Origin of the sequence: Allobosea sp., from assembly GCF_017308015.1 — a bacterium.
GTDB lineage: Bacteria > Pseudomonadota > Alphaproteobacteria > Rhizobiales > Beijerinckiaceae > Allobosea.
The window spans coordinates 1-57,671 of sequence record NZ_JAFKFW010000012.1 but is presented as its reverse complement, the minus strand read 5'-3'; the positions used below and the strand labels follow the sequence as shown (position 1 = coordinate 57,671).

Annotated in this window: 44 protein-coding genes, 1 tRNA gene and 1 pseudogene; 28 read left to right on the top strand and 18 right to left on the bottom strand. The window is 66.3% G+C overall.

Annotation, left to right across the window (positions count from 1 at the left end; all coding sequences use genetic code 11):
- Window positions 1-61 precede the first annotated feature (61 nt).
- Both J0I42_RS11925 and tyrS read left to right on the top strand, forming a co-directional pair.
- Window positions 62-733, top strand: coding sequence for an alpha/beta hydrolase (locus tag J0I42_RS11925; protein WP_257734810.1), 672 nt, complete (start codon window positions 62-64; stop codon window positions 731-733).
- 146 nt (window positions 734-879) lie between these two features.
- Window positions 880-2,133, top strand: a complete 1,254-nt coding sequence (gene tyrS / locus J0I42_RS11920) for a tyrosine--tRNA ligase (protein ID WP_291655052.1) — start codon at window positions 880-882, stop codon at window positions 2,131-2,133.
- Window positions 2,134-2,296: 163 nt separating this feature from the next.
- Here tyrS and J0I42_RS11915 read toward each other — a convergent pair whose 3' ends face one another.
- Window positions 2,297-5,722, bottom strand: a complete 3,426-nt coding sequence (locus J0I42_RS11915; RefSeq protein WP_291655051.1) for a YhdP family protein — start codon at window positions 5,720-5,722, stop codon at window positions 2,297-2,299.
- Between the two features lie 231 nt (window positions 5,723-5,953).
- Between J0I42_RS11915 and J0I42_RS11910 the strand changes: the two genes are divergently transcribed.
- Both J0I42_RS11910 and J0I42_RS11905 read left to right on the top strand, forming a co-directional pair.
- Complete coding sequence (locus J0I42_RS11910) at window positions 5,954-6,418, top strand: peroxiredoxin (RefSeq protein ID WP_291655050.1); 465 nt, start codon at window positions 5,954-5,956, stop codon at window positions 6,416-6,418.
- Between the two features lie 104 nt (window positions 6,419-6,522).
- A complete protein-coding gene (locus J0I42_RS11905) occupies window positions 6,523-7,833 on the top strand; it encodes a M23 family metallopeptidase (RefSeq protein ID WP_291655049.1) in 1,311 nt (436 codons plus the stop codon).
- A gap of 69 nt (window positions 7,834-7,902) precedes the next feature.
- On the opposite strand, the gene prfB is transcribed toward J0I42_RS11905, so the two are convergent.
- The 3 genes from prfB to J0I42_RS11890 all read right to left on the bottom strand — a co-directional run bounded on the left by prfB (window position 7,903) and on the right by J0I42_RS11890 (window position 13,121).
- A protein-coding gene (prfB, locus tag J0I42_RS11900; RefSeq protein WP_291655048.1) for a peptide chain release factor 2 occupies window positions 7,903-9,031 on the bottom strand; the annotation gives its coding sequence in 2 pieces (ribosomal slippage) (window positions 7,903-8,961 and window positions 8,963-9,031; 1,128 coding nt in all).
- A 180-nt stretch (window positions 9,032-9,211) separates the two neighbouring features.
- Window positions 9,212-11,659: a penicillin-binding protein 1A gene (locus tag J0I42_RS11895; protein WP_291655047.1), complete on the bottom strand. Its 2,448-nt coding sequence runs from the start codon at window positions 11,657-11,659 to the stop codon at window positions 9,212-9,214.
- A 214-nt stretch (window positions 11,660-11,873) separates the two neighbouring features.
- Window positions 11,874-13,121, bottom strand: a complete 1,248-nt coding sequence (locus tag J0I42_RS11890) for an N-acetylmuramoyl-L-alanine amidase (RefSeq protein ID WP_291655046.1) — start codon at window positions 13,119-13,121, stop codon at window positions 11,874-11,876.
- A 683-nt stretch (window positions 13,122-13,804) separates the two neighbouring features.
- Between J0I42_RS11890 and J0I42_RS11885 the strand changes: the two genes are divergently transcribed.
- Both J0I42_RS11885 and J0I42_RS11880 read left to right on the top strand, forming a co-directional pair.
- Complete coding sequence (locus J0I42_RS11885; RefSeq protein ID WP_291655045.1) at window positions 13,805-16,606, top strand: Rne/Rng family ribonuclease; 2,802 nt, start codon at window positions 13,805-13,807, stop codon at window positions 16,604-16,606.
- Between the two features lie 123 nt (window positions 16,607-16,729).
- Window positions 16,730-17,083: a hypothetical protein gene (locus tag J0I42_RS11880; protein WP_291655044.1), complete on the top strand. Its 354-nt coding sequence runs from the start codon at window positions 16,730-16,732 to the stop codon at window positions 17,081-17,083.
- A 9-nt stretch (window positions 17,084-17,092) separates the two neighbouring features.
- On the opposite strand, the gene J0I42_RS11875 is transcribed toward J0I42_RS11880, so the two are convergent.
- Both J0I42_RS11875 and J0I42_RS11870 read right to left on the bottom strand, forming a co-directional pair.
- Window positions 17,093-19,363: a mechanosensitive ion channel family protein gene (locus J0I42_RS11875; protein WP_291655043.1), complete on the bottom strand. Its 2,271-nt coding sequence runs from the start codon at window positions 19,361-19,363 to the stop codon at window positions 17,093-17,095.
- Between the two features lie 88 nt (window positions 19,364-19,451).
- Window positions 19,452-20,642 (bottom strand): pyridoxal phosphate-dependent aminotransferase, encoded by a 1,191-nt coding sequence (locus J0I42_RS11870; RefSeq protein ID WP_291655042.1) that lies wholly within the window; start codon window positions 20,640-20,642, stop codon window positions 19,452-19,454.
- Window positions 20,643-20,828: 186 nt separating this feature from the next.
- On the opposite strand from J0I42_RS11870, the gene J0I42_RS11865 reads away from it, so the two are divergent.
- From J0I42_RS11865 to accC, 4 genes are all read left to right on the top strand, one after another.
- The gene (locus tag J0I42_RS11865; RefSeq protein WP_291655041.1) at window positions 20,829-21,635 is read left to right on the top strand and encodes a DsbA family protein; all 807 of its coding nucleotides are present in this window, start codon (window positions 20,829-20,831) and stop codon (window positions 21,633-21,635) included.
- A 120-nt stretch (window positions 21,636-21,755) separates the two neighbouring features.
- On the top strand, window positions 21,756-22,211 hold the full coding sequence (aroQ, locus tag J0I42_RS11860; RefSeq protein ID WP_291655040.1) for a type II 3-dehydroquinate dehydratase: 456 nt from the start codon (window positions 21,756-21,758) through the stop codon (window positions 22,209-22,211).
- A gap of 72 nt (window positions 22,212-22,283) precedes the next feature.
- Window positions 22,284-22,745: an acetyl-CoA carboxylase biotin carboxyl carrier protein gene (gene accB / locus J0I42_RS11855; protein ID WP_291655039.1), complete on the top strand. Its 462-nt coding sequence runs from the start codon at window positions 22,284-22,286 to the stop codon at window positions 22,743-22,745.
- A gap of 41 nt (window positions 22,746-22,786) precedes the next feature.
- A complete protein-coding gene (accC, locus tag J0I42_RS11850; protein ID WP_291655038.1) occupies window positions 22,787-24,148 on the top strand; it encodes an acetyl-CoA carboxylase biotin carboxylase subunit in 1,362 nt (453 codons plus the stop codon).
- 185 nt (window positions 24,149-24,333) lie between these two features.
- Here the strand turns inward: accC and J0I42_RS11845 are convergent, their stop codons facing one another.
- Complete coding sequence (locus J0I42_RS11845; protein WP_291655037.1) at window positions 24,334-25,446, bottom strand: M20 family metallopeptidase; 1,113 nt, start codon at window positions 25,444-25,446, stop codon at window positions 24,334-24,336.
- Between the two features lie 423 nt (window positions 25,447-25,869).
- On the opposite strand from J0I42_RS11845, the gene J0I42_RS11840 reads away from it, so the two are divergent.
- A tRNA-Gln gene (locus J0I42_RS11840) sits at window positions 25,870-25,943 on the top strand.
- An 88-nt stretch (window positions 25,944-26,031) separates the two neighbouring features.
- Here J0I42_RS11840 and J0I42_RS11835 read toward each other — a convergent pair.
- Entirely contained in the window at window positions 26,032-26,598 is a 567-nt protein-coding gene (locus J0I42_RS11835) for a TetR/AcrR family transcriptional regulator (RefSeq protein WP_291655036.1), read from the bottom strand.
- A gap of 185 nt (window positions 26,599-26,783) precedes the next feature.
- Here J0I42_RS11835 and J0I42_RS11830 point away from each other — a divergent pair, with 185 nt between their 5' ends.
- From J0I42_RS11830 to J0I42_RS11815, 4 genes are read left to right on the top strand one after another with little or no spacing between them, the layout of a single operon-like run.
- Window positions 26,784-28,007, top strand: a complete 1,224-nt coding sequence (locus J0I42_RS11830) for an efflux RND transporter periplasmic adaptor subunit (RefSeq protein ID WP_291655035.1) — start codon at window positions 26,784-26,786, stop codon at window positions 28,005-28,007.
- Window positions 28,008-28,011: 4 nt separating this feature from the next.
- Window positions 28,012-31,143 (top strand): efflux RND transporter permease subunit, encoded by a 3,132-nt coding sequence (locus J0I42_RS11825; RefSeq protein WP_291655034.1) that lies wholly within the window; start codon window positions 28,012-28,014, stop codon window positions 31,141-31,143.
- A gap of 59 nt (window positions 31,144-31,202) precedes the next feature.
- Window positions 31,203-31,469, top strand: coding sequence for a hypothetical protein (locus J0I42_RS11820; protein ID WP_291655033.1), 267 nt, complete (start codon window positions 31,203-31,205; stop codon window positions 31,467-31,469).
- 17 nt (window positions 31,470-31,486) lie between these two features.
- Entirely contained in the window at window positions 31,487-31,771 is a 285-nt protein-coding gene (locus J0I42_RS11815; protein WP_291655032.1) for a hypothetical protein, read from the top strand.
- A 46-nt stretch (window positions 31,772-31,817) separates the two neighbouring features.
- Here J0I42_RS11815 and glpK read toward each other — a convergent pair whose 3' ends face one another.
- Window positions 31,818-33,317 (bottom strand): glycerol kinase GlpK, encoded by a 1,500-nt coding sequence (glpK, locus tag J0I42_RS11810; RefSeq protein WP_291655031.1) that lies wholly within the window; start codon window positions 33,315-33,317, stop codon window positions 31,818-31,820.
- Between the two features lie 259 nt (window positions 33,318-33,576).
- On the opposite strand from glpK, the gene J0I42_RS11805 reads away from it, so the two are divergent.
- Window positions 33,577-34,656, top strand: coding sequence for a Ppx/GppA phosphatase family protein (locus J0I42_RS11805; protein ID WP_291655030.1), 1,080 nt, complete (start codon window positions 33,577-33,579; stop codon window positions 34,654-34,656).
- Between the two features lie 12 nt (window positions 34,657-34,668).
- Entirely contained in the window at window positions 34,669-35,427 is a 759-nt protein-coding gene (locus J0I42_RS11800; RefSeq protein ID WP_291655029.1) for an RlmE family RNA methyltransferase, read from the top strand.
- 9 nt (window positions 35,428-35,436) lie between these two features.
- Here J0I42_RS11800 and J0I42_RS11795 read toward each other — a convergent pair whose 3' ends face one another.
- A complete protein-coding gene (locus tag J0I42_RS11795) occupies window positions 35,437-36,057 on the bottom strand; it encodes a hypothetical protein (RefSeq protein ID WP_291655028.1) in 621 nt (206 codons plus the stop codon).
- A gap of 136 nt (window positions 36,058-36,193) precedes the next feature.
- Window positions 36,194-37,633 carry a DHA2 family efflux MFS transporter permease subunit gene (locus J0I42_RS11790; protein ID WP_291655027.1) on the bottom strand — a complete coding sequence of 480 codons (1,440 nt, stop codon included), beginning with the start codon at window positions 37,631-37,633 and terminating at the stop codon, window positions 36,194-36,196.
- 302 nt (window positions 37,634-37,935) lie between these two features.
- Here J0I42_RS11790 and J0I42_RS11785 point away from each other — a divergent pair, with 302 nt between their 5' ends.
- From J0I42_RS11785 to J0I42_RS11750, 8 genes are all read left to right on the top strand, one after another.
- The gene (locus tag J0I42_RS11785; RefSeq protein WP_291655026.1) at window positions 37,936-38,244 is read left to right on the top strand and encodes a hypothetical protein; all 309 of its coding nucleotides are present in this window, start codon (window positions 37,936-37,938) and stop codon (window positions 38,242-38,244) included.
- 183 nt (window positions 38,245-38,427) lie between these two features.
- Window positions 38,428-39,921, top strand: coding sequence for an IMP dehydrogenase (guaB, locus tag J0I42_RS11780; RefSeq protein ID WP_291655025.1), 1,494 nt, complete (start codon window positions 38,428-38,430; stop codon window positions 39,919-39,921).
- Between the two features lie 70 nt (window positions 39,922-39,991).
- A complete protein-coding gene (locus tag J0I42_RS11775; protein WP_291655024.1) occupies window positions 39,992-40,402 on the top strand; it encodes an MAPEG family protein in 411 nt (136 codons plus the stop codon).
- Window positions 40,403-40,544: 142 nt separating this feature from the next.
- Window positions 40,545-41,642, top strand: a complete 1,098-nt coding sequence (locus J0I42_RS11770; protein ID WP_291655023.1) for a DUF2865 domain-containing protein — start codon at window positions 40,545-40,547, stop codon at window positions 41,640-41,642.
- Between the two features lie 424 nt (window positions 41,643-42,066).
- The gene (locus tag J0I42_RS11765; RefSeq protein WP_291655022.1) at window positions 42,067-43,077 is read left to right on the top strand and encodes an extracellular solute-binding protein; all 1,011 of its coding nucleotides are present in this window, start codon (window positions 42,067-42,069) and stop codon (window positions 43,075-43,077) included.
- Window positions 43,074-44,759 carry an ABC transporter permease gene (locus J0I42_RS11760; protein ID WP_291655021.1) on the top strand — a complete coding sequence of 562 codons (1,686 nt, stop codon included), beginning with the start codon at window positions 43,074-43,076 and terminating at the stop codon, window positions 44,757-44,759. The genes J0I42_RS11765 and J0I42_RS11760 overlap by 4 nt, the downstream gene beginning before the upstream one ends.
- A gap of 96 nt (window positions 44,760-44,855) precedes the next feature.
- Window positions 44,856-46,610, top strand: a complete 1,755-nt coding sequence (locus J0I42_RS11755; protein WP_291655020.1) for an AsmA family protein — start codon at window positions 44,856-44,858, stop codon at window positions 46,608-46,610.
- A gap of 83 nt (window positions 46,611-46,693) precedes the next feature.
- On the top strand, window positions 46,694-47,866 hold the full coding sequence (locus J0I42_RS11750; RefSeq protein WP_291655019.1) for an E22 family MetX-like putative esterase: 1,173 nt from the start codon (window positions 46,694-46,696) through the stop codon (window positions 47,864-47,866).
- Window positions 47,867-47,885: 19 nt separating this feature from the next.
- Here J0I42_RS11750 and J0I42_RS11745 read toward each other — a convergent pair whose 3' ends face one another.
- The 4 genes from J0I42_RS11745 to J0I42_RS11730 all read right to left on the bottom strand — a co-directional run bounded on the left by J0I42_RS11745 (window position 47,886) and on the right by J0I42_RS11730 (window position 49,964).
- Window positions 47,886-48,497: an ATP-dependent Clp protease proteolytic subunit gene (locus J0I42_RS11745; RefSeq protein WP_291655018.1), complete on the bottom strand. Its 612-nt coding sequence runs from the start codon at window positions 48,495-48,497 to the stop codon at window positions 47,886-47,888.
- A 49-nt stretch (window positions 48,498-48,546) separates the two neighbouring features.
- Complete coding sequence (locus J0I42_RS11740; RefSeq protein ID WP_291655017.1) at window positions 48,547-48,906, bottom strand: SRPBCC family protein; 360 nt, start codon at window positions 48,904-48,906, stop codon at window positions 48,547-48,549.
- Window positions 48,903-49,217, bottom strand: coding sequence for an ArsR/SmtB family transcription factor (locus tag J0I42_RS11735; protein ID WP_291655016.1), 315 nt, complete (start codon window positions 49,215-49,217; stop codon window positions 48,903-48,905). The genes J0I42_RS11740 and J0I42_RS11735 overlap by 4 nt, the downstream gene beginning before the upstream one ends.
- A gap of 114 nt (window positions 49,218-49,331) precedes the next feature.
- Window positions 49,332-49,964 (bottom strand): MarC family protein, encoded by a 633-nt coding sequence (locus J0I42_RS11730; RefSeq protein WP_291655015.1) that lies wholly within the window; start codon window positions 49,962-49,964, stop codon window positions 49,332-49,334.
- A 211-nt stretch (window positions 49,965-50,175) separates the two neighbouring features.
- Here J0I42_RS11730 and gyrA point away from each other — a divergent pair, with 211 nt between their 5' ends.
- Window positions 50,176-52,980, top strand: a complete 2,805-nt coding sequence (gyrA, locus tag J0I42_RS11725) for a DNA gyrase subunit A (protein WP_291655014.1) — start codon at window positions 50,176-50,178, stop codon at window positions 52,978-52,980.
- A 138-nt stretch (window positions 52,981-53,118) separates the two neighbouring features.
- Window positions 53,119-53,790 (top strand): leucyl/phenylalanyl-tRNA--protein transferase, encoded by a 672-nt coding sequence (gene aat, locus J0I42_RS11720; protein WP_291655013.1) that lies wholly within the window; start codon window positions 53,119-53,121, stop codon window positions 53,788-53,790.
- A gap of 24 nt (window positions 53,791-53,814) precedes the next feature.
- Here the strand turns inward: aat and J0I42_RS11715 are convergent, their stop codons facing one another.
- From J0I42_RS11715 to J0I42_RS11705, 3 genes are all read right to left on the bottom strand, one after another.
- Complete coding sequence (locus J0I42_RS11715) at window positions 53,815-54,441, bottom strand: DUF2155 domain-containing protein (RefSeq protein ID WP_291655012.1); 627 nt, start codon at window positions 54,439-54,441, stop codon at window positions 53,815-53,817.
- 185 nt (window positions 54,442-54,626) lie between these two features.
- Complete coding sequence (locus tag J0I42_RS11710; protein WP_291655011.1) at window positions 54,627-55,037, bottom strand: NADH:ubiquinone oxidoreductase subunit NDUFA12; 411 nt, start codon at window positions 55,035-55,037, stop codon at window positions 54,627-54,629.
- 59 nt (window positions 55,038-55,096) lie between these two features.
- Complete coding sequence (locus J0I42_RS11705) at window positions 55,097-55,372, bottom strand: hypothetical protein (RefSeq protein WP_291655010.1); 276 nt, start codon at window positions 55,370-55,372, stop codon at window positions 55,097-55,099.
- A 1,037-nt stretch (window positions 55,373-56,409) separates the two neighbouring features.
- Here J0I42_RS11705 and J0I42_RS11700 point away from each other — a divergent pair.
- Window positions 56,410-57,671 (top strand): annotated as a pseudogene (locus J0I42_RS11700) (vitamin B12-dependent ribonucleotide reductase); the annotation flags it as partial.

Here is a 57,671-nt window from a genome sequence, read left to right as displayed (position 1 = left end):
GCAGGCATGCGCCCGCTTTCTGCCCGTCCCTGCCGGCACTGCCGCAAGAAGCGGTGAGACGATGCCAGAGGTTATCTTCAACGGGCCTGCAGGCCGGATCGAAGGTCGTTACCAGCCCGCCAAGAAGCGGGGTGCGCCGCTCGCGATCATCCTGCACCCGCACCCGCAATTCGGCGGGACGATGAACAACCAGATCGTCTACAACCTTTTCTACACGTTCGTGAACCGCGGCTTCTCGGCGCTGCGCTTCAATTTCCGCGGCGTCGGCCGCAGCCAGGGCCATTTCGACCATGGCGCCGGCGAGCTTTCGGATGCCGCTGCCGCGCTCGACTGGATGCAGGCGCTCAACCCCGAGGCCAAGAGCTGCTGGATCTCCGGCGTCTCCTTCGGTGCCTGGATCGGCATGCAGCTCCTGATGCGCCGCCCCGAGATCGAGGGCTTCCTCTCGATCGCGGCGATGGCCAACCGCTACGACTTCTCCTTCCTGGCGCCCTGCCCGTCCTCCGGCCTGTTCGTGCATGGCTCCGAGGATCGCGTCGCCCCGGTCAAGGAGGTGATGGCGGTGATCGAGAAGGTGAAGACCCAGAAGGGCATCCAGATCGAGCACGCCGTCGTCGAGGGCGCCAACCACTTCTTCGACGGCCGCGTCGAGCAGTTGATGGAGCAGGTCGGCGTCTATCTCGACCGCAAGGTCGGACCCGAGATCCTCAAGACCGAGCAGGAACAGGCCTGAGCTTTCCAGCAGTACAACTTCCACTGTCATGCTCGCCCTTGTGGCGAGCATCCACGCCCTGAACACCACCTTCGGCCCGCAAGGACGTGGATGGTCGGAACAAGCCCGACCATGACGAGAAGACCGCAAACCTATTGAGCCTCGCCATGACCACCTACAAGTCCGATTTCCTGCGCGTGCTCGACGAGCGCGGCCTCATCCATCAGGTCTCCGATGCGGAGGGCCTCGACGCTCTGTGCCGGCAGGGAACCCAGACGGCCTATGTCGGCTATGACGCGACCGCGACCTCGATCCATATCGGCAACCTGATCTCGTTGACGATGCTCTACTGGTTCCAGGAGACCGGTCACCGCCCGATCACGCTGATGGGCGGCGGCACCTCGATGGTCGGCGACCCCTCCTTCCGTGACGACCAGCGCAAGCTGCTGACCGTCGAGGAGATCGCCACCAATATCGAGAGCATCAAGCGCGTCTTCGGCCGCATCCTGCGCTATGGCGACGGGCCGACCGACGCGATGATGGCCAACAATGCCGACTGGCTGCTGAAGCTGAACTATGTCGAGTTCCTGCGCGATGTCGGCCGGCATTTCTCGGTCAACCGCATGCTCTCCTTCGATTCGGTGAAGCTCAGGCTCGACCGCGAGCAGTCGCTGTCCTTCCTTGAGTTCAACTACATGATCATGCAGGGCTACGACTTCACGGAGCTCAACCGGCGCTATGGCTGCCGCCTGCAGATGGGCGGCTCCGACCAGTGGGGCAACATCATCAACGGCGTCGATCTCTCGCACCGGATGGGCGGCCCGCAGCTCTACTGCCTGACGACACCTCTGCTGACGACCTCCTCCGGCGCCAAGATGGGCAAGACCGCCAACGGCGCGGTCTGGCTCAATGCCGACGTCTTCAGCCCCTATGATTTCTGGCAGTATTTCCGTAACACCGAGGACGCCGATGTCGGCCGCTTCCTCAAGGTGTTCACGCGCCTGCCGCTGGATGAGATCGCTCGGCTCGCCGCACTCGGTGGTGCCGAGTTGAACGAGGCGAAGAAGATTCTCGCTACCGAGATCACCGCGATCGTCCATGGTCGCGAGGCGGCCGACGCCGCCGCCGAGACGGCGCGCAAGACCTTCGAGGAAGGCGGCCTTGCCGCCGACCTGCCGAGCGTCGCGATCGCGCGGGCCGAGATCGAGCCCGGCATCGGCGTGCTCACCGCCTTCGTCAAGGCGGGGTTGGTGCCCTCGACCGGCGAGGCGCGTCGTCAGGTCAAGGCGGGGGGCCTGCGCGTCAACGACGTCGTCGTGGCGGACGAGCGCGCCACGCTCGGCCTCGGCGACCTCACCTCGGAAGGCGTGATCAAGCTCTCCTTCGGCAAGAAGAAGCACATCCTGCTGCGCCCGGAATAAGAGCGCGCTACGCTCCGGCCAGGTGTCATTACGCACGCGCTGCGGCACGACGTGCTGCTGCGCAGATGCGAGACCGTTCTCTGGAAAGGGCGCCTTCTCGTCACGCGGCCCCGTGTCTGCGACGCACCGCTACGCGCTGCACCGCGCACGGAACAACAAGCGATCAGCGCGGCTGCATTTGCCGCGGCCGCTGCGCCGGCGCGCCGCCGAGCGGGTCGACGAAGCGACGCAGGATGCCGGGAGCCAATGCGGAGAGCGGGTTGATCGACATGGTCGGTGCGCTGGCGGCGCCCGAGATACGAAAATTCACCGCGAAGAGCCCGCCATACTGGCTGCCGCCGCCCAGCAGCGCGCCGAAGACCGGAACCTGCGCGAAGGCATTGTTGAAGGCGTAGCCCGGCACGAAGGTCCCGCCGATATCGACGCGATCGCGGCCATAATCGACATGCCCCTGCAGGGTGAAACCAACCTGCTGGCCCCAGATCACCATGTCGGAGACATCAAGCCGGCTGGCGGAGCGCGTGAACTCCGCCTTGAGCTTGGTGAAGGCGACCTCGCTGACATCGATGCGCGGCTCGGCCGCACCATCACCTGTGAAGGCGCTCGCCGGCTGCGAACTGACCACGCGGCGTAGCGCAGGTTCGTCGCGGACCAGAAAATTGCGGAACAGCAAATCGCCGCTCAGGTTCTCGCCCGGCCCCATCGTCAGCACAAGATCGCCGCCATAGGCCTTGTTGTAGAGGTCGAGGAAGCGCAGCAGCGAGCCGCCATTCTCCGACTGGACGATGAGTTGTCCGCCCTCCTGGCGGGCCTGCCTGGCCGAGACATCGGCCTTGCCGATCCGGCCCTGGAAGTGAGCTGAACGGATTTCACCGCCGCGTTTTGCGAATTTCAGCGTGCCGCTGGTGATCGCCTCGTTGTTGAAGCCGGTCAGGATCGGCACGTCGAGATCGACGTCGTAATCGCCGCCCCTGGCGCCGGACTTGTCGCCTTTGCCCGATGTTCCGGGGTTTTGCAGATCCTTGATGAAGGGGCGCAGATCCGCGACGGCCCCGCGCACCGCCAGCTTGACGACGCTGCCGTCCCGCTTCGCATCGACCTTCAGATTATCGCCGGGCGAGAGACGAAACTGCGAGAAGCTCGCACTGTCCAGCCCGTTCTGCTTGTTCAGCTCGATCCGCCCTTTGATCAGGGCCGCACCGGCCTCGAACGAAAAGTCATCGAGATCGGGACCATCCGGATCCGCCACATACGTAAAGCTGATCTTGCCCGGCCGCCCGGACGGCTTGTTCAGGCCGGGCACCACGCCGTCGAGGGCGACCTTGGCGAGATCGATCTCGACGCGGGGCGGTTGCTCCGCGCCCTTGCCGAGCGGCTTGACCACCCTCACCGGCAATGTCCCTGATATCCCTGAATCGGCTCCGAAGCCGCGCCGCTGCCTCGCAGCCGCATCGAGTGCGAGCTGCAGGGTCGCCTCACCCTGGCCCTTGCCATTCTGCTTGAGCTCGACCTGCGCCTTGTCGCCGCCAACCCGCGCATCGCCGCGCAACGACAGCCCCTTTCCATCGACATTGACGGCGAAGCTGCCCGCTTCGAGCTTCTCAGTGCCCAGAAGCGTATCGGAGGCGACATTCGCGAGCGTGCCGTTACCGGTGACAGTGACCTCGTCCGGCTTCAGGTCGTCGGCGAGCGGGAGGGTGATGCCGACCTTCAGGTCGCTCGTGCCCTTGATCGCAGCCGGATCGATCTTGCCGGGGGTGAAATCCTTCAACGCCGGGAAAGCGAACAGCGCCGTCAGCGCATCCATCGAGCCGAGCGAGCGGAAGGCGATCCGGGCTTGTGCGCGGTGCCGATGGTAGTCGGGCATGGCGAAGCTGCCGTCGCTCAGCTGGAGCTGGCGGCCGCCGCCGAGCTCGGCCGTGGCCTTGCCGATGGCGAGTTGGACCGTGCTCCCGCCGACGCGCCCGGTCACGGTGGCGTCGGTCAGGGGCGGCAGGCCGGGATCGGGCAGATAGCGGACGCCGTCGGCATCGATCATCACCGAAAGCGAGGTATCCGGCATACCTTCGCCCTTGACCAGACGGGCATGATCCTCCGGCGCGAGGTCGAGATCGACCGAGAGCGCCTTGAGGCGCCCGGCAGCGAGTTGGCGCCGCAGCGTGCCGTGGACCTCGGGCGAGGTGAAACCCGGCCAGATCGCGAGAAGCGAGCGGGCATCGGAGTTGCTGGCCTTGACCGCGAAGCGCTGCAACGGCGAGCCGTTCACGCGTTGAACCAGCGCCGTCATGTCGACGGAGGCCAGCGGCCCGCGCAGGGACATCGAATCGACGGCTACGGCATTGTTGGCCGGGTCGAGCCTGATTTCGGCCTTCAGGCTGTCGATCTGGACCGGCGGGTCGGCGTCGACCCCGGCGAGTTGGCCCTTGGCATTGAGCGCGATGCGCCAGCCGCCATTATCCTCGCGCAGAGAGCCTGTCGCCGAGAACTGCGTCGCCCCGGCCTTGATCTCGCTGCGGGTAATATTGAGCTCGGAGAGGTCGGCCCCGCTCGCCAGTTCGAGCTCGGCCGAATCCACTGCGAAGGACGAGACCGGGCTTTCCGGGAAACGCAGCGTGCCGGAGCGCACGCCGATCCGGGCAGTGATGGATTTCTTGCCGTCCGGGGACTGCCTCAGGGTCGCGCGTCCCTGCATCGGCAGGCCTTCGACGAGAACGCCGGCAGTCCCGAAGGCGAGCGCGACGGCCTCCGCCGGCTCGAAGCGCTGGATATCGATATCGGCGCGCTGCGTGCCGTCGGCCTCGGTCGAAAGATCGGCCGTCAACTCCTTCCAGCGCTGGCCGGTCCGCCCCTTCATCGTCATCCGCGTGCCGCGTTCGGCGATGCGGGTGAGCCTGATCTCGACATCTTCCAGCCCGGCCTTCTGGCGCCCGTCCGGATCGACGAGGGACAACCGCGCGCCATTTATGCCCGCCTCCTCGAGCGCACCGAGAAGACCGTCGCCGCGGGCCAGCGTCGAGATTGCGCCCATGATGCCGGTGAAGGCATTCCATTGCGCGGCATCGGGCACGGTCGGCTGCGGCGGCGCCTCAACCGGGGCCGAATCGGCATTGACCACCAGCGCACCGTCCTTGGTCACGCCGAGCCTGACATTCACGCCGCGCAGATCAACAGAGACAAGCCGGATATCGCCGGTGAGCAGCGCCAGCGGCGCATAGCCGAGGACGGCCTCAGGTGCCCTGATAACGGCGCCGCTGACGTGCTGGAACAAGACCTGCCGCACGCGGAGCTGGGAACGTCCGTCGATGCGACCGAGCTCGGCCGAAGCGGCAGTGACCTTCCAGTCGGGCCCGAGCCGCTCCTCGATGGCCGCGGTGATGCGCCCTTCGAAACCCGACAGCGGAACGATGCCGGTGGCCAGAAGCGTCGCTGCCGCGCCGGCCAGCACCACCAGGGCGACGGTGACGGCGACGCAGATCATCGCAAGTCCCGCCTTGGCCCGCCGCTTGACGGTCGCGACGTCGCAGGCTTCGCTCGTGGGCGATGCATCTCCCGGCCCGGCAACAGCAGCCTTTGCTTCGTGGTCCGACAAAATCCCCTTGGTCCTCTTCGGCGCCTGCGCCGGTTCGCGTCAGGGTGCGGTCGATCGCCCCTTGCCGCAATCCCGGAAGGCGGCATGCATGTCGATGCGGTCAGACGAAGCGATTCGGCAATCCGGAAACGGAGAGGTCCGGCGTTTCCTCGGTCCTTGCCGTGAGCCGGCTCGCCGTGCCGGATCACGGGCTCCATGCAGCGAGAAGGCGACGAAAGGAAGGCAGTAGCCATGTCTTTGCAGGAAGGCGATCCCGCACCGGATTTTACCCTGCCCCGCGACGGCGAGGGCGAGATCAGCCTGAGCGCACTGCGTGGCCGCAAGGTCGTGCTTTACGCCTATCCCAAGGACAATACCCCGGCCTGCACGGAGGAGGCGATCGCCTTCAACCGCCTGCGTCGGGAATTTGCGGCCTGCGGCACCGAGATCATCGGCGTTTCGCCCGATTCCGCGAAGAAACACGTCAATTTCAAGCGAAAATACGAGCTCGATTTCCCGCTTCTCGCCGATGAGACGCAGGCTCTGGCTAACGCCTACGGCATCTGGGTGGAGAAGAGTCTCTATGGCCGCAAGTATATGGGGATCGAGCGCTCGACTTTTCTGATCGATACCGAAGGCCGCCTCGCCCGCATCTGGCGCAAGGTGAAGGTCGCCGGCCATGCCGAGGAAGTCCTTGCGGCGGCGCAGACGCTTTGAGGTCTGGCAGCGGTCGAGAAGCGTTGCACGGGCCGGGGTTTGCGAAAGATTAACCCTAACGATGTCTGATGGCGGTATCGGCAGCGTGATTTCCGGTCCTGCGTATGCATCATCAGTCTCAGACAGCCCCCGCCCTTTCGACCGTCGGCCTGGTCTCCCACAAGACCTATACGGTGCGCCGCTCCACCATGCTGGCGGGGCTGGCCTGGTTGGCCCTGAGCACGGCCTGCAGCGGCGGCGCCGGCTGGTACATCCTCAGCCGCGACGACCTCGCCGCTCGGATGATCGCCCGCGAGACCTCGCGTCAATATGCCTATGAGGATCGGATCTCCGCTCTGCGGGCCGATATAGACCGCTATGCCAGCCGTGCGCTGCTTGACCAGGACGGCGTCGAATCGCGCGTCGACGAGCTCGCCAGCCGGCAGGCGGAACTCGAATCGCGTCAGTCGCTGGTCGCCGCCCTCACCGATTCGTTGCAGTCCAGCGGCCTGATCCCGGCCGCGAAACTGCCGCTGCGCTCTCAGGTCATCAAGCCGGGCGAGCCGATCCGCGCCTCCGGCGTGACCAGCTTCGCCCCGATCCTGCCGAACAAGCCGACGCCGGCGCCCGACATGCCCTCGCTGCGCGGAGCCGATGGCGGCGCGGCCGAAGGCTGGCAATCCGGCGAAACGCCGCCCACCCCTCCCGCCAAGCGCGTCGATGCCGCGCTGACCAGGCTCGACGGCGCGATGGCAAGGACCTCGAACGCCCAGCTCTCGGCCCTGAAGGACATGGACGAGCGCGTCGCAGCCGCCCAGAAGCGCCTGCGCAGCGCGCTGGCCGAAACCGGTCTCGATCCCGAGCGTCTTGCCGCTCCGGCCTCCGCGGCCGGCGGCGTGGGTGGCCCGTTCGTGCCGGTCAAGATCGACCCGTCGGAAGGCCCCTTCGCGGCAACCCTCAACGCCCTGCAGCCGCGCCTGGCGGCGGTCATGCGCCTGCGCGGCGTGATCGAGCAATTGCCCCTGGCCCGGCCGATGGCCGGCGACCACGACTTCACCTCGAATTATGGCTACCGCACCGATCCGTTCACGCGCGGCCTGGCGATGCATACCGGCGTCGATTTCAGGGCCGAAACCGGCTCCTCGATCATGGCGACCGCGCCGGGCAAGGTCGTGGTTGCCGAGTACAACGGCGGTTACGGCAATATGGTCGAGATCGAGCATGCCAATGGACTGACCACCCGCTACGCGCACATGTCGGCGATCTCGGTCACGACCGGGCAGACGGTCAAGGCCGGGGCGGTGGTCGGCCGGGTCGGCTCCACCGGCCGTTCGACCGGCCCGCATCTGCACTACGAAACCCGCATCAACGATGAGCCGGTCGATCCGACCCGCTTCCTGCGCGCCGGTGGCAAGCTGCTCGCAAACGCGCTCTGAGTCCCCCGCCCAAAACGAGGAAAGCCGCGCTTCGGCGCGGCTTTCCTTTATTCGACGTAAGGACCGGGGCTAGTCGATGTCCTCGACCTCGACTGCCGTGCCATAGACGCGCTGGGCCAGCGACGCTTCCATGAAGCCGTCGAGATCGCCATCGAGCACCTCGGAAGGGTCGGTCGAACTGACGCCCGTGCGCAGGTCCTTCACCAGCTGGTAGGGCTGCAGCACATAGGAGCGGATCTGGTGGCCCCAGCCGTTATCGGTCTTGGAGGCCTGCTCGGCATTGGCCTTGTCCTCGCGCTTCTTCAGCTCCACCTCGTAGAGGCGGGCGCGCAGCATGTCCCAAGCCTTGGCCCGGTTCTTGTGCTGTGAGCGCTCCTGCTGGCAGGCCACCGCGATGCCGGTCGGGATATGCGTGATACGCACCGCCGAATCGGTCGTGTTGACGTGCTGGCCACCAGCCCCGGACGAACGGTAGGTGTCGATCCGGCATTCCGATTCCTTGATGTCGATCTGGATCCGGTCATCGACGACCGGATAGACCCAGACCGACGCGAACGAGGTCTGCCGCCGGGCATTGGAGTCGAAGGGCGAGATGCGCACCAGCCTGTGCACGCCGGACTCCGTCTTCAACCAGCCATACGCATTGTGGCCCTTGAACTGCAGCGTCGCCGACTTGATGCCGGCCGTATCGCCGTCCTGGTAATCGAGCGTCTCGACCTTGAATTTTCGCCGTTCGCCCCAGCGCCGATACATGCGCAGCAGCATCTCGGCCCAGTCCTGGCTCTCGGTGCCCCCCGCGCCGGGGTGGATCTCGATATAGGTGTCGAGCATGTCGGCCTCGCCGGAGAGCAAGGTCTCGACCTGAAGGCGCGCCGCCTCGTCCTGGACGGCCTTGATCGCCAGCTCGCCCTCGGTGACGGTGGCGTCGTCACTCTCCATCTCGCCGAGTTCGATCAGCGTCAGCGAATCGTCGAGATCGCGCTCGAGCTTGATGATGCCTTCGATCTGGGTTTCCAGCGAGGTGCGCTCGCGCATCAGCTTCTGCGCGGCTTCGGCATCGTTCCAGAAGTCGGGTCCCTCGGAGAGGGCGTTGAGTTCCGCTAGGCGGCGCTGGGCTTGATCCCAGTCAAAGATGCCTCCTCAGCAGTCCGATCGACTGCTTGGCGTTATCGAGCTGCGTCTGAATTTCGGGGCGCATGATTCCGTCTGGACGTCCTTGTGGGCTTGAACTTGAGCGCTGAGATAGGGGCGAAAGCCGCGACTGTAAACGCCTGAGGCAAGATGGGCGCTTCGCATCGCGACAGTGATGGCGGCCTTTTGCCGAAAAGAGAACGCCCGGAGATGGCCTCCGGGCGTCGAAGAACGATTTATCGTCAGGTCAGTAGAGACCGCCGGTCCCGGAGCCGACGGCGCGGCCGCCACCCGGGCCAACGCCGAGCGGTGCGCTGCCGTCGCCGGCGGCGCCGATCACCGAATAGCTGTCCGGCGGCGCCGTGCCCGGCTTGAAGGCTTCGAGGATGCCACCCTCGCCGCCGGCGCGCATGCCCGTACGGGGATCGACGCGGATCAGCTTGATGCCGGCAGGGACACGGAACGGCGTCGCCGGCTTCTCCTTCAGCGCGACGCTCATGAAGTCGCGGAAGATCGGCGCGGCGTACTGGCCCGCAGTCGCCGAGGTGCCGAGCGATTTCGGCTTGTCGAAACCCATATAGACGCCGACGGCGAGGTCCGGCGAGAAGCCGACGAACCAGACGTCCTTGGCATCGTTGGTCGTGCCTGTCTTGCCGGCGAGCGGCTTGCCCACGGACTTGACCACCGTCGCCGTGCCGGCATTGACCACGCCTTCGAGGATCGAGACCATCTGGTAGGCGGTCAGCGGGTCGAGCACCTGCTCGCGGTTGTCGATCAGGCGCGGCTCCGGCTGGTTCGCCCATTTCTCGGCGTTGCAGCCTTCGCAGACGCGCTGGTCGTGCCGGAAGATCGTCGAACCCGAACGATCCTGGATGCGGTCGATCAGGGTCGGCCGGATACGCTTGCCGCCATTGACCAGCATGGAATAGGCCGCGGTCATCCGCATTACGGTCGTTTCGCCGGCGCCGAGAGACATCGACAGCACCGGCTGCAGGTCGTCATAGATACCGAAGCGCCGGGAATACTCGGCGATCAGCGGCATGCCGACATCCTTGGCCAGCCGTACCGTCATCAGGTTCTTCGAGAACTGGATGCCGTAGCGCAGCGTGCGCGGCCCGGTCGACTTGCCGTCGTAGTTCTCCGGCCGCCACATGCCGAGCCCTGGCCCCTGGTCGACCTCGATCGGCGCGTCGAGAATGATGCTGGACGGGGTGTAGCCGTTGTCCAGCGCGGTCGCGTAGACGAAAGGCTTGAACGAGGAGCCCGGCTGGCGCAGCGCCTGCGTCGCGCGGTTGAACTCGGACTGATCGTGGCTGAAGCCGCCGACCATGGCGAGCACGCGGCCCGAGAACGGGTCCATCGCGACGATGGCGCCATTGACCTCCGGCAATTGCCGCAGGCGCGCGAAGCCCGGCCGGCTGTCCATCGGCTCGACATAGACGATATCGCCGACCGAGACGGCCTGCGAGACGCGGGCGCGGCGGGTCCATTTGATGCCGTCGGCCGCGAGCGTCAGAATCTGGCGCTCCTTGTTGAGATGGCCGGCATTGTCGCGCAGCGGATGCAGGCCGAGCCTGGCGCTGTCGCCGTTGACCTCAAGCACGACGGCCAGCCGCCACGGCGCGACGTCGCCGAGCACCGGGAGTTCGCCGACGACGGCGCCCCATTCCTTGCCGCCGAGATCGATCTTCTGGATGGCGCCGCGCCAGCCGCGCGCCTCGTCGAAGCGCACCAGACCGTCGACCAGCGCCTTGCGCGCCATCAACTGCGTCTTGGGGTCGACTGTGGCGCGGACCGAGAGGCCGCCTTCGAGAAGCTTCTTCTCGCCATAGCGGTCCTGCAGCTCGCGCCGGATCTCCTCGGCGAAATAGCCGGCGGCGATCTGGTTCGGCGAGACCGTGCGCGGATTGACGCCGAGCGGCTGCTTCTTGGCGTCCTCGCCGGCCTCGCGCTTGACGTAACCATTCTCGACCATGCGGTCGATCACGTAGTTGCGACGCTCGATCGCACGGTCGCGGTTGCGGAACGGGTGGAGATCGGAGGGAGCCTTCGGCAGGGCGGCGAGATAGGCGGCCTCCTGCAGATTGAGCTCATGCACCGACTTGCCGAAATAGTTCAGCGCCGCCGCGGCGATGCCGTAGCTGCCCTGCCCCGGTGCCGGCGCGCCGAGATAGATCTCGTTCAGATAGAGTTCGAGAATCTTGTCCTTGGAGTAGGTCGATTCGAGCTTCAGCGCGACGAGCGCCTCGCGAATCTTGCGCTCGATCGACTGCTCGGGGCTCAGGAAGAAGTTCTTCGCGACCTGCTGGGTGATGGTCGAGGCGCCTTGCGGCCGGCGATTGGCGCCACGATTGCGGAAATTGGAGATTGCAGCGCGGACCAGGCCTTCCGGATCGACGCCGACATGCTTGTAGAAATTCTTGTCTTCGGCCGAGAGATAGGCGTCGACCACGAGTTTCGGCACGGCCTGAATCGGCAGGTAAAGTCGCCGCTCGCGCGCATATTCGGCGATCAGACTGCCATCGCCCGCATGGACGCGCGTCATCACCGGCGGCTCGTAGTTCCGGAGCTGGGCGTAATCCGGCAGGTCACGCGAATAGTGCCAGATCAATCCGCCTGCGATGGCGGCGCCGATGACGAAAGCGATCGCGCCGGCGGCGAACAACCATCCGAAGATTCGCAGAATGAACCGCATCTCAGGCCCTGGATCCCGTAACTGCCATCGGCTGGCGCCAAATCAGGGCGCTTCGCAAAACATAGCTATAACATGACGGAGATGGCGGAACCGTGGCCTGTCGACCACATTCCGCATCATCCGGCCACCCTTTGCGCTACCCATAGGCATGCGCCGACGATTCGGCTCTTCGCCCATCCCTGCCGCCGATGCGCCCCTGGCGCAACCGCGACCGCTAGTTCCGGCTTTCCGCCGCCTTGCCCACGGAGGCCCGTTCGCGGGCGAAATAATCGCCGATCGCGGCCGAAACCGCCGTCACGGCCTTGCTGCGCCATTCCGGCGAATTCAGCAATTCGGCGTCTTTCGGGCTCGACATGTAGCCGAGTTCGATCAGCACGGAAGGCACGTCCGGCGCGCTCAGTACCCAGAAGCGCGCCGAGCGCAGCGGGATCTTGTGCATCTTGATCGAGCCGCCGAGCTTCTCGACGAGATTGCGTGCGAAGACCCCGGTGAAAGTGCGCGTCTCGCGACGCGCGAGGTCCATGAGGATTCCGGCGACGTCCTGCACCTCCTCGCTGGTTTCGAGGCCGGCGGCGGCATCGGCCTCGTTTTCCTTGGCCGCGAGACGGGCCGCCTCGGCGTCGGTCGCCCGCTCTGAGCGGGTATAGACGGTAGCGCCGCGAACCTCCTGTGCCTGCGTCAGCGAATCGGCGTGGATCGAGATGAACAGGTCGGCCTGCTCGCCGCGCCCGATCTGCACACGGTCGCCGAGCGAGACGAAGCGGTCGTCGTCACGGGTCATGACGACGCGATAGCCGCCATAGGCCTCCAGTTGCTCCTTGAGCGCCTTGCCGAAGGCGAGGACGACCGCCTTCTCGGCGATGGAGGCGACCGTCGCCCCGGGATCGATGCCGCCATGGCCGGGGTCGATCACGATGGTACGGCGCGTCTCGCCCGCGGCCTTGGCGGGCGCCGTGGCGGGAACGGCGGGAGCTGGCTTGGGCGCCTTGCTGGCCTCGGCCAGGAAATCCGTTCGCGTCGCCTTCTTCAATTCGATGGTCAGCTGGCCGAAGCCGCCCCGCACCGTCTTCACGTCCGCCCTGGCGATGACGGCGGGATGGGACAGGTCGATGATGATTCGCGCCTTGTCGGCCGTGAACAGGCCGAAGCGATAGCCGCTGACGAAACCTGCGCTGCGCTTGGCGGAGGGCTGGATCTGGAAATTGGTCGAAGGCAGTTCGACGATGACCCGATCGGGCGCGGCCTGCACCCAGGTCTCCACCGCGACGGACGACGACAACATCATCGTGAGGCGCACGGTCTCGCCACTCTGCTCGATGCGGGCGTCGGTCGCGACGGGATATTCGTTCTGCGGCCGCAGCTCGATCTTCGTCTCCGCTACAGCCGGCGGGAAGCCCGTCGCGGGTACTGTCGCCAGAAGGCAGGCGGCGGCCAGCGCGCACCGCAGCGCCCGGGATCGCAACGGCGCATCGCAACGGCTCGAATCGGCGTGGCGGATGCTCGATAACAGGTGAAAGATCCCGCTTATTGCTACCAGGACTTAACCATAACGGGGCTGAAATCCTAACAGGCCGTTACCATCTCTTCCCGGAACCGTGAACCGCCCCGCCGAGGGCCGGGCGAGATGCAGCCGTCATGTGACTTGCAAATCACTATCACCTGTCTGTAATGGAACAGGTTGCTTGTCAGCCTGCCCGAGGGACACATCCGGATCGTGCGATCCGTCGGCGTCCGAAGCAGGCTGGGCAGCCGCTCCCGAGCGGAGTGGCGGCAACAAGACGACCGCAACGGATCGTCCGCAGACGGTTGGCATCGGGATTGCGTGTTTTCTGCGCCCTGCCCCGTCTTGCGAGCGTGCAAACGCGATGCGCCTGGCCGCCAGGCCGGAGCATCGCAGGTTAGGGCAGATGACGGGGCATACGACGCCGCTAGCACTATCGGTGAACCGTCCGAACCTGCGGAACCGCGCCGGGCTTTGCGCCCGAGTGGCTGTTCCGAGCCGCCTTCCTGTCTCGACCGCTTCTTCCTCCCTCCTGCAACATGCCGGCACGCGCCGGCCCTCTCGCGGCGCCCCTGCCCGCGGCGGCGGACGAGAATCCGTAGCCGCGCCGGCCCGGTCGGCGGCCGCGCCAATGGAACTGTCTTATGGCCAACAAGATGCTTATCGATGCCACCCACCCGGAGGAGACCCGGGTCGTGGTGGTCCGCGGATCCCGCGTCGAAGAGTTTGATTTCGAATCTGCCAGTCGCAAGCCGCTCCGCGGCAACATCTATCTCGCCAAGGTGACCCGCGTGGAGCCCTCGCTCCAGGCGGCCTTCGTCGAGTATGGCGGCAACCGCCACGGCTTCCTCGCCTTCTCCGAGATCCATCCCGACTACTACCAGATTCCGGTCGCCGACCGGCAGGCGCTGCTCGATGACGAGGCCCGCGCCGAACGTGACGAAGAGCACGACGAGGAGCGCCGCGAGAAGCGCGGCCGCCGCGACCGCGGCCGCCGGGGGGATCGCGACAACCGCGCCAAGAAGGCCGCTTCCGACGAGACCGTCTCGGCCAATGTCGAGGTGTCCAGCGAGGACGTGCGGGTCGAGACCGACGGCAAGGAAGCCGCGATGGTCAACGAGGGCGCGCCCGCCTTCGGGGAGTTCTTCGCGCCGGCCGTTACCGAATCGACCACCGAGGATTCCGTCTCGAACGCCGCTCCGCTGACCTTCGAGACCGTCGAAGTCGCCGAGACGACCGCGTCGGCCGAGGAAAACGTAGTCTCGGCCGAAGCGGCCGAGAGCACGGATACCGAGGCACGCAAGCCGTCCGAAGACGAGAACGACGGCGACAACGACGACGAGAACGACGACGAAGACGGCGATGAGGCTCCCGAGCAGCTCGGCGGCGGCGACGCCCTCGACGACATGCCCGAGCGCCCGCAGCGCCAGTCGCGCCGCCAGTACAAGATCCAGGAAGTGATCAAGCGCCGCCAGATCATCCTGGTCCAGGTCGTCAAGGAAGAGCGCGGCAACAAGGGCGCGGCGCTCACCACCTATCTCTCGCTCGCCGGCCGCTATTCGGTGCTGATGCCGAACACCGGCAAGGGCGGCGGCATCTCGCGCAAGATCACCAATGCCGAGGACCGCAAGCGCCTCAAGGAAATCGCGACCGAGCTCGAGGTTCCCGAGGGGATGGGCCTGATCCTGCGCACAGCCGGCGCCTCGCGCACCAAGGTCGAGATTCGGCGCGACTACGAGTATCTGATGCGCATGTGGGAGAGCGTGCGCGAGCTGACGCTGGCCTCGGTCGCTCCCGCGCTGGTCTATGAGGAGGGGAACCTCGTCAAGCGCTCGATCCGCGACCTCTACAACAAGGATATCGACGAGGTTCACGTCGCCGGCGAGAGCGCCTATCGCGAGGCCAAGGACTTCATGCGCATGCTCATGCCGAGCCATGCCAAGAGCGTGAAGCCCTATCGCGAGCAGACCCCGCTCTTCGCCTCGTTCGGCGTCGAAAGCCAGCTCGACGCGATGTTCTCGAACACGGTCACGCTGAAGTCGGGCGGCTATCTCGTCATCAACCAGACGGAAGCGCTGGTCGCGATCGACATCAACTCGGGCCGCTCGACCCGCGAGCACAATATCGAGGACACGGCCCTCAAGACCAATCTCGAAGCGGCGGAGGAAATCTCCCGCCAGCTCCGCCTGCGTGACCTTGCCGGCCTCATCGTGATCGATTTCATCGACATGGAGGAGAACCGGAACAACCGCGCCGTCGAGAAGAAGCTGAAGGAGTGCCTGAAGGACGATCGCGCCCGCATTCAGGTCGGCCGCATCTCGGCCTTCGGCCTGCTGGAGATGTCGCGCCAGCGTATCCGCACCGGCGTCCTCGAATCCTCGTCGGTGCCCTGCCCGCATTGCGCCGGCGCCGGCATGATCCGCTCGACGCCTTCAGTGGCCCTGCAGATTCTGCGCGCGCTGGAGGAGACTCTGATCAAGAGTGCCTCGCATAACCTCACCGTCCGCACCCGGCCGGAGGTCGCGCTCTACGTCCTCAACCAGAAGCGCCCCCATCTCGCCGATCTCGAAACCCGCTTCGCTATCGCGATCTCGATCTCGATCGACACGAACCTGCTGGGCACCCGCTACTTCGAGGTCGAGCGCGGCGAGTTCGTCGGCAATGAAGGCCGCGTCGTCCCGACCAGCTTCAAGGCCGAGGCGATCGCGTCCGATGTCGATGACGAGGCGCTGGATGCCGCCGCGGAAGCGGCAGCCCTCGACGCCGAGACCGGCGGCAACGAAACGACCGCCGACGAGGCTCAGAACCAGTCCGAGCGAAGCGAAAGCGAAAACGGCCGCCGTCGTCGCCGCCGTCGCCGTCGCCGGCGCGGCGGCGAGCGTGACGAGCAGGGCCAGCAGCTCGACGGCACGCACGCCGATGACGAGGCCGAAGGCGACGAGGGCGAGGAAGACGGCGACGAGGTCATCGCGACCCCGGCCGCCGCCGAGCCGATCGTCGAAGCCGTCACCGAGGCCGCTCCGGAGCCGGTCGTCGAGGAGCCTGCCGCCGAACCGGTAAAGCCGAAGCGCAGCCGTGCCCGCAAGCCGAAGGTCGAGGGCGAGGTCGCCAAGGAGGCTGAGGCCAAGGCCGAGACGGTCGCGGCTGAGGCTGCTCCCGCCGAAGTCGAGAAGCCCAAGCGCAGCCGCTCGCGCAAGAAGGTGGTACCGATCACCGAGGGCGGCGAGGCCGCTGCGGAGGCTGTTCCGGCTCCCGTCGATGCGAAAGCCGAGGCTCCGGCTGCCGTTGCCGAGGCCGTGGCTGTCCCGGTCGAGCCCGCTCCGGCGCCGGAGCCCGCTCCCGTTCGCGCGCCTGCCGAAGAACCCGTCGCGGTCGTGCTGACCGAGCCGGATCCGAATCGGCCGAAGCGTGGCGGCTGGTGGAACAGGCTCGCCGGCCGTTCCTGATCGCTCTCCGCGCCATCCGATGAATGACGAAGCCCGCTGCGATCCGCAGCGGGCTTTCTCTTTTCATTGGCCGGCGAACCGGGCAGGATCAATGCTCGGAAGCACCATTCAACGCAGGAACCAATGCCGCCGCCACGCAATCGCGAACGCATGGTCATGATCGTGCTGGCCGCCATCGCCGTGGCCGGACTTGCGTATCTTGCCTGGAGCGCGATCGGCTGGTTCGGCGTCGGTCTTCTGGGATTGCTGGTCCTGTTCCTTGCCGTCCGCGTCGAGCTCGAAGACAATCGTCCCGTCGGCCATCAGATGACGCCCGGTCTTTATGCCGGGCAGTATCACAGCGAAACCGGACAGGGACATGCGGAACGTGCCGGACGCAGCTCCGAGAGGCTGGCTGTGACCAGCTCCGCCCGCTTCGCCGGCCTTTTCGGCGCAGCGCTGACGGTCGTCGGCTTCGGCCTGTTCTTCCTGCTGTAACGACCGGCTTCAGCCCGCAGCCGGCGCGAGCGAGGTCGGTGGCGGAATGGTGGAGATCGCAGCAGCCGCCTGGCTCTGCGAGCTGCCCTCGCCGCCGCGCACCGTGACGGCGTTCGAGGCGAAGGGAACATGCGCGTCGTTCAGCGCGCGGTAGACACGCTTCAGCGACTCGCGCTGCACCATCGAGGCCTGGTTCGGTTTGGCCGTGAACTTCAACCGGATGACGATGGCGCTGTCGGTGATGTCGGCAACGCCCTGCATCTTGAGCGGGGCGATGAAATGCGGCCCGTATTCGGGATCCTCCAGCAGGGCGATGCCGGTCTTCTTGATCGCCTTGCGCGCCTGCTCGATATCGGCGGAGTGGTCGAGCCGGACATTGAACTTGATCGTCGCCCAGTCGCGGCTGGCATTGGTCAATGACTGGACCTGGCCGAACGGCACGGTGTGGATCTGGCCACTCTGATGGCGCAACTGCATCGAGCGCAGCGAGATCTTCTCGACCGTGCCCTTGAGGCGGCCTGTATCGACATACTCCCCGACGCGGAAGGCGTCCTCGAGCATGAAGAAAACGCCCGAGACGATGTCGCGTACCAGCGCCTGCGAACCGAAGGAGATCGCGAGGCCGAGGATACCGAAGCCGGCGAGCAGCGGGCCGATATCGACCCCGAGACGTGACAGCACGATGAGGATCGTGAGGCCGAGCACGGCGCCCAGGACAACGCCCCGCAGCACCGGCAGCACCGTGGCCAGCCGCGTCGGGACGCTCGCCTCATGGACGGCATCCTCGTCGCCCGGTCCGATCGCGGCGCGCTTCGGCGTGTACCCCTCGAAGAAGGCGTGCAGGAAAACGAGCGCGACCCACCCGACAAAGGCGAAGACGGCGACGCCGGCCGTCTGCCGCATCACCAGGGCGAATTGACTCGAGGTCACGCCGAGCAGCAGCCCGGCCCAGATCCGGGCGAGCACGAAGAAACCGGCCGCCCAGATCACCCCGACCGCCGCTGCCCGCAAGGCAGCGCCCCCGGCCAGCGTCAGAGGCGTCGCGCCTTCGACCGCCTCGCGCCGCGCCGCATGACAGTTCAGCAGGCTCGATACGCCGACGACCAGGATCGGAACCACGATCACGGCGATCTCAGTCAGCGCCGCGGCCTCGGCCCAGCGCCCGCCATTGCGCATCATCGCCGCCGCGCAGGTGACCATCCAGAGGATGACCATCACACCCATATAGAACCAGGCCGCACCGGCAGCGATCAGGCGGCGCAATGGCCCGGGATCGGCGGAACCAGCCAGAATCAACGTGGCAAGATCGCGGCGTACATCCTTGAAGAACCACAGCTTGAACAGCGTCAGTGCGGTGCTGCTCAGCACGATCAGACCGGTCGCCGGCAAGGGGCCGGAGCCGACACGATGCGCCAGAAGGATGCTCGTCACCGCCAGCGGCGTCGCCACGGCGTAGATGACGAGGGCTCGATAGTGCCGCTCGGCGCGGGGCAGCGGCATGACCCGCCGCTCTGGCATGCCCGGCGCGAAGAGAAAGCGCCCGATAGCGATATAGAGCGCGCCGATCACGGCGCCATTGGCGCCCGTCGTCAGGGCGAACATCGCGAGATCGCTCTCCGGCAGCCAGGCGTTGCGCGCGACGCGCACCGCGATCAGGGCCACGAGGATCGTCAGAAAATCCTGAAGGAGAGCCCAGCCGGCGGCGATCAGCCGGGGCGTGAACTCCGGTCCCTTCGGCTGCCGCCTCCGGGCGAACCAGCGCTCGCCGGCCAATCGGAAGGCGAAAGCGATCGCCAGCGCGAGGCAGAGAATGCCGAAAGTGCGCCAGCCGGCCGATGGCCCGCTGCGGCCGTTCAGGTTGCGCTGCCAGACCTGCCCCCAATCGCTGGGCAACTGGATGATGCTGGGAATTGCACTGCCGCCATGGTCGAGCCCCTCGACGAACTGGTCGATCAGCGCGTTGATCTGGGCCTGGAAGCCCTCCTCATCGGCCATCGACGGTTTGGGAGCGTCAGACTTCGCTGCCGCCACAGGAGCTTCAGTGGGAGCCGCGCCGCCGACCCGGATCTCGATCTGCCGTCCGGGAGCAGACAGGGCATCGACCATCTTGCGGATGGTCTCGGGCGTCTCGTCCCCCCGCAGGTTGAGAACCACGGAAGACTGGCCTTGAGCCATAGCCGGCGAGAGAGCGGCGAAAGCCAGCGCCAGCCAGCCGAGCAGGGCAGCCATCCGGGCCACGCTACGCCGCGGGACGGATGCACCCGGTGCAGCGACGTTCATGGCAGGCCTCCGCGCTATCCCACAGCGACAGAATGCGAGAATTCCGCGAGGTCTGGCAAGCAGTTCGAGCGATGGAGAAGCCCGCCCCTCAGCGCCTCTTCATCCAGGCCCCGATCCGCGTCACCGCCTCCTCGCACTCGCGGAGCGAGCCGGCGAAGGAGAGCCTGATCGTCCGTGCGCCGCGCGCCTCGTCGAAATCGAGCCCGGATGTGATCGCAACGCCGGCCTCTTCCAGCACGCTGCGGCAGAAGGCCATGGAATCGTTCGAGTACCGGCCGATGTCGACATAGATGTAGAAGGCGCCGTCCACGGGCAGGAAGTCGCCAAGTCCGATCTCCGGCAGCGCCTTGAGCAGGAAGGCGCGGTTCTGCGCATAGCCCGCCTTGATCGCCTCGCATTCTTCGGTGGCATCGAACGCCGCCTCGCCCGCGACCTGGCTGAGATAAGGCACCGAGATCGAGAAATTCTGCTGCAAGCGCTCGATCGTGCGCACCAGCCGCTGCGGCACCACCAGCCAGCCGACGCGCCACCCGGTCATGCAGTAGTACTTGGAGAAGGAGTTGACGATGATCGCGTCCGGATCGGCGGCGAGTGCCGTGGTTGCCGGGGTCTCGTAGGTCAGGCCGTGATAGATCTCGTCGGAGATGTACCAGAGTCCGAGCCTGCGGCAGCAGGCGGCGACATCGGCGATCGCCTCGGGCGTCATCACCACGCCGGTCGGATTGGCCGGGCTCATGGTCAGCACGCCGGCAAGCGGCTTCTCGCGATGGGCGCGCTCGATCAGGTCGGGAGTCAGCGCGAAGCGCGTCTCGGGGCCGACCTCGATCGCGACCGGCTCCAGCCCGAGCGCGATCAGGATGTTGCGATAGGCCGGATAGCCCGGCGCCGTGATCGCGATCCGGGACCCCGGCTGGAAACAGGCGAGGAAGGCCAGGATGAAGCCGCCGGAGGAGCCCGTCGTCACCACGACGCGATCGGCCGCCACCTCCACGCCATAAGCATCGCGATAATGCCGCGCGATGCGTTCCCTCAGCGAATCCGTGCCGAGCGCCTGCGTATATCCGATCCGGCCATGCTCCAGCGCTCGCGCGGCTGCGGCCCGGATCGAAGCCGGCGTCGGCGCAGAGGGCTGGCCCACTTCCATATGGATGACGGAGCCGCCGCGGCGCTCGATCGCGGCCGCCTGGTTCATCACGTCCATGACGATGAAGGGAGCGACACGCTCGGCCCTCTCGGCGAGAGCGGGCGAGGCGGCGGGCGCGATCAGGGGCTTCGACATCGGGTTTTCCGATTTTGCAAGGGAGCCAGCCCGCGTAGCGGACGCAGCCCTCGCCTGCAACCATCGGCCACATCCGCTGGCAGAGCTGTGATTTGACCTTGATCCTGCGAACACCCAAAAGCTCGCGGCTGGAAGCGCTGCTTCGGTCGCGGTTTTCCGCCCGGCGGCTTTGAAAAGGATGACGAGATGGCTTTCCCGACCCTCACCAGCCTGGCGCGCGCCTGCCTGCGGCCAGCCGCCGTCGCGCTCGGCCTCTGGCTCGCGGCCTCCGCCGCACCCGCCATGGCGCAGGGACAGCCGCTCTCGCCCGAGCAGCGCAAGGCGGTGACCGACCTGATCCGCGAAACGCTGTTAAAGAATCCCGAGATCATCCAGGATGCCCTGATCGAGCTGGAGCGCCGCAACACGGTCGCCCAGGCCGATGCCCAGCGCAGCGCGGTCGCCGCCGAGAAGGCGCGGATCACCGATCCCGCGACCTCGGTCATCATTGGCAATCCCGAGGGCGACGTCACCCTCGTCGAGTTCATGGACTACAATTGCGGCTACTGCAAAAGGGCGATGGAGGATGTCACCGCCCTCTCCAAGGCTGACCCGAAGCTGCGCGTCGTGCTGAAGGATTTTCCGATCCTCGGCCCTGATTCGGTCGAAGCCAGTCGCGTCGCCATCGCCGCCAAGAACCAGCTCCAGGGTGCGAAATACTTCGAATTCCACAACAAGCTGATGGCCGTGAAGGGCAAGATCAACGCTGCCAAGGCGCTCGACGTCGCCAAGGAAGTCGGCGCCGATATCGCCCAGCTGAAGAAGGACATGGAGGCGCCCGCCACCAAGGCCACGATCGCGGACACCGTCGCGCTCGGGGACCGTCTCGGCCTCACCGGCACGCCGGCCTTCATCATCGGCGACGAGATCGTCTTTGGCGCCGTGGGCCAGGCCGCCCTCAGGCAGAAGATCGATTCCGTGCGCCGCTGCGGCAAGACCGACTGCGCCGGCTGATCTCTGGCCGGAATGAGCTCGACCGGGCCGGCAGGGCGCTTCAGGCTTCCCCTGCCGGCCCGCAACGTTTATGAGGGCGGCTCCTGCCGCCCGCGCGCGGTGCCGGAATCAACGCCCCCTATGGTCGCCGTCCACGTCCTGAACGGACCCAACCTCAACCTGCTCGGAACCCGCGAGCCCGGAACCTATGGCGCAGTCACCCTGGCCGGCGTCGAGGATCGCTTGCGCCGCAAGGCCGAGGCGACCGGTGTCGACCTCACCTTCCGCCAGACCAATTTCGAGGGCGAGCTCGTCACCTTCATCCAGCAGGCGGGCCTCGCGGGTGCGGGTGTCATCATCAACGCCGGCGCCTATACCCACACGTCGGTCGCGCTGCGCGACGCGATCAAGGGCGTCGATGCGCTGGCGATCGAGGTCCATATCTCCAACGTGCATGCGCGCGAGGAATTCCGGCACCATTCCTATATGGCGCCGGTCTGCGTCGGCGTGATCTGCGGCTTCGGCGTCGCGAGCTATGACCTCGCTTTCGACGCGATCGTGCCGCTGCTGGAAAAGCGGGCGGCGAAAGCCGCCTGAACCTTGTTGAACGGGGGCGCGACTCGATCGCCGCTTCCATCCGAATATCCGAAGAAGACGGTGATATCCGCCATGGCGACCAAGAGCCCGATCGACCCCGAACTTGTCCGCGAGCTCGCCGAGCTGCTGAACCAGACCGATCTCACCGAGATCGAGGTCGAGAAGGGCGATCTGCGCGTCCGTGTCGCCCGCAACATCTCGACGACCGTACAGGTGCCCGCCGCCGCCCCGATGATGGCGATGCCGGCTCCGGTCGCCGCGGCTGCAGCCCCGGTAGAGGCCAAGCCGACCGCCGCCCATCCCGGTGCCGTGCCCTCCCCGATGGTCGGCACCGCCTATCGCCGCCCCTCGCCCGACGCCAAGCCCTTCGTCGAGATCGGCAGCGTCGTGAAGCAGGGTGAGCGCATCCTGCTCGTCGAGGCGATGAAGACCTTCAACGACATCGTCGCGCCCCGCGCCGGCAAGGTCACGGCCATCCTGGTCGAGGACGGCCAGCCGGTCGAATACGGCGAGCCGCTGCTGGTGATCGAGTGAGCGCGGCGCCTCGCGCCGTCGGGTCCGATTTGGGTTTCAAGATGTTCGACAAGATCCTGATCGCCAACCGTGGAGAGATCGCGCTGCGCGTGCTGCGCGCCGCCAAGGAGCTCGGCATCGCGACCGTCGCGGTGCATTCCACGGCCGACGCCAACGCCATGCATGTGCGCCTGGCCGACGAGAGCGTCTGCATCGGCCCGCCGCCGGCCCGCGATAGCTATCTCAACATCCCCGCCCTGATCGCGGCCTGCGAGATCACCGGCGCCGATGCGGTCCATCCCGGCTACGGCTTCCTCTCCGAGAACGCCCGCTTCGCCGAGATTCTGGAGCGGCACAACATCGCCTTCATCGGCCCAAAGGCCGAGCATATCCGCTCGATGGGTGACAAGATCGAGGCCAAGCGCACCGCCAAGCGCCTCGGCATCCCCTGCGTGCCGGGTTCCGAGGGCGGCGTGGCCGACGAGGCCGAGGCCCTGCGCATCATCCGCGAGATCGGCCTGCCGGTCATCATCAAGGCCGCCTCCGGCGGCGGCGGCAAGGGCATGAAGGTGGTTCGCACCGAGGACGAGATCGCCGTCCTGCTCGCCACCGCCCGCAGCGAGGCCAAGGCCAATTTCGGCGACGACGCGGTCTATATCGAGAAATATCTCGAGAAGCCGCGCCATATCGAGATCCAGGTGCTCGGCGATGGCCGCGGCAACGCGATCCATCTCGGCGAGCGCGATTGCTCGCTGCAGCGCCGCCACCAGAAGGTCTGGGAGGAAGGCCCCTCGCCCGCCCTCAACGCCGGCGAGCGTGACCGGATCGGCGAGATCTGCGCCAAGGCGATGCGCGAACTGCAATATCGCGGCGCCGGCACGATCGAGTTCCTTTACGAGGATGGCGAGTTCTACTTCATCGAGATGAACACCCGCATCCAGGTCGAGCATCCCGTGACCGAGATGATTACCGGGATTGACCTCGTCAACGAGCAGATCCGCATCGCCGCGGGCGCGCCGCTCTCGCTCAAGCAGTCCGACATCGTCATCGAGGGCCATGCCATCGAGTGCCGGGTCAATGCCGAGCATCACGCGACCTTCCGCCCCTCGCCCGGCAAGATCGCCTCGTTCCACACGCCGGGCGGCCTCGGCGTGCGCGTCGATTCCGCCGCCTATCAGGGCTACACGATCCCGCCGCATTACGATTCGCTTGTCGGTAAGCTGATCGTCCATGGCCGTAACCGCGACGAATGCCTGATGCGCCTGCGCCGCTCGCTCGACGAGTTCGTCGTCGACGGCGTCGACACGACGCTGCCGCTGTTCCGCACGCTGGTGCGCAACCAGGACATCCTCAACGGCGACTACAACATCCACTGGCTCGAGAAATTCCTCGCCGCCGGCGGCATGGGCGAGCCGGAAACCTGAGCCTTCAGGCGCCTCCCCGAAACGAGAAAGCCCCTCGCATCGCGAGGGGCTTTCTTCTTTTCCACCACAGCGTCATTCTCGGGCGAAGCGAAGACCCGAGAACCCCGTGACGACAAGACGCTGGTTTCCGAGATGCTCGGGTCAAGCCCGAGCATGACGGCGCAGCAGCAGCATCGCTTGGTCCCTCAGATGGTCTCCAGCAGGCCCTTCATCAGCGCCTGGCGCGGCGCGATCGAGGAAATCAGCCCGTATTCCTGCAGCGTATGGGCGCCGTCGCCGGCGATGCCGAGTCCATCGAGCGTGGGCACGCCAAGCGCGGCCGTGAAGTTGCCGTCCGAGCCGCCCCCCGTCATAGGGCAATCCTGCAAGTCGAAACCGACATCCGCCGCGACCTTGCGCGCCAGCCCGAACAGCTCCGCGACTTCCGCCGATTTCTCGTAGGGCGGCCGGTTCATGCCGCCGGTGATGCGCAGCGCGACATCCGGGTCATGCGGCTTCAGGCCAAGGATGCGGTTCTCCATCATCGTTCCGTCGGCCAGCGTGGTGACCCGGCAATCGATGCTGAACCAGGCATGCTGCGGGATGACATTGGCCGCCGTGCCACCACCGACCAGCGCGACGCTGGTGGTGATGCCGCGCGCATAATCGGTCATGCCTTCGACGGCGAGAATCTGGTGCGCGGCCTCGCGGATGGCGCTGCGCCCATCGGCATGCTTGCCGCCGGCATGGGCCGGGCGGCCTTCGAGCCTGACGTCGAAGCGGCCGACGCCCTTGCGCGCGGTCACGATCTTGCCGCCGGAGCGCGCTGGCTCGGTGACGAGCACCGCCTTCGCCCGCCGGCCGATCTCCTCGATCAGCGCCCGGCTGGTCGGCGAGCCGATCTCCTCGTCCGGCGTGAACAGGAAGACCATCGGCCGCTTGGCCGAGCCGGCGGCTGCAACCTGTTTGAAGGCCTGCAGGGCGAGCCAGGCGCCGCCCTTCATGTCGTAGACGCCGGGGCCGTAGAGCCGATCGCCCTCGATCCTGACCGGCAATTCCTTGGCGCTGGTGCCGACCGGGTGCACCGTGTCGAGATGCGACATCACGGCGACGGCCGGCTGGCCGTTGTCGAGCCCCGCGCGCAGCAGCACCATATCGCCGAGCCCGTCACGGCCGGGGATGCGCTCGACCGCGATCGGCAGTCCCGCGACATCCTTCTGGACGAGGTCCATCATGCCGCTCACGCCCGCGGGATGGCTGGTGGGACTTTCGAGCGCAACCCAGACGGAGAGCGCGGCGGCGGCGTCTTGCTGATTCATGGTGCGATGTTCTCCGATGAAGCCGTTGCCGCGCAAGCCGGTTTTCATGCGTGGCACACAGGCCAGCGGCGCGAGCCAGGGCTCTCGGCCACAACTCCCCAAGGAGTGGCCGGATGAAGCCCCGTGGCGACATATCGCTCATACCGCCCGTTTTCGTCGGGCAACAACCTGCCATCATCGAGCAAAACCGGCCGGAAGCCTCGACCTCCGCTAAAACTCCATTCTCCACGTCCCTCTTTCGGTTTCCCGTCCCATTCTGAGAGGTTCGCACCATCTCAAGAGGAAAAAGCGAGAGAAAGCGGTGATCGACACGGTTTCTGTGAAGCGTTTTGCACCGGGGGTGAATTCTACTCTTGCCAAGCCGGATCGCATTGATTAGACCCCGGCTCACCAACGCGGCGCAGCGTCAAAGCGCATCGTCGTTGGGGGATCGTCTAACGGTAGGACCCCAGACTCTGACTCTGGTTGTCTAGGTTCGAATCCTAGTCCCCCAGCCACTGCTATGTGGCTTGACCAATCCTAAATTTATCATTCGCAAGCCAAGCCGCTAGCGCGGGCGTGTCTTCGGCCGGTCGCTGCACCCGATTACCCAGCTTTCGACACCGCTCCCCCCAGGAACACCTCGAGACACAGTCGCGCATGCTGGGCACGTTCCTCGACGGTCAGCAGTCGGTCGCCGGGAAAGCGCTTGACCAGCGCCGAGAAGATCATGTCCATCAGCATCCGGGCGAGCACATCGACCGGAAGCGCACGAAGCCTGCCCTTCGCCTGCTGAGCGGAGAGCCAGTCTTCGAGAAGGCGCCGCGCCGGTTCGGCGCCTTCCTGCTCGATCAGCTCGCCGATCTCGCTGAACCTGTCAGAATCGGCCAGGACGAGCCTGACGAAAGCCAGCCTATCGCGATTGTCGATCTCGTCGATGTCGAGACGGAAAATCGCCGCGAGCGCTTCCAGCAGCGGCAAATCCTCGCCGGGCGGCCGCGGCAGCGCCAGCATCGAGCGCCGGTGATCGGCCACCATCACCCTGAACAGGTCGGTCTTGGCCGGAAATAACTGGTAGAGCGTGCGCTTCGAAACGCCGCAGCGCGCCGCGACCGCGTCCATCGTTGTGCCGCCATAGCCGACATCGAGGAACAGGTCGCGGGCGAAGCGCACGATCCGGGCACGCTCTGCCGCGTCGGAACGTGTCTTGGGCCTCCCACGCGTTCGATTCCGCGGCGGATTTCCGCCCGGTTCATTGCCTGTCTTGATCGCGCCCGTCATCACGTCGCATTGTTGAGTTTGACAGTCTCGGAAATCAAGAGATAAGAAACCCCTTAGTTTCCAAAAAGAGAGTCCGCATGCCGGCCGAGCGCGCCCCCTCCTCTTCCCGCTATGCCTTGCCGAGTGCGTTGCTGCTCGCAACGGCGCTGGCCGCCTGCAATTCCGAGAAGGCGGCGGCGCCTCCGCCGCAGCCCCAGATCCAGGTCAGCGTCGTCACACTGCATCCGCAGCCCGTGGCGATCACGGCGGAGCTGCCGGGCCGCGTCTCGGCGAGCCTCATCGCCGAGATCCGGCCGCAGGTCAGCGGCATCATCAAGTCGCGGCTGTTCCGCGAGGGCAGCGAGGTCAAGGCGGGGGACGTACTCTACGAGATCGACCCGGCTCCCTATCAGGCCGCCTTCGACAGCGCCGTCGCCGCCCAGCACAAGGCTGAGGCCGCCGTCGCCAATGCGCAGGTGCGGGCCGATCGTTATCGCGAACTGCTTCAGCGCAACGCCGGCAGCAAGCAGGATGCCGACGATGCCGCAGCGACACTCGGTCAGGCCCAGGCCGATGTCGAGGCCGCCAAGGCCAATGTCGAGGCAGCGCGGATCAACCTCGCCTATACCAAGGTGGCGGCACCGATCGACGGGCGCGTCGACAAGTCGGCGCTGACCCAGGGCGCACTCGTCACCGCCAATCAGGCAGCCATCCTGACCACGATCCGCAAGCTCGATCCGATCAATGTCGACGTCACCCAGTCGAGCACCAATCTGCTCAAGTTCCGCGACGACATCGCCTCGGGCCGGCTGAAGTTCACCGGCCCCAATGTCGCAGTGAAGCTCAAGCTCGATACGGGCGACGCCTATGCCCAGTCCGGCAAGCTCGAATTCGCCGAGGCGAACATCAACGAGACCACCGGCACCTTCAGCGTCCGCGCCGAATTCCCCAATCCGGAGCGGCTGCTGCTGCCCGGCATGTTCGTCCGCGCCGAGATTCAGGAAGGCATCGCCGAGAACAGTTTCCTGCTGCCGCAGCGCGCCGTCGGGCGCAACACCAAGGGCGAGGCGACCGCGAAATTCGTCTCGGCCGAGGGCAAGGTCGAGGAGCGCGTGCTGACCACGCGCCGCAATATCGGCAATAACTGGCTGGTCGACAGCGGCGTCAAGGATGGCGAGCGCATTATCGTCGAGGGCGGCCAGCTCGTGCGCGCGGGCCAGACCGTGACGATGAACGAGGTCAGTGTCGACGAGGCCACCGGCGAACTCAAATCCGCCAATCGCCGGGCCGAACTGCCGGCCGGCAACACGGCGAAGAACTGACGCCATGTCGCGCTTCTTCATCGAAAGGCCGATCTTCGCCTGGGTGGTCTCCATCGTCATCATGCTCGGGGGGCTTCTGGCCCTGCGCACGCTGCCGATCTCGCAATATCCGCAGATCGCGCCGACGACTGTCCAGATCAGCGCCAACTATCCCGGCGCGGACGCGCAGACCGTCGAGAACGCGGTGACCAAGGTCATCGAGCAGGGCATGACCGGGCTCGACAACCTGCAATACATGACGGCGACCTCGACCTCGACCGGTAACGCCCAGATCACCCTGACCTTCAACAGCCAGGCCGATCCCGACGTCGCGCAGATGCAGGTGCAGAACAAGCTGCAGCTCGTCACGCGGCAATTGCCCTCGGTCGTACAGAGCACCGGCATCTCGGTCGCCAAGGCCTCCACCGGCTTCCTGATGGTCGTCGCCTTCGTCTCCAAGGACGGGCGGATGTCGACCACCGACCTCGCCGACTATGTCGATTCGACCCTCAACGACACGCTGAAGCGCGTCGAGGGCGTCGGCACGACCCAGCTCTTCGGCGCCGGCTACGCCATGCGCATCTGGCTCGACCCGGACAAGCTGCGCAAATATGCGCTGATGCCGAGCGACATCGCTGCCGCCGTGGAGGCCCAGAACACGCAAGTGTCGGCCGGCCAGCTCGGTGGCCTGCCGCAGGTCGGCGGCCAGCAGCTCAATGCCACTGTAACCGCGCTCTCGCGATTGCAGACGGTCTCGCAGTTCGAGAACATCATCCTCAAGAGCGGCGCCTCCGGCTCGATCGTCCGGCTGAACGACGTCGCCCGTGTCGAGCTTGGCGCCAAGAGCTACGACACCGTCTCGTTCTATAACGGCAAGCCGACGACCGGCCTCGCCATCAGCCTTGCCACCGGCGCCAACGCGATCGACACCGCCAAGGCCGTGACCGCGACGATCGAGCGCCTGAAGCAGACCCTGCCCGAAGGCGTCGAGGTCACCTATCCCTATGACACCACGCCCTTCGTGACGCTCTCGATCGAGAAGGTCGTACACACGCTGTTCGAGGCGATCCTCCTCGTCTTCATCGTGATGTATGTCTTCCTGCAGAACCTGCGCGCGACCTTCATCCCGATGCTGGCAGTGCCGGTCGTGCTGCTCGGCACCTTCGGCGTGCTGGCGCTGGCCGGCTATTCGATCAACACGCTGACGATGTTCGCGATGGTGCTCGCCATCGGCCTGCTCGTCGACGACGCCATCGTCGTGGTCGAGAACGTCGAGCGGGTAATGCAGGAGGAGAAGCTCTCACCCAAGGAAGCGACGATCAAGTCGATGAACGAAATCACCGGCGCGCTGGTCGGCATCGCCACCGTGCTCTCGGCCGTGTTCGTGCCGATGGCTTTCTTCGGTGGCTCGGTCGGCGTGATCTACCGGCAGTTCTCGGTGACGATCGTCACGGCGATGGGGCTCTCCGTCGTCGTTGCGCTGGTGCTCACCCCTGCGCTTTGTGCCACCCTGCTCAAGCCGATCGGCGATCATGGTCCGCGCAAGGGCTTCTTCGGCTGGTTCAACCGGAACTTCGAACGCACCACCAACGGCTATCGCTCCGGCGTCGCCGGGATGATCGCGCGTCCGCTGCGCTTCCTGCTGGTCTTCCTGCTGATCGGCGGCGGCGTGGCCTGGCTCTTCGCCCGCATGCCCTCGTCCTTCCTGCCCGACGAGGACCAGGGCATCCTGCTGACCGTCGTACAGCTTCCCGTCGGCGCCACGCAGGACCGGACGCTGCGCGTGCTCGACCAGGTGCAGAAGCACTATCTCGAAAAGGAGAAAGATCTCGTCGAGGGCGTGCTGACCGTGTCCGGCTTCAGCTTCGCCGGCCAAGGCCAGAATGTCGGCCTCGCCTTCGTGCGCCTGAAGCCCTTCGCCGAGCGCGTCGGCAAGCCGGCGACGGCCCAGGCCATCGCCGGCCGTGCCATGGGCGCCTTCCGGTCGATCAAGGATGGAACCGTCTATGCGCTGGCTCCGCCGGCGATCCAGGGCTTCGGCAACACCGCCGGCTTCGATTTCTACCTGCAGGACATCGCCGGTGCCGGCCATTCCCGCCTGATGGAGGTCCGCAACCAGCTTCTCGGCCTTGCCGCCCAAAGCAAGCAGCTCACCGGCACGCGCCCGAACGGGCAGGAGGACACCCCGCAATACGCCGTAGAGATCGACCAGGAGAAGGCGAGCGCCCTGACCCTGCCGCTCGCCGCCATCAACAACACGCTGTCGACGGCCTGGGGCTCGGCCTATGTCAACGACTTCATCGACCGCGGCCGCGTCAAATCCGTCTATGTCCAGGCGGATGCGCCCTTCCGCATGCAGCCCGGCGATATCGGGCGCTGGTATGTCCGCAACCAGGGCGGCGAGATGGTGCCGTTCTCCGCTTTCGCCAGTGGGCATTGGACCTACGGTTCGCCGCGGCTGGAACGCTACAACGGATCGGCGGCGATCCAGATGCAGGGGGCGGCCTCGGCCGGCGTCAGCTCCGGCGCGGCAATGGACGAAATCGATCGCCTGGTGGCGCAGTTACCGGTCGGTTTCGGCCATGAATGGACGGGGCTGTCCTTCCAGGAACGTCTCTCCGGCAGCCAGGCAGTGGCGCTCTACGCCCTCTCGATGCTGGTCGTCTTCCTCTGCCTCGCGGCGCTCTACGAAAGCTGGTCGATCCCCTTCGCGGTCATGCTCTCGGTGCCGATCGGCATCTTCGGCGCCCTGCTCGCGGCGACGCTCTTCGGCCAGACCAACGACGTCTATTTCAAGGTCGGCCTGCTGACGACGATCGGCCTCGCGGCCAAGAACGCGATCCTGATCGTCGAGTTCGCGATCGAGCAGGAAGGTCATGGCAAGGGCCTCGTCGAAGCGACGCTGGAGGCGGCGCGCCAGCGCCTGCGCCCGATCCTGATGACCTCGCTCGCCTTCGTGCTCGGCGTGACGCCGCTTGCGGTCGCGACCGGCGCGGGCTCCGGCAGCCAGAATGCGATCGGCATCGGCGTGATGGGCGGCATGATCGCCGCCACCGTGATCGGTGTCTTCTTCGTGCCGCTGCTCTATGTCGGCGTCGTGCGCCTCGTCCGGCGCCTGCGCCGCCCGGAGCCCGCTCCGGTGACCACCACGGAATGAATGACGGGGCGCAGCCGGTGACGGCTGCGCCCCGCCTTCGAAGCTGCTAGACTGTCGCGATGACTGGATTCCCCGACATCATCCGCTCGCCCCTGTCGCAGACCTTCACCCATGACGGGCTGACCGTGCGTGTGGAAATCTACAAGATCGAAGGCACGGACGGCTGGACCCTCGAGCTTATCGACGAGGAAGGCGGCTCGACGGTCTGGCAGGATGCCTTTGCCACCGATGCCGACGCCTTCGCCGAATTCACCGACGGCGTCGAGCAGCTTGGCCTCGACCGCCTGATCGACCCGGACGACGACGACCTCGCCACGGTGCACTGAACCGCTGCCGGCCAGCCATGCGCTATACCGACGAACTCGACGCGCTGCGTGCCGTCCGCGAGGCGCTCCGCCGGCAGATTGCCGAGCGACTTGCGCTGGAAGCGGGCGGATCGCTGGAAGGTGCATCGCCGGAAGCCTGGCTGCTCGCCGCCGACGAGGCGATCGCGGCCTGGCAGGACAAAGGCGAGGAGGCGCAGGATTCCCGCGCCTTCCGCCCGATCGGGCCGCTGCAGGACCTGCTGGCAAACCATGCCGCACTCGTCGAGCGGATCGCGGATGCGCTCGACCGGCGCCTGTCCTAGCCTCAAGCGAACGTGCCGGACCGGCTCCGGCCGGAATCTGCTCGCGTTAGCTCCCGCTCAGTGTCCGCCTGACGCTGTCGCGCCAGCCGCCGACCTTGCGCTTGCGCTGGCTCGCAGCCATCGCGGGCGAGAAGCGTCGCTCCAGCCGCCACATGTCGGCGAACCGGTCGGGCTCAGGCAGAAGGCCGGCATCCAGCCCGGCAAGATAGGCGGCCCCCAGAGCCGTCGTTTCCAGCACATTCGGCCGGTCGACCGGCAGGTCGAGGATGTCGGCGAGCCGCTGCATCGTCCAGTCGGAGGCGACCATGCCACCATCGACCCGCAGAACAGCGTGCCCCGTCCCCGCCGCCGGCCAGTCCGCGCGCATCGCCTCGACGAGATCCAGCGTCTGGTAGCAGACGCTTTCCAGCGCGGCGCGCGCGAACTCGCGCGGTCCGGAATTGCGGGTCAGGCCGAACATCGCTCCGCGTGCATGCGCGTCCCAGTGCGGAGCGCCCAGGCCGACGAAGGCCGGTACCAGATAGACATCCTGCTCGGGATCGGCAGCTTCCGCGAGCGGCCCGGTCTCGCTCGCCTTCTCGATGATGCCGAGCCCGTCGCGCAGCCACTGCACGGCTGCTCCAGCGATGAAGATCGACCCTTCCAGGGCATAGGTCCGCTTGCCGCCGAGCTGGTAGGCGACGGTGCTGAGCAGGCGGTGCTTCGAGCGCACCGGCGTATCGCCCGTGTTCAGCAGCGCGAAGCAGCCGGTGCCGTAGGTCGACTTGACCATGCCGGGCGAGAAGCAGGCCTGCCCGATCGTCGCCGCCTGCTGATCGCCGGCGATGCCGCGCACCGCGATCGGCGCCCCGAACAGCTCCGGAGCCGTGTCGCCGAAATGCGCCGCGCAGTCGCGCACCTGCGGCAACAGGGCGGCCGGAATGCCGAACAGGTCGAGCAATTCGGAATCCCAGACGCCGCGGCCGATATCGAACAGCATGGTTCGGGCAGCATTGGTCGCGTCGGTCGCGTGCACGGCCCCGCCGGTCAGGCGCCAGAGCAGGAAGCAGTCGACCGTGCCGAAGGCGAGTTCTCCGGCTTCCGCCCGGCGCCGGGCTCCGGGCACATTGTCGAGCAGCCAGGCGATCTTGGTGGCGGAGAAATAGGGGTCGATGCGCAGGCCGGTGCGCTCGGCGACCAGCTCCTCATGACCGGCCGCGACGAGATTCGCACAGGCCTTTGCCGTGCGGCGGTCCTGCCAGACGATGGCGCGATGGATCGCCCGCCCCGTCCGGCGGTCCCAGATCAATGTCGTCTCGCGCTGGTTGGTGATGCCGATCCCGGCGATATCCGCCGCGCCCAAGCCGCCCTTGGCGATAGCCTCCCTTGCCGTCGCAAGCACGCTCTCCCAGATATCCTCCGGCTCGTGCTCGACCCAGCCCGAAGCCGGGAAATGCTGCGGGAACTCCCGCTGGGCACTGGCCACGACCGCCAGGGACGCATCGAACAGGATCGCCCGCGACGAGGTCGTGCCCTGGTCGATGGCGAGGATGTGTCTGGCGGCCATGTTGGTTCCTTGCCCCGATCTCACTGGTGGGCGGAGACTGGCCGATGAGCCGGTCCCCGCGCAAGCGCATCCCGTGCGAATGCCCGGCAAACCTTCCGCCCGGCAAGGTTCTGCTTGGCATGTCGCGCGCCCTGTAGTTAGCTCGCCATGAAGCAGGGCCGCGCCGTGTCGCGGCCCCTGTCCGGACCTCGAGGATCGGACAGGTTGAAAGGTTGGATCGGTGGCGGTCGAGGACCGGCAACAACGGGATGTCGCGCCAATGGCGCGGCCGCAGAGACATGACGCCGATCCGCAACGGGCCGGCGTGGCCCCGTCTGTCGCGCCGTTCAGAAGATTCGAACAGCCTGCCGCCCCTCGCCCGCCGGGCGTGACCTATGCGGCGCTCGATCTCGGCACCAATAATTGCCGCCTGCTGATCGCCCGGCCCGCCCAGCACGGTTTTCGCGTCGTCGACGCCTTCTCCCGCATCGTGCGCCTCGGCGAAGGGCTGGCCGCCAGCAGCCGCCTCGCCGATGCCGCGATGGACCGCGCCGTCGAGGCGCTGAAGATCTGCCGCAGCAAGATGGCGAATCGCGGCGTCACCCGCGCCCGCCTCGTCACGACGGAAGCGTGTCGTGCCGCCATCAACGGGCTCGACTTCATCCGCCGCGTCGCGGCCGAAGCGGAATTGTCGCTGGAGGTCATCGACCAGCGCACGGAAGCCGCGCTCGCCGTCTCCGGCTGCGCGGCTTTGGCCGATCCGGCGGCGGAAAGCGTGATCGTCTTCGATATCGGCGGGGGCTCGACCGAGATCGTCTGGCTCGGCGGCCGCAACGAGGCGCGCGACCCTGCCGCCCGCATCCGGGAATGGGCCTCCCTGCCGATCGGCGTCGTCACGGTGGCCGAGCGCTATGGCGGCATCGAGGTCAGCCGCGAGCTGTTCGAGCGGATGGTCGAGGATTGCGCGCAGGCGCTCGCCCCCTTCGCCGAAAAGGCGGCGGGAGCCCGCGATGCCCGCAGCTTCCACCTGCTCGGCACCTCCGGCACGGTCACCACGGTCGCCGGCATCCATCTCGACCTGCCGCGCTATGACCGGCGCGAGGTCGACGGGTTGTGGATGCATCAGCGCGACATCCTCGCGGTGATCGACCGATTGATCGAGATGGACTATGCCGCCCGGGCGGCGAATGCCTGCATCGGCCGCGAGCGCGCCGATCTGGTGCTGGCCGGCTGCGCGATCTTCGAGGCGATCCGCCGCGCGTTTCCGAGCGAGCGCGTCCGTATCGCCGATCGCGGCCTGCGCGAGGGCATTCTGCTGCGCATGATGCACGAGGACCGCGCCTGGTGGCGGCGGAAATAGGCTTTTGAGGCGATGAGCAGCGGACAATCCGGCGGCAAGGGCGGCACGGCCAAAAGCGGCGGCAAACCAGCCGGCGCTCGCGACATGCGCGTCAAGGTCAAGAAGGCCGGCAAGCTCAAGCATTCCTCGCAGCTCTGGCTCGAGCGCCAGCTCAACGACCCTTATGTGAAGCGGGCCCGGGAGATGGGCTATCGCTCGCGCGCGGCGTTCAAGCTCGAGGAAATGGACGACCGCTACAAGTTCCTGAAGTCCGGCCAGCGGTTGATCGATCTCGGCTGCGCACCGGGCGGCTGGTGCCAGATCGCCGCCAAGCGCATCGGGCTGGAGCAGGGCAAGGGCCATATCGTCGGCATCGACCTGCTGGCCGTCGACCCGATCCCCGGCGTCGACCTGATCCAGCTCGATTTCATGGCCGATGAAGCGCCTGCCCTGCTGACCGAACGCCTCGGCGGCCGCGCCGATGGCGTAATGTCCGACATGGCCGCCAACACCACCGGCCACAAGAAGACCGACCATCTCAAGATCATTGCGCTTGCCGAGGCCGCCGTCGAATTCGCACACAGCATCCTGGCTCCGGGCGGGTTCTTCCTCGCCAAGCTGTTCCAGGGAGGCGACAGCGCCGAACTGCTGACCATGCTGAAGCGCGACTTCACCACGGTCCGGAACGTCAAGCCGGCGGCGAGCCGTGCCGACTCCTCCGAGCTCTACGTGCTGGCGACCGGCTATCGGCGGGCCGCCCGGGAGCAGCAGGCCGAACGGCCGGAGAGCTGAGCGAGCCGCTCACTCCGGAAAGATGTCGCGCGGCAGGTGACGCGGATCGTAACTGCCCGGCGCGCTCCGCACGATCGAATTCCAGATCCAGAAGCCGAACCCACCGAGGGCGAAAAGCGGTCCGGCCACTTCGAAGAACCCGGCTTTGCCGCTCAGGCCGACATAGAGCACCATCAACCCGGCGCCGCCGAAGACGACAGCCGCGATGAGCACGACGACGATGAGGAAACGGTGGCGCGCTTCCGGAATGCCGCGCCGGAACGCGATAGAGCCGTGCCCGCCGGCGATCAGGCGGCGATGCAGGTCCTGGACGAAGCTGATGAAGACGCTATCCCGCCGCGGGTCATCCGCGCCCCAGGGACTGCTGGAGTAAACGAAAAGCGGCCGCCCCGAGGTAAATGTCAGTTCGGTCAGTGTCTCCCAGGGCGATCGTGGCCCGCCATTGAGCGCCTGCAGCCTCACGCCCGCGAGTTTGGTGAAGGGCCGCAGGCCCGATCGGCCGTCGAGTTCGTAGGCTATGCCCTCGTCGCTGAGCGTCAGTTCGGTTTCGGCGAGCTTGAACCGGGCCGCGCCGTCGCCGACGCAGAGCGTGTAGCGCGTCTCGTTCGAGGACGCAGGTCCGGCTTGCATCCCCTGACCTTGCGGCAAGCCGCCTCGGTTGGCAAGTCAGCGCAGCGGCTCGAAAAGTGGGGTGCGGCCTCAGAAAAGACGAAGTAAAATCAGAGAGCTAGACCATTGGACTGAAGCCGATAGTCGGCCCGAAGGCCTAATCGAGCGGCTTCTGCTCAGCGATCGCCTCGGCAGTCATCTTGCGTGCGCTGACGGGGACATGACCCGACACCTCGGCGCCGGCATCGGGAGCGAGCTGCATCATCCAGAGCGAGGACGAGGCCGATATCAGGCCGACGATCAGGAAGGCCGGCCAGAAATCTCCGGCACCCAGCGCCTTGCCACCGTGCAGGAGGTTGGCGCCCTCGAGGGCGAACGCGCCGATCGTCACGCCTACGCTCAACGAGAGCTGCTGCGCGACGCTCGACAAGCTGGTCGCGCTCGACATTTCGCGGTTGGAGACGTCGGCATAGCTCAATGCGTTGAGGCCGGTGAACTGCAGCGAGCGGAAGCAGCCGCCGACCAGCAGCACGGACAGCATGATCGCGTGCGGCGTCATCGGCGTGAACAGCCCGGAGACCGCAAGGAAGCCGGCGCCGATCACGGCGTTGATCGTCAGCACCCGCCGGAAGCCGAAGCGCGCCAGGATGGTCTTCGCCAGCGTCTTCATGATGAGCGCACCGGCAGCCGAGACGAAGGTGATCAGGCCCGATTGCAGCGCATCCAGCCCGAAGCCGAGCTGGAGCATCAGCGGCAGCAGAAACGGAATGGCGCCGATGCCGGTCCGGAAGATCGAACCGCCAATCACGCCGATCCGGAAGGTCTGGATCCGGAACAGCGAGAGGTTGAGCACGGGATAAGGCACGCGTTGCGCATGGAACCAGTAGGCTGCCAGCGCCGCGGCCCCACCCAGCACGCAGGCATAGGACACCGCTTCCGGCACCAGGTGCCGTCCGCCGGTGTTGAGCCCGAGCATCAGGCTGGCGAACCCGCAGGAGGAGAGCAGGAACCCGCGAATATCGAGCGGCGGCACGTCTTCTTCCCGGATATCCTCGAAGAACAGGCTCGCCAGGACGATGCCGACGAGGCCGATGGGGATGTTGATGAAGAAGATCCAGCGCCAGTCGAAATAGGTGGTGATGAAGCCGCCGAGCGGTGGACCGACCACCGGCCCGACCAGCGCGGGAATCGTCAGATAAGCGAGCGCTCCGACGATTTCGGACTTGCTGACACTACGCAGAATGACCAGGCGCCCGACTGGCACCATCATCGCCCCGCCCATGCCCTGGATGAAGCGCGCGCCGACGAAGGCGCCGAGCGAGTTCGACACCGCGCAGAGCAGCGAGCCGAGCATGAAGACGCAAAGCGCCGAGCGAAAGATCGTGCGCGCGCCGAAACGGTCGGCCATCCAGCCGGAGATCGGGATGAAGACGGCAAGACTGACCAGATAGGACGTCAGCGCCAGCTTCAGCGCGATCGGGTCTTCCCCCAGCGACTTCGCGATCATCGGCAGCGAGGTCGCGATCACCGTCGAATCGGTGTTCTCCATGAACAACGCGCAGGCGACGATCAGGGGCAGGAGTTTGGAGCGCTGCAAAACGTCGGACCTTGAGACTTAGGACCTTCCGCGCCCATCGAATTAGGCGCGCTTGAAATCATAAGCTCGGCTATTAATGCGATGTGCACGAAGTGACGAGAGCGAAATCGCGCTTTGCCGCCGGATTTGCCCGCGGCCGGCGCGTTTCCGCCATGCACATGGATTATGCCCCGGCAGTGCACACAACACCGCCATGCATTGACCTCACTCCTTCGGGGGTAACGGCGCCCCCATTTTATTGGTGCCCGGTAGCACCGGGCCGTCGCGAGGGGCGCGCGCCGTTCACTCTACGGAGAAGCGCCATGATCAGAATGTCATCAGTTTTCGCCGCCGCTCGTCGCCTGTCGCCCGGCGCGGCCGTGCTCGGACTCGCCCTCGCGGCCGGCTCGAGCTCGGCGCCCGCCGCGGCGGCAGCCGACATGATGAGCTGGCAAGCCGGCTGCCAGTTCAAGACGATCCCGAGCAGCGCCGGTGAGGCCATGCGCTACGACATGTGCCAGCGGCTCCAGACGTGCCAGCGCATGGCCGACGCGGGCGACCGGAGCATTGCGCAGATCGGCTGCTTCGGCTTTGCGCCGGAAGCCCCTGTCGCAGCTCGCCGCGCTCACTGACGCGGGGCGACATTGCAGAAACGGTGCCGCCACGGGCCGGCGCCGTTTCCGCACTGCAAAAAATCCCTTCACGAGCACTAGCCGTCCGGCTGCGCCCATGCTAACGGGCCTCGTCAACTCGGCACCGGGCCTATCGCCCCGCCCCCTTGAAAAGCCGGCCTCGCCCGGCGGTCGGAGTTGACGATGACGCTTTCCCTCGACGGTCTGATTCGCGACGGTTTCACCTTCGACGACGTACTGCTCGAGCCGGGGCCGTCCGAGGTCATGCCGGCCGACGTCGACATCCGCACGAAGCTCACCCGCACCATCTCGCTCAATCTGCCGATCGTCGCCTCGGCGATGGATACGGTGACCGAAGCCCGCATGGCGATCGCCATGGCGCAGGCCGGCGGTCTCGGCGTCATCCACCGCAATCTCGATGCCGAGCAGCAGGCGGCGCAGGTCCGCCTCGTCAAGAAGTTCGAATCGGGAATGATCACCAATCCGATCACCATCCATCCCGACGAGACGCTGGCCGATGCGCTCGCGCTCATGAAGAACAACGGCATCTCCGGCATTCCGGTCGTCGAGCGTGGCCCGCAGGGCCACAAGGGCAAGCTCGTAGGCATCCTGACCAACCGCGACGTACGCTTTGCCGCCAATCCGGCCCAGCCGGTTTCCGAGCTGATGACCAAGGAACGTCTGATCACGGTGCGCGAGGGCGTCAATCCTGAGGAAGCGCGCCGTCTGCTGCACCAGTTCCGCATCGAGAAACTGCTCGTCGTTGACGATCACTATCGCTGTATCGGCCTGATCACCGTCAAGGACATGGAGAAGCAGGTCGCCTATCCCAACGCCGCCAAGGACGCGCATGGCCGCCTCCTCGCCGCCGCCGCGACCACGACCGGCGATCAGGGCTTCGAGCGCTCGGAGATGCTGATCGATGCCGGCGTCGACCTCATCGTCGTCGACACCGCCCACGGCCATTCCGCCAAGGTGCTGGAAGCCGTCAGCCGGGTGAAGAAGCTCTCCAACTCGGTCCAGGTCATCGCCGGCAACATCGCGACCGCCGGCGGCGCGCAGGCCCTGATCGATGCCGGTGCCGACGCCATCAAGGTCGGCATCGGCCCGGGCTCGATCTGCACCACCCGCATCGTCGCGGGCGTCGGTGTGCCGCAGCTCACCGCGATCATGGATGCGGCTTCGGCCGGGGCGAGAGCGGGCGTGCCGGTCATCGCCGATGGCGGCATCAAGTATTCCGGCGACCTCGCCAAGGCGCTGGCGGCCGGCGCCTCCTGCGCCATGGTCGGCTCTCTGCTGGCCGGCACAGACGAGACGCCGGGCGAGACCTTCCTGTATCAGGGCCGCTCCTACAAGGCCTATCGCGGCATGGGCTCGGTCGGCGCGATGGCGCGCGGCTCGGCCGACCGCTACTTCCAGCAGGACATCAAGGATTCGCTCAAGCTCGTGCCGGAAGGCATCGAAGGCCAGGTCGCCTACAAGGGCCCGGTCTCGAACGTGCTGCACCAGCTCGCGGGAGGCCTGCGCGCTGCGATGGGCTATGTCGGCGGCAAGGACCTGGAAGAGTATCGCAACAAGGCGCGCTTCATCCGCATCACCAGCGCCGGCCTGCGTGAGAGCCATGTCCACGACGTGACCATCGTGCGCGAGAGCCCGAACTACCCGACCCGCTCTTGAGTCCGCTGGAACTTCGTGCAGCACTGGCCCGGCTCATCCGGACCGGTGCTGCACGAGGCGACGCGCAACCATGACTCTCAAGCTGATCTATCCGACGCTGGCGATGATCTTCTGGATATTCGTCGTCGGCGTCATCCTGGCCTTGCGCCGCAAGGCCGCCTTTGCCAGCGGCGCCGTCCGGCCCGACGAGGTGACGGTGTCGACCGAGCGCTACCCCGTCCCGGCGCGGCTCGCGGCCGCGAACTTCACCAACCAGTTCGAAACGCCTGTAATTTTCTTCGCCGTCGTGATGATCGCGATGGAGACGGGCGCCACCGGCCATGCCATGGCACTGCTCGCCTGGCTCTATGTTGCGACCCGCATCGCACACACCCTGATTCATGTCGGCCCCAACAAGCTGCCCCTGCGCGGCGCGGTCTACGGCATCGGTGTCATCGCGCTGTTCTGCATGTGGCTCGGCGTCCTCATCTCCGTGCTCTGAGCCGTAACGACGCTCTTCGCTCGCGTTAAGCATTCCATCCGTTTCCGGTGGCCGTGTGCCCGGAAACGTTGAAGCTTAACGAGAAGTAAACTACACCCCCAATGGCGGCGGACGGTGGACAAGCGTAGTTTGGAGTGACGCGATGTGGCGTGTCCGTGAAGTCCCGGCGCGGGTTTTCGCCCGCGACGGTGATGTTCTGGCTGCCGTTTCCGGCAAGGTGAAGATCGCAAGGCGCAGCCCCACGGCACGTCTGCTTGCGCTCGCCGCGCTCGGGTTCACGCTCGGCTCCGGCGGGATTGTGCTGACGGCTTCGATGGTTCAGGCCGAAAGCGAGGGCAGTGCGCGCGAATTCCTGATCCAGGAAGCGGCACGCCGGGAGCGGGCGCGCGTGCAGAACGCGACCTATAGTTCGACCCGCTACGCCCCGCAGGCCAGTGCTTATGCGCCGGCCGGCAATGGCTGGCGCCTGCCGCTCATGCAGATGCGGCCGAATGGCCGCCTCGCGCACCCGTCGATCGATCTTAACCCCTTCCGGAAATCGGCCCACAAGACGGCCGACAAGCAGCGCCGGCCCGCCGGCACGGCCAGCGCTTCGCTCGACGGGATCACGGGCGCAGCGGACCGCGCGCGGACCTTCTGCGTGCGCCTCTGCGACGGCTTCCACGCCCCGATCGGCTATCTCCGCGCGGCCGGTGACATGAAGGCCCATGAAGCCCTTTGCGGCGCGATGAACCCCGGCATTCCGGTCAAGGTCTTCCGCATGGCCGCCGGCACGACCAGCCTTGCCGACGCCGTGGCGGCCGACGGCAAGCGCTATGGCGCCCTGCCCATGGCCTTCAGCCACGAGAAGGCGGCCGACCCTGCCTGCCGCCCGGCCATCGTTCAGGCGGGCGAGCGGCGCATCTCGCTACTGCGCGACATCACCTTGCGGCCGGGCGACAGCGTCGTGCTCGACGGCAAGGTCTCGACCTTCACCGGCGGTTCGGGCTGGCCCTATAGCCGCCGCGATTTTCGCGATTTCCGCACGGCCTCCGAACTCAGCAAGTCGCAGCGCAAGCAGATCGACGAACGGGTCGGCATTTCCCGGATGGAGGCGCAGGCCCGTAGCGTCCGGCGCCAGATGCGGGTCCGCGAGGCGCAGCTTCGGGACGAGACCATCGCCAGCGACGCCATCCTGCGCGGCACGGTCGATCCAACCCAACGCGAGCCGGTCCGGCTGATCCCGCTGCCGACGCGCTAAGTGTCGGGCCAACCCGGTCCATGAGCGGAACAGGACGTCACTATCGGGCTTGCCCCTGTTCGTGATGCTCGCTCGTATGGCGAGCATCCACGTCTTGGACACCGCTTTGCATCGATGAAGGCGTGGATGGTCGGGACAAGTCCGACCATGACAGAAACGTCGTGTTCAGAGGTCCACGCTCAACAAGAGACGACCAGCTTCGACCGCGACAGGTCGTCCCATCCGAAAAACAGGCGCCGCGGGTACGGCCGAAATCCCTTTGTCTTTCCAAGACAATGCCTGGCTTATTAGAATTCGTCAAAATAAGAGGCAAACTAGAATTTCTATAAGGCATTGATATCAAAGGAATACTTCATTGACGCTCTGCGGACGGCGTTCTATCGCTCCCCCATCGCGCTGATCGCGCCACCGACGGAGCAGAAGAATGATCGCAAAGACCTACCTCCACGCCCTGGCGCTGTCCTCCTGCCTGCTGGCCGCCCCGGCTTTCGCGCAGGGCGTGAACCTCTACACGACCCGCGAGCCGGCCCTGCTCAACCCGGTTCTGGAAGCCTTCACCAAGGATACCGGCATCAAGGTCAACGCGGTCTTCCTGAAGGATGGCCTGCAGGAGCGTATCCGCGCCGAGGGTGCCAACAGCCCGGCCGACGTCATGCTCATGGTCGATGTCGGCGAGATCAACGCCGCGGTCGATGCCGGCATCACCCAGCCGATCAAGTCGGACGTGGTGGACAAGACCGTACCGGCCCAGCTTCGCCCCGACAACAACTGGGTCACCCTGACCAAGCGCGCCCGCGTCGTGGTGGTCTCGAAGGAGCGCGTCAAGCAGGATGCGATCACCTATGAGGACCTCGCCGACCCCAAGTGGAAAGGCAAGTTCTGCATCCGCTCCGGCCAGCACCCCTATAACAATGCCCTCTTCGCCGCCTATCTCGCTCATCATGGAGCCGAGAAGACCGAGACCTGGCTCAAGGCCGTGCGCGCCAACGCCGCCCGCAAGCCCGGCGGCGGCGACCGCGACGTCGCCCGCGACATTCAGTCCGGCCTCTGCGACATCGCCATCATCAACACCTATTATATCGGCCTGATGAGCGAGGCGAAGAACGAGCAGAAGGGCTGGTTCGATGCGATCAAGCCGCTCAAGACCACCTTCGCCGGCGACGGCACCCATGTGAACGTCTCGGCGGCGGCGCTCGCCAAGAATGCCCCGAACAAGGAGAACGCCGTCAAGCTGGTCGAGTACATGCTCGGCGACAAGGCCCAGGCGCTCTATGCGAACGGCAATTTCGAGTTCCCGGTCAACGCGGCCGTGACCGACTCCGCCGCAGTCAAGCTGCTCGGCGCCGTCACGCCGGACAAGCTGACGCTTTCCGAGGTCGCCAAGCAGCGTAAGGCCGCAGCCAATCTCGTCGACAAGGTCGGCTTCGACAATTGAGCCTGAGCCACCCGCTCTACGCTATGCGACGGTCGCCACTCTCGTGGCGGCCGTCAACGCGTTTCGCCTATGCCGCGATCGGCGGGGCAGCGCTCGTGCTGCTGCCGCTGCTGGCGCTCGTCGCAACCGCTTTTTCGTCGCGGCAGGCGGCCGAGATCTGGCCGCATCTCGCCGCGAACGTGCTGCCTACGGCCCTCGTCCAGACCAGCCTGTTGCTGATCGGCGTCGGCACGGCCTGCGCCGTCATCGGCGTCGGCACCGCTTGGCTGGTGACGCAGTATGATTTTCCGGGACGACGATCGCTCGAATGGCTGCTCGTGCTGCCTCTCGCACTGCCGACCTATCTGACCGCCTATATCTACGTCGAATTCCTCGGCTTTCAGGGGCCGCTCCAGAGTGCATTGCGCGGCATGACCGGCTGGCATTCCCTGCGCGACTACTGGTTTCCCGACCCGCGCAACCTGCCGGGCGCGATCGCGATCATGGCGATCGTTCTCTACCCTTACGTCTATCTCAGCACGCGCGCCCTCTTCAGCGTGCAGGGCGCCAGCATCGTCGAAGCGGCGCGGAATCTGGGCGCCGCGCCCGGCCGCCTGTTCTGGCGCATCGGTCTGCCGCTCGCGCGCCCGGCGCTCGCCGCCGGTCTCACCCTCGTCCTGCTGGAGACACTGAACGATATCGGCGCCACCGAATATCTCGGCGTCCGCTCGCTGACCCTCTCGATCTATACGACCTGGATCAATCGCGGCTCGCTGCCCGGCGCCGCCCAGATAGCCTGCGTCATGCTGCTGATCGTCTTCGCTCTGATCCTCACCGAGATGAAGCTGCGCGGGCAGAGGCGCTTCGCCCTGCCGGTGCGCCAGCCCCGACCGGTCACCCGCCGGCCGCTCCGCGGACGCAGCGCCGCTCTCGCCGCCTTCGCCTGCGCCCTGCCCGTGCTCTTCGGCGCCGTCTTGCCCATCGCCTACCTCGTCACCGAGATCCTGCAGCGCGGCCTGCTGGCGCAGTTCGACACGGCGCTGTTGCGCCTCCTCGGCAACGCGCTTCTGCTCTCCGGATTTGCCGCGGCGCTGGTGATCGCGCTGGGACTCGGAATCGCGACCGCCGGCCGCGCCGGCCGCGAGAGCTGGTTGAAGCCTCTCGCCCGTATCGCCAGCCTCGGCTATGCGGTGCCCGGTACCGTGCTGGCGCTCGGTCTGCTGATCCCTCTTGCGGCGTTCGACAACCTGATGGCCGATGCCGCATCCGCGCTGTTCGGCCTCAAGCCCGGGTTGATCCTGATCGGTTCCGGCGCGGCGCTGGTCCTCGCCTATATCGTGCGCTTCCTCGCCATGGGAATATCCGGGGTCGAGAGCGGGCTTTCGCGCGTCTCGCCGCGGATCGACGACGCCGCACGCGCGCTCGGCGCTGCCGGGCCTGAGGTGCTGCGGCGCATTCATTGGCCGCTGGCGCGCCCCGCCATCGCGGCCGCAGCGCTTCTGGTCTTCGTCGACTGCCTCAAGGAATTGCCGGCGACGCTGCTGCTGCGGCCGCTCAACCTCGACACGCTGGCGACCGTGGTCTACGGCCATGCCTCGCGCGGCGTCTTCGAGGATGGCGCGCTGGCGGCGCTCCTGATCATCCTGGCCGGCCTCTATCCGGCCTTCGTGCTGGCGAAAACCGGTACGGATCGCGTGGGATAGCCGGCTTTCCAGCCTCGACAAGCCCCCCGCATGGGCCTAAACCCTGTCCCGCCAGGGGGCTGGCTGACTTTCGGCCCGGTGCCGATTCGGAAGTCCATGACCAGACGCGCTGCGATCATCGCTTTCAGCCTCGTCGTCGCCATCGGCCTGCTCGGTTCGCAGTCCTGGGACGTCGCGCTCGGGCGCGTCCAGCGTAGCGCGATCAAGGCGATCGAGGAGCGGACCGGCTTCCTCGTCAAGACGATCGGGCGGGCCGAGATCGCTCTGCTCCCCCTGCCGCGCATCAGCCTGTCCCAGGTCTCCTTTACCCAGCGAGACGGCGCGCTTGCCGGCGAGGCCGTCCGCGTCAAGGCGCATCTGCGCCTTCTGCCGCTGCTCGGCGGGCGCCTCGGCTTCGACCGGGTCGATCTCATCGCCCCCCGGATCGACGTCGCCGTCCTGCCCGGAAGCGACGGCGTCACCGAATGGCTCAGCCCCGCTCTCGCCGAATTCGAACGGCTGCAAAGCCAGAGCAAGATCGTCATCAGCGCTGGCTCGGTCTTCCTGCGGGCGAATGGCGCCATCCAGAGCGTCGTGCGCAATCTCGACCTCGTCATCGACGAGCGCGAACTGAACGAACCGCTCGCCCTGTCCGGCTCGCTGAACTGGCGCGGCGTTCCGACCGAGGTGAACCTGCTCTGGCCGATGGTCGGCGGCAACGCCAAGGCGGCGCTTTCGGCGACGTCATCGCTGTTGAAGCTGCGCTTCGAAGGCACCCGCTCCGGCCCCGGCGAGCCGGTGATAAGCGGCCCGCTCGTGCTTTCGACCCCTTCGCTCCCGAAGCTGCTCGGCTGGTTCGGCGAGGAATCGCGTCTGGGATCGGCGCTCGGTGCCGTCGCGGTCTCGGCCGATATTCAGATGAAGCCACGCGAGGTCTCATTCAGCAACGCCATCGTCAATCTGGATGGCGAGCGTCTGGATGGCGCGATCAAGCTGGCGGAGACCGGCGGGCGCCTTGCGCTGTCGGGCACGCTCGCGGGCGCCGCGCTCGATCTTGGCCGCATCGTCGATCGCCTGCCGATCCCGGCGGTCGATGCCGCGGATACGGCGCCTTTCGATCTCGATGCCTGGAGCGCGCGCGACATCGACCTGCGCATTTCCGTCGATGCCGCCCGGCTGAAAGGGGCCAGGCTCGACGATGTCGCGACCTATCTGCTGGTCAAGAAGGGGCGTTTCGAGACCGGGCTGCTCCGCGCCGGCGCCTATGGTGGCAGCGTCAAGAGCCGTCTTCTCGCGGTCGCCACCCCGGCCGGCGTCGACATCAAGCTTCAGGCCGGGCTCGACAAGGTCAATCTCGGCCAAGCGGCTTCCGACCTGCCGCAACTGGCGCGGCTGAGCGGCACCGGCAGCCTCCAGCTTGCTCTCGACGGCGTCGGCCGCACCTTCGACGAGTTGCTGGGGTCGCTCACCGGCCGCATCAACCTGGCCGCCCGGCAGGGCGAGATCGGCGGCATCGCCTTCGGGGAGTTGATCCGCCGGGCCGAGCGCAGCCCGGTCCAGGCACTGCGCGACTGGCGGCAGGGCAAGACACCCTACGAGACCATCAGCGCCAATGCCGGGATCGCCGGCGGCCTGCTCGCCTTGACCGAGGCGCAGATGAATGGCGCAAACTACCGCTTCAATCTCGCCGGCAGCGCCGCGCTGCGCCCCCGCACCCTCGACATGACGGGACTGCTCGCCTCCTCCAGCGGCGCCCTGAAGCTCCCCTTCCTGCTCAAGGGACCTGTCGACGCTCCGGCCTTCGATGTCGCGAGCGAGGCTTTCCTCAGCCCTGCCGGCGCTTCCCTCATGCCCACGCTGCTCACCCGATAGCTGCCCGGGTTGCCGATGTTCCGGGAATCCGCTCCGATGCCGCCGGGTCTCGTTGCGGCAGCGGAAAGGATGCGGCGAGGAAGATGTGGATCACGGGCGCGCTTGCGCTCGCAGGATGGATGACGGCAGGCATGGCCGATGCGCAGGATATGACAGTCGAGAAGAAGGTCTTCGAGCTTCCGAGCTTCACCACGCAGAGCGGCCGCACGCTGAAGGATGTCCGCGTCGGCTGGGAGAGCTATGGCACGCTGAACGACGACAGATCCAACGCCGTGCTGATCTGCCATTTCTTCTCCGGCAATTCGCACGCCGCCGGCAAATACGCGGCCGACGATGCGGCCCCGGGCTATTGGGACGCAATCATCGGCCCCGGCAAGGCGATCGACACGAACACCTATTTCGTCCTGTCCTCGGACACGCTGGTCAACCTCAACACCGGCGATCCCAACACCACCACCACCGGCCCGGCCTCGACCAATCCCGATACCGGCAAGCCTTACGGGCTCGACTTTCCCATCGTCACGGTCCGCGATTTCGTCGAGGTCCAGAAGGCGTTGGTCGAGAGTCTCGGGATCAGGAAGCTCGCGCTGGTCGCAGGCCCCTCGATGGGTTCGCTCCAGACCTTCGAATGGGCGGCGAGCCATCCCGAGATGGTCGCCAAGGCCATGCCGGTGATCGGCGCCGGCGAAGCCGATGCGATGCTGATCGCCTGGCTCGACGTCTGGGCCGCACCCATCCTCGTCGATCCCAACTGGAGCAACGGCGACTATTACGGCAAGACGCCGCCTCTGGCCGGCCTCGCCAAGGCACTGACCGCCGTGACCCTGCAGGCCAATCACCAGGACTGGGCCAACGCCACCTTCGGCCGCCGCCCGGCCAAAAACGGCGAGGAGCCCGGCAAGGCGCTCGCCAACAAGTTCCAGGTCCAGAGCGTGCTCGACAATGCCGGCATGGCCCGCGCCAGGCTCTCCGACGCCAACCACTTCCTCTATCTGGTCAAGGCGAACCAGCTCTTCGCCGCAGGCGGCACCTCGCTCGCGGACGGCATGGCCAAGATCAAGGCGCCGATGCTGCTGATCACCCAGCCGAAGGACCTCGTCTTCACGCCAGACATGGTCGCGACCACGGTAATGGCGGCGAAGGCCGCCGGGCGCGACATCACCCACGCCACGATCGACGGCTCGCGCGGCCATCTCGACGGCGTGATGTCGATGAAGCAGGCAGAAGGCGCAATCCGGGAATTCCTGGAGAAATAGGCAAGTAGCGGCCGGCCGCTCACGCTGCGACCGGACCGTCCATCCGGTGGACGATCCGGTCGATCAAGCCCCATTCCAGGGCCTCTTCCGGGGTCATGAAGCGGTCGCGGTCGAGCGACCGCTCGACCTCTTCGTAGCTGCGGCCACAATGCTCGGCATAGAGCCGGGTCAGGCGATGCTTGGTCTGCCGCATCTCCTCCGCATGGATCATGATATCGGAAGCCTGCCCCTGGAAGCCGCCGAGTGGCTGATGGACGTGCAGGCTGGCATTGGGCAGTGCCCCGCGCTCGCCCGGCTCTCCGGCCATGAGCAGAAACGAGCCCATCGAGCGCGCCGTACCCATGCACAAAGTATGTACCGGCGAGCGGATGTAGCGCATCGTGTCGTACATCGCGAAGCCGCTGGTCACCACGCCGCCCGGCGAGTTGATGTAGAGATGGATCGGCTTCTTCGGGTTCTCCGCCTCCAGAAACAGGAGCTGCGCACAGACCAGCGCGCTCGTCGCGTCGTTGACCTCTCCGTTGAGGAAGATGATCCGCTCGCGCAGCAGTCGCGAGTAGATGTCGAACGAGCGCTCCCCGCGGCTCGACTGCTCGACGACCATAGGGACGAGTTGCATCGCTTCGCGCATCGGCGAACTCCAGGGTTTCGAGAAAGCAGGATGATGGTTTTGCGTCGTCTCAGGCAGCGGCGCGCATCAGCGGCGGGCCATTGCTGTTTGCTGGAACCAAATCCAGTCCGACACGGCGATCGGTCAGTTCATGGATCACATGCAGACAGCTTCCGCCGGCCTCGCTGGCGCTAATGCGGAACGTGACCACGCTTTCGAGAAAGGGCGCCTCGCTGTCGCGCATGCGATAGCGCAGCGCCTTCCCCGGTGTGACGATGCTCGGCTCGGCATCGGCCAGTTCCGCGTCGGGTAGCCAGTGCTCGCGCAGGCCGGGTGTGCTGAGCGCACGCCAGAGCTTCTCGGGCGGCTCCGCGAACCGGAATTCGAAGACAAGAGGATCGGCCGCCGCCTCGCTGTCCTCGCCGCTCATTGGTCCATCTCCCTGAGCAAGGCCCTGAGATCGTCGATCCGCTCTGGCCAGAAGGCGCGGTATTTCGTCAGCCATCGCGCGACCAGCGCCAGTCCTTCAGGATCGACCCGGTAATTCACGAAGCGGCCCTGCCGCTCCTCGCGAACGAGGCCGGCACCGCGCAAAACTGAGAGATGCTGCGACATCGCAGGCTGGCTGATCGCGATGCCCTCGCGCAGTGCAGTGGCGTTCGTGCTGCCTGCCGCCAGCTTGTCGAGGATGGCGCGCCGCGTCGGATCCGCCAGCGCCTTGAAGATCTCGTTCTCGATCATGGCAACACATAAGCATCTACTTATGCAATGCGCAAGCCGCCCGTTCTGAGACCACAAGTCCGGCGAGCGTCCGCCGCTCCCGGAACCGCCTCGGTCTCGGAAGCATATTGCCCCCTACCCCGCCTGCACCGCGGCCTTGATCCCGTCGATCACGAACTGCACGGCGAGGGCCGCCAGGATGACTCCGAGCAGGCGCGTCAGCACGATGTTGCCGGTGACGCCCAGCAGCTTCGCGATCGGCGTCGCTGTCAGGAAGACGGCAAGGCAGGACAACACCACCAGCCCGCAGATCACCGCGAGCGTGATCAGCAGCAGCGGATCGCCTTGGGCCCGGCCGGCGAGCAGGATCATCGCGGTCAGCGCGCCGGGCCCCGCCATCAGCGGGATCGCCAGCGGAAAGGCCGCGACATTGCGGATGTGATCCTGGGTGATCGCGGTATCCGCCGTCTGCTGTTTGCGCTCGGTCCGGCGCTCGAACACCATCTCGAAAGCGATCCAGAACAGCAGGAGCCCGCCGGCGATGCGGAAGGCCGGCAGCGAAACGCCGAGCGCCTTCAGGACGATGTCGCCTGCCACGGCGAAGAAAGCCATGATGCAGAAGGCGATGATCGAGGCGCGGATCGCGACCTGTTTCCGCTCGCTTTCCGACATCCCCCGCGTGAGCGACAGAAAGATCGGCGCAAGCCCCGGCGGGTCGAGCGTCACCAGCATGGTGACGAGAGCAGCGGTGGCGAATTCGACGAACATGGCGCCACATCAGCACGCCGAAAGCCCGCCGTCACGCACCAAGAAAGGCCGGAATATGGCAACGCGGCGAAAGGCATCCCGAAACGGCCCATAAGATACTGTATTCATTGTAATAATTTTTGCTTGGACAGCGCCCGCTTTCGCTGGCGTCCGCGGCCGGAATCGGCTAGCCAGAAGGCTGAAAAACCAGCAGGAATCGGGACATTTCTCCTTGAGCGACGATACCGACGACAAGCGCGACGAAGCCCCGGACTTCGGCGGCGACATCAAGCCGATCGCGATCACCGACGAGATGAAGAAGAGCTATCTCGATTACGCCATGAGCGTGATCGTGAGCCGCGCTCTGCCCGATGTCCGCGACGGCCTGAAGCCGGTCCACCGCCGCATCCTGTTCTCGATGCACGAGAACAAGAACGTGCCCGAACGGCCCTATACCAAATGCGCCCGCATCGTCGGCGACACGATGGGTAAATACCATCCGCACGGCAATCTCGCGGTCTATGACGCGCTGGTGCGCATGGCGCAGGACTTCTCGCTGCGTCTGCCCCTGATCGACGGCCAGGGTAATTTCGGCTCGATGGACGGCGATTCAGCCGCCGCCGATCGTTACACCGAGGCCCGCCTCGACAAGGCGGCAATGCCGCTGCTCGAGGACCTCGATCTCGACACGGTCGATTTCCAGCCGAACTACGACGGCAAGGAGCATGAGCCGACGGTCCTGCCGGCGCGCTATCCGAACCTCCTCGTCAACGGCGCCGGCGGCATCGCGGTCGGCATGGCCACCAACATCCCGCCGCATAACCTCGGCGAGGTCATCGACGCCTGCGTCGCCTATATCGATGATCCCGAACTCTCGATCGACGACCTGATCGAGATCGTCCCCGGCCCGGATTTCCCGACCGGCGCCTCGATCATGGGCCGCAGCGGCATCCATTCGGCCTATCACACCGGCCGCGGCTCGATCGTGATGCGCTCGAAGACGCATATCGAGGAGCTCCGCAAGGAGCGCGAGGCGATCGTCGTCACCGAGATTCCCTATCAGGTGAACAAGGCGACGATGGTCGAGAAGATCGCCGATCTCGTGCGCGAGAAGCGCATCGAGGGCATCTCCGACCTGCGCGACGAATCCAGCCGCGAAGGCGTGCGCGTCGTCATCGAGATCAAGCGCGACGCCGTCGCTGACGTCGTGCTGAACCAGCTCTACCGTTTCACCCCGCTGCAGACCTCCTTCGGCGCCAACATGGTCGCATTGAACGGCGGCCGTCCGGAGGTCCTCAACCTCAAGGACTTCATCACCGCCTTCGTCGAGTTCCGTGAGCTCGTCGTCTCGCGGCGCACGCGCTACCTGTTGAACAAGGCCCGCGAGCGCGCCCATGTACTCTGCGGCCTTGCGACCGCCGTCGCCAATATCGACGAGGTCATCCGCCTGATCCGCACCGCGCCGACGCCTGCCGCCGCGCATGAAGCCCTGATGGCGCGCGACTGGCCGGCTGACGATATCGCCCCGCTGATCGCGCTGGTCGACGATCCGCGCCATCCGATGAACGCGGACGGAACCTACCGGCTCTCGGACGCACAGGCCAAGGCGATCCTCGAACTGCGCCTCTCGCGCCTCACGGCCCTGGGCCGCGACGAGATCGGCGACGAGCTGGAAAAGCTCGCCAAGGAGATCGCGGATTATCTCGACATCCTGCGCTCGCGCGCCCGCATCCAGTCGATCGTCAAGGCCGAACTCGCCGAGGTGAAGGCCGCTTTCGCCACGCCGCGCCGCACCGAGATCCAGGACTGGGGCTCGGACCTCGACGACGAGGACCTGATCGCCCGCGAGGACATGGTCGTCACCGTCAGCCATGGCGGCTATATCAAGCGCGTGCCGCTCTCGACCTATCGGGCGCAGCGCCGCGGCGGCAAGGGCCGCTCCGGCATGGCGACCAAGGACGAGGATTTCGTCGCGCGCCTCTTCGTCGCGAGCACCCATACCCCGGTGCTGTTCTTCTCCTCGGAAGGCCAGGTCTACAAGGAGAAGGTCTGGCGCCTGCCGCTCTCGGCGCCGAACGCCCGCGGCAAGGCGCTGGTCAATATGCTGCCGATCGAGGCCGGCGAGCGCATCACCACGATCATGCCGCTGCCGGAGGATGAGGCGAGCTGGGAGACGCTGGACGTGATGTTCGCCACCGCGTCTGGCGGCGTGCGCCGCAACAAGCTCTCCGACTTCGTCAACGTCAACCGCGCCGGCAAGATCGCGATGAAGCTCGACGAGGGCGACCATATCGTCGACGTGCAGATCTGCACCGAGAACGACGACGTGCTGCTGACCACCGCCGACGGCCAGTGCATCCGCTTCGCCGTGCCTGAGGTGCGCGTCTTCAAGGGCCGCGATTCGACCGGCGTGCGCGGCATCAACCTGGCCAAGGGCGACAAGGTGATCTCGCTCGCGATCCTGCATCACCTGGACGCCACGCCGGATGAGCGCGCCGCCTATCTGAAGCGTGCTGCAGCCGCCCGCAGGGCGCTGACCGGCGAGACCGAGGAAGGCAGTGAGGCTCCGGCAGCGGTCGAGGCCGATGCCGAGGAGAGCGCCGGCGATATCGAGCTCGGCCAGGAGAAATACGCCGCCATGGGCGCGGCCGAGCAATTCATCCTGACCGTCTCGGAACGCGGCTACGGCAAGCGCACTTCGTCCTTCGAGTACCGGGTCACCGGGCGCGGCGGCAAGGGTATCGTCGCGATGGTCGTCAACGACCGCAACGGCAAGCTCGTCGCCTCCTTCCCGGCGCTGGATAGCGATCAGCTCATGCTCGTCACCGATGGCGGCCAGCTCATCCGCGTGCCGGTCGATGCCGGCCCGGATAATCGCATCCGCATCGCCGGGCGCTCGACGCAGGGCGTGACGGTGTTCAACACCGCCAAGGACGAGAAGGTCGTCTCGGTGGAGTGCATCAACGACGACGGCGAAGGTGGCGAGGACGGCGAGACCGGCGACGAAGCGCCGGGCGACGTCGCCACGGAAGGCTGATCCGCCAGGCTTTTGCAGCCGTGGCTTCAGGCGATGTCTGAAGCCACGGCGCCGGCGATCCGGAATGATGGCTTAGGCCCGCAGCGAACTCTGCCGCTTCCGTTTGACACGCAACGCAGCACACGCTCCCATCCGGTCATGAAGGCTCGTTCCGTGCCCGTCCGCACCCCCGCGATCACGCCGGAGATCATGCTGCGCGCCTATGCCGCCGGCATCTTCCCGATGGCGGAGAGCGCCGACGATCCCGGACTGTTCTGGGTCGAGCCGGAATTGCGCGGCATCATCCCGCTCGACCGCTTCCACCTTTCGGCGCGTCTCGCCCGCACCGTGCGCTCGGATCGCTTCGAAATCAGGGTCGACACCGCCTTCGATGCCGTCATCGCAGCCTGCGCCGAGGCCAGGCCGGACCGGGCCGAAACCTGGATCAACCGCCGCATCCGCGAGATTTTCAGCGAACTCTTCGCGCTCGGCCACGCCCATACCGTGGAATGCTGGCGCGAGGGCCGGCTGGTCGGCGGGCTCTACGGGCTTTCGCTGGGCGGGGCCTTCTTCGGCGAGAGCATGTTCCACCGCGAGACCGACGCCTCGAAGGTCGCGCTGGTCCATCTCGTCGCCCGCCTCAGGCGCGGCGGCTATCACCTGCTGGATACGCAGTTCCAGACCGGCCATCTCGCCCAGTTCGGCACGATCGAGATCCCGCGCGACAGCTATCGCAGCCTGCTTGGCGAGGCGATGCGGCACCAGGGGGACTGGCAGGCGTCGCCGACGCTCAAGCCGATCAGCGGCCGCGAGGTGCTCGCCTGGATATGAGCGCCTTGCCCTAGTCGGCGACGGTCAGTTGCCGCCCATATAAGGATCGCGGCCGGGAGAGGGATTGGTCGGGAAAAAGCGCTGGCTCGGCCGCTGCGGCTGCACCGGCACGCCGCGCGGCGGTTCGATATCGATGCGTCCACCCGGCGGCGGTGCAGCGGGTTGCTGTCCGGGGGGCGGAGGATTGGGGTTGCGCGGCCGGCGCGGATCCTCGACCGGCGGCGCTTCTGGCTCCTTCGGATCGACGACGAGCTCGGTGCCACCTTTGCAGTCGGTCAGCCAGGCATCGTAGATCGCGTGTTCGACACCGTGCAGGCCGGGACTCGCCGCATACATCCATCCGGTGAAGATGCGCCGGTACTCGTTCTTGACCGTGACTTCGTCGACCTCGACGAAGGCGTCGGTCTGCGGCGCCTCCGTCGGCGGCCGCGTCCAGCAGACCCGCGGTGTGAGCTGGAGGGCGCCGAACTGCACGGTCTCGTCGATCGCCACCTCGAAGGAGATGATACGGCCGGTGATCTTGTCGAGCCCGGCGAAGACCGCGGTCGGGTTGCGGATGCGATCGGCCTGAGCCGGGCCCGTCGCGGCGAGCAGCGCGGCCGCGCTCGTGGCGAGGCAGGCCAGGGTCGAAAGGCGGAACAGGAACGGCATGCTGGCGCGAATCTCTTCGACAGCGCGGAAGGACCGCGACGGCGCGCAGTAACACGGTAAAGGGAGCGGAAAAAGGGCGCCGCGCCTGAAACGCGCTGGGTTGGGCGGCCGGTACCCTGCCTGTAGCAAAAAGGCCGCCCCGAAAGGAGCGGCCCGGCATTTCGTGACGCGTCTTGAAACCCCGCTCAGCGGCCCGGCGTCCAGGCCTCGTAGTCGCCGGTCGCGGCCGGGCGTTCGCCTTCGGCAAGCGTCGAGCCTTGCGGGCGATAGGCCAGCGCCGTGCCGGTCCAGTTCTGCTGGTGCGGCTGCTGCCACTCGCGCGGCTGATAGCTTTCCTCGGAAGGCGCGACATCGACGGTGTGGTGCAGCCAGCCGTTCCAGCCCGGGGGCACTTTGGAGGCTTCCGTATCGCCCTTGTAGATCACCCAGCGGCGCTGGAAGCCGAGCGCCTTGTCCTTCACCCCGCCCTTGGTGCGGTAATAGACATTGCCGAACTCGTCCTCGCCCACCCGCTCGCCATGGCGCCAAGTGTGGAAACGCGTCCCGATTGTCTGGCCGTTCCACCAGGTGAAGATCTGCAGCAGCCAGTCCTTCATCGTCCTCAGTCCGTGCGCGCAGTGCAAAACAATTGCGCGACTTATGGCTCCGGCACCGCCTACTGTCCAGCCCGCGATGGGCCGACCGTGCTGAAACCGCGCGATGTTTCGCCGTGGTCGCAGCGCATCAGGCTCATGACGGCGATAACGTCGGGCGGGACGGCCCTGAGCTGGCGGGTCTGCTTGTCCCGGACCATGACGTTGGTCGCGTTGACGAGCCGGCCCGAGGCGATGAGCGTCGCCAGAACTTCGATCCCGCGCGGATCCAGCTCGTACCGTGGCTTCCCGGGATCACGCGAGCCGGCCATCAGCCGCGCGCTGGCGCTCAGCTCCATGACGACATGCGCCGTGGAACCGGAAACGGACGCCTTCGTGAAGCTCAACCTGTTCACTGGCATTCCGGGGGCCGAAATACCGCTCTTGTTGATGGTGATCCTTGGCGCTCCGTGGCAACCCATCCGGCGGGATGCCCATTCTCCCTCGAAGGCCGGCGCGAGCGGCTCTCTGTCGTTGCAGCCGGCCAGGATCAGAGTGAGCAGACAGAGGGCATGACGGCGCATGGTTGTCTCGGAGGGATCACGCTCCAGCCTGCATAACCGGTCCGATCTAACGTTACTTTAAGCGGATCGCTGAATCTGCGCGCTGCAAGTCGCCCGCCACGATTCGGCCCCGATTCGAATGGTCGCGATAACGCCCTTCTCGGGGGAAACCGTCCGGGATCAGTCACTTCCGGGAGCCTTTGAAAGCGGTGCTGGCAGCAGGCTCCCGGCGGACCGGTTTCATCTCCCGTCAACTATGAATAGCGGGGATTTTAAGGACTGCGCTTCATCCGGCACTGTGGCAATCTTGTCGAGGCGCATCCGATTCTCCGGCGATTTCCGAGGCTTAGCGGGGGCCTTGCAACTTATCCCCATAACACACACTTCTCTACCAGATGTCGTGTCCACAGGGATCGGGGGACACTATTCCTTGACGCCCGATGGGTATCTGCACTAGATTTTGATCATCGCATGACGGCCGGCGGCACCCCCTCTGGATGACTGCGAAACCCTAGTTTCCCAGTGTGTTCCGGGCCTGCCGCCGCATCCGCCGCCAACAGCGGAAGCGAACGGATTTGCGCGGGCATTTTGGGCGCGTCCGGGATCATCGGCGGGGCCACATCGCCGGGACCCAGAGCATCGGACCAAAAAGTGGAAGCCACTTTTTGGATGAATCCGATGCTCCTGCGTTGGTGGGATCATCGTGATCGCGTCCGAAAGGACGCGCGATGATCCCGGCATCGAACCGAGTTTGGGCTGACATCAGGAGCCGGTGATCAACCGGCCGCGCGGGCTTGCGAAGCGAGTCCGCGGCAGATCAAGGGACGAAGATCATGCGCATCGAGCGCCGCTACACCACCGCCGGACAGTCGCCCTATTCCGCGATTCCGTTCCGATCGGCCGTCAGCGAGATCAAGAACCCGGACGGCTCCGTCGTCTTCCGGCTGGAAGGCATCGAAGTTCCCGAGGCGTGGTCGCAGGTCGCCAGCGACGTGCTGGCGCAGAAGTATTTCCGCAAGGCCGGCGTACCGGCGCGCCTGAAGAAGTTCGAGGAGAACGACGTCCCCTCCTTCCTCTGGCGTTCGGTCGCCGACGAGGCCGCTCTCGCCGAGCTGCCCGAGGGCGAGCGCTACGGCTCCGAGATTTCCTCCAAGCAGGTCTTCGACCGCCTCGCCGGCTGCTGGACCTACTGGGGCTGGAAGGGTGGCTACTTCACCTCGGAGGAGGATGCGGCTGCCTTCCATGACGAGCTCCGCTTCATGCTCGCCACCCAGCGCGTCGCGCCGAACTCGCCGCAATGGTTCAACACCGGCCTGCACTGGGCCTACGGCATCGACGGCCCCAGCCAGGGCCATTTCTACGTCGACTTCAAGACCGGCAAGCTGGTGAAGTCGAAGTCGAGCTACGAGCATCCGCAGCCGCATGCCTGCTTCATTCAGGGCGTGCAGGACGACCTCGTCAACGAGGGCGGCATCATGGACCTCTGGGTCCGTGAAGCCCGCCTGTTCAAGTATGGCTCCGGCACCGGCTCGAACTTCTCGATGCTGCGCGGCGAAGGCGAGAAGCTCGCCGGCGGCGGCAAGTCCTCGGGCCTGATGTCCTTCCTCAAGATCGGCGACCGCGCCGCCGGCGCGATCAAGTCGGGCGGCACCACCCGCCGCGCCGCCAAGATGGTCGTGGTCGATGCCGACCACCCCGATATCGAGGCCTATATCGACTGGAAGGTGAAGGAGGAGCAGAAGGTCGCCGCTCTCGTCACCGGCTCCAAGACCGTCAAGAAGCATATGAAGGCCGTGCTCAAGGCCTGCGTGAACTGCGAAGGCGACGGCGATTCCTGCTTCGATCCCGAGCAGAACCCGGCCCTCAAGCGCGAGATCAAGCTCGCCCGCAAGGCGCTTGTGCCGGACAACTACATCAAGCGCGTCATCCAGTTCGCCAAGCAGGGCTACAAGGACATCTCCTTCGACACCTATGATACCGACTGGGATTCCGACGCCTATCTCACCGTCTCCGGCCAGAACTCGAACAACTCGGTCTCGCTGACCGACGATTTCCTGCGCGCCGTCGAGACCGATGCCGACTGGAACCTCACCGG

Excerpts from the sequence above, each read along its gene's own strand:
- J0I42_RS11925 (WP_257734810.1), top strand. The coding sequence starts at position 62 with ATGCCAGAGGTTATCTTCAACGGGCCTGCAGGCCGGATCGAAGGTCGT.
- tyrS (WP_291655052.1), top strand. The coding sequence starts at position 880 with ATGACCACCTACAAGTCCGATTTCCTGCGCGTGCTCGACGAGCGCGGC.
- J0I42_RS11910 (WP_291655050.1), top strand. The coding sequence starts at position 5,954 with ATGTCTTTGCAGGAAGGCGATCCCGCACCGGATTTTACCCTGCCCCGC.
- J0I42_RS11905 (WP_291655049.1), top strand. The coding sequence starts at position 6,523 with ATGCATCATCAGTCTCAGACAGCCCCCGCCCTTTCGACCGTCGGCCTG.
- J0I42_RS11895 (WP_291655047.1), bottom strand. The coding sequence starts at position 11,659 with ATGCGGTTCATTCTGCGAATCTTCGGATGGTTGTTCGCCGCCGGCGCG.
- J0I42_RS11885 (WP_291655045.1), top strand. The coding sequence starts at position 13,805 with ATGGCCAACAAGATGCTTATCGATGCCACCCACCCGGAGGAGACCCGG.
- J0I42_RS11880 (WP_291655044.1), top strand. The coding sequence starts at position 16,730 with ATGCCGCCGCCACGCAATCGCGAACGCATGGTCATGATCGTGCTGGCC.
- J0I42_RS11875 (WP_291655043.1), bottom strand. The coding sequence starts at position 19,363 with ATGAACGTCGCTGCACCGGGTGCATCCGTCCCGCGGCGTAGCGTGGCC.
- J0I42_RS11870 (WP_291655042.1), bottom strand. The coding sequence starts at position 20,642 with ATGTCGAAGCCCCTGATCGCGCCCGCCGCCTCGCCCGCTCTCGCCGAG.
- J0I42_RS11865 (WP_291655041.1), top strand. The coding sequence starts at position 20,829 with ATGGCTTTCCCGACCCTCACCAGCCTGGCGCGCGCCTGCCTGCGGCCA.
- aroQ (WP_291655040.1), top strand. The coding sequence starts at position 21,756 with ATGGTCGCCGTCCACGTCCTGAACGGACCCAACCTCAACCTGCTCGGA.
- accB (WP_291655039.1), top strand. The coding sequence starts at position 22,284 with ATGGCGACCAAGAGCCCGATCGACCCCGAACTTGTCCGCGAGCTCGCC.
- accC (WP_291655038.1), top strand. The coding sequence starts at position 22,787 with ATGTTCGACAAGATCCTGATCGCCAACCGTGGAGAGATCGCGCTGCGC.
- J0I42_RS11845 (WP_291655037.1), bottom strand. The coding sequence starts at position 25,446 with ATGAATCAGCAAGACGCCGCCGCCGCGCTCTCCGTCTGGGTTGCGCTC.
- J0I42_RS11830 (WP_291655035.1), top strand. The coding sequence starts at position 26,784 with ATGCCGGCCGAGCGCGCCCCCTCCTCTTCCCGCTATGCCTTGCCGAGT.
- J0I42_RS11825 (WP_291655034.1), top strand. The coding sequence starts at position 28,012 with ATGTCGCGCTTCTTCATCGAAAGGCCGATCTTCGCCTGGGTGGTCTCC.
- J0I42_RS11820 (WP_291655033.1), top strand. The coding sequence starts at position 31,203 with ATGACTGGATTCCCCGACATCATCCGCTCGCCCCTGTCGCAGACCTTC.
- J0I42_RS11815 (WP_291655032.1), top strand. The coding sequence starts at position 31,487 with ATGCGCTATACCGACGAACTCGACGCGCTGCGTGCCGTCCGCGAGGCG.
- glpK (WP_291655031.1), bottom strand. The coding sequence starts at position 33,317 with ATGGCCGCCAGACACATCCTCGCCATCGACCAGGGCACGACCTCGTCG.
- J0I42_RS11805 (WP_291655030.1), top strand. The coding sequence starts at position 33,577 with ATGGCGCGGCCGCAGAGACATGACGCCGATCCGCAACGGGCCGGCGTG.
- J0I42_RS11800 (WP_291655029.1), top strand. The coding sequence starts at position 34,669 with ATGAGCAGCGGACAATCCGGCGGCAAGGGCGGCACGGCCAAAAGCGGC.
- J0I42_RS11795 (WP_291655028.1), bottom strand. The coding sequence starts at position 36,057 with ATGCAAGCCGGACCTGCGTCCTCGAACGAGACGCGCTACACGCTCTGC.
- J0I42_RS11785 (WP_291655026.1), top strand. The coding sequence starts at position 37,936 with ATGATCAGAATGTCATCAGTTTTCGCCGCCGCTCGTCGCCTGTCGCCC.
- guaB (WP_291655025.1), top strand. The coding sequence starts at position 38,428 with ATGACGCTTTCCCTCGACGGTCTGATTCGCGACGGTTTCACCTTCGAC.
- J0I42_RS11775 (WP_291655024.1), top strand. The coding sequence starts at position 39,992 with ATGACTCTCAAGCTGATCTATCCGACGCTGGCGATGATCTTCTGGATA.
- J0I42_RS11770 (WP_291655023.1), top strand. The coding sequence starts at position 40,545 with ATGTGGCGTGTCCGTGAAGTCCCGGCGCGGGTTTTCGCCCGCGACGGT.
- J0I42_RS11765 (WP_291655022.1), top strand. The coding sequence starts at position 42,067 with ATGATCGCAAAGACCTACCTCCACGCCCTGGCGCTGTCCTCCTGCCTG.
- J0I42_RS11755 (WP_291655020.1), top strand. The coding sequence starts at position 44,856 with ATGACCAGACGCGCTGCGATCATCGCTTTCAGCCTCGTCGTCGCCATC.
- J0I42_RS11750 (WP_291655019.1), top strand. The coding sequence starts at position 46,694 with ATGTGGATCACGGGCGCGCTTGCGCTCGCAGGATGGATGACGGCAGGC.
- J0I42_RS11745 (WP_291655018.1), bottom strand. The coding sequence starts at position 48,497 with ATGCGCGAAGCGATGCAACTCGTCCCTATGGTCGTCGAGCAGTCGAGC.
- J0I42_RS11740 (WP_291655017.1), bottom strand. The coding sequence starts at position 48,906 with ATGAGCGGCGAGGACAGCGAGGCGGCGGCCGATCCTCTTGTCTTCGAA.
- J0I42_RS11735 (WP_291655016.1), bottom strand. The coding sequence starts at position 49,217 with ATGATCGAGAACGAGATCTTCAAGGCGCTGGCGGATCCGACGCGGCGC.
- J0I42_RS11730 (WP_291655015.1), bottom strand. The coding sequence starts at position 49,964 with ATGTTCGTCGAATTCGCCACCGCTGCTCTCGTCACCATGCTGGTGACG.
- aat (WP_291655013.1), top strand. The coding sequence starts at position 53,119 with ATGAAGGCTCGTTCCGTGCCCGTCCGCACCCCCGCGATCACGCCGGAG.
- J0I42_RS11715 (WP_291655012.1), bottom strand. The coding sequence starts at position 54,441 with ATGCCGTTCCTGTTCCGCCTTTCGACCCTGGCCTGCCTCGCCACGAGC.
- J0I42_RS11710 (WP_291655011.1), bottom strand. The coding sequence starts at position 55,037 with ATGAAGGACTGGCTGCTGCAGATCTTCACCTGGTGGAACGGCCAGACA.
- J0I42_RS11705 (WP_291655010.1), bottom strand. The coding sequence starts at position 55,372 with ATGGAGCTGAGCGCCAGCGCGCGGCTGATGGCCGGCTCGCGTGATCCC.